This is a genomic window from Nonomuraea sp. NPDC046570, assembly GCF_040645915.1.
In the GTDB taxonomy this organism is placed as follows: Bacteria; Actinomycetota; Actinomycetes; order Streptosporangiales; family Streptosporangiaceae; genus Nonomuraea.
The window spans coordinates 1-55,991 of the sequence record NZ_JBEYZF010000028.1 but is presented as its reverse complement, the minus strand read 5'-3'; the positions used below and the strand labels follow the sequence as shown (position 1 = coordinate 55,991).

Genomic DNA, 55,991 nt, shown 5'->3' with positions numbered 1-55,991 from the left:
CAGCCAACGACCTCGCCTCACTCGCCGCCCTTATCGCCGACCCGACCAGGGCCGCGTTCTGCCTGGCCCTGCTCGACGGCCGGGCGTGGACCGGGGGCGAGCTGGCCAGGCTGGCGGGGGTGGCGCCGTCCACCGCGAGCGAGCATCTCAGCAAGCTCGTCGCCGGCGGCCTGCTGACCGAGGAACGCCAGGGCAAGCACCGCTACGTACGGCTCGCCGACCCGGCCACCGCCCAACTCCTGGAGGACCTGGCCGCGCACGTGCGACCGGACCGGGCCGCGCGCCCCTCGTCGCTGCGCGCGTCCGGCGCCACCAAGGCCATGGCCAGGGCCCGCACCTGCTACGACCATCTGGCCGGTCGCCTGGGCGTACTGGTCACCGACGCCCTGATCCGCAAGGGCCTGCTGCGCCAGGACACCGGCTTCTCCATCACCCCGGCGGGCCTGGACTGGTTCGGCCGGCTCGGCATCGACCTCGTCGGCCTCCGCTCCCGCACCCGCCCGCTGGCCCGGTCCTGCCTCGACTGGACCGAACGCCGCCCGCACCTGGCCGGCACCGCGGGCGCCGCCCTCTGCGCGCACGCGCTCGACCACGGCTGGGTCACCCGCGTCGGCGGCCAGCGCGCCCTGCGCGTCACCGACACCGGTCTGGCCGACCTGAGCTCGCTGCTGGACATCGCCCCCGCCGCGCTCGGCGACACTTCGGCGGGGGCCGAAACGATCCGCGCCTAGCGTGGTGGGCATGCTCATCACCCGCCATGACGAGGCACGGGCCGTGCTCGCCGACCCGTCCCACATCCCGCCGCCGGTCCGGCAGGACGCGCCGTACGCGACGCTGGGCTGGTTGCGCGCGCAGGTCTCCAGGTTCGCCTCGGGCGAGATCCACGCCGAGCGCCGCCGCCTGGCCGTCCGGCACCTCGACGGGCTCGACCCGGCCCGCCTGCGCGCCGCCGCCGCCGAACGCACCCGCGAGCTGGTCGGCGAGCTGGGCGAGGCGCCCGTCTTCCTGGTGCGCGAGCGCGTCGTGGAGGCCGGAATCCAGACCGCCGTCCTCGGTGCGGCGCTGGGCGTCGCCGAGGCCGCGGACCTGGTCCGGGTGGTGGACGTGGTCTCCACCGGATACCTGTCGGGGGACGGCGGTCCCGCCCAGGACGCGGCGGTGGCCGCCCTGCTCACCCTGGTCGGCGGCACGGACACGGCCGACGCCGTGGCCCGCGCCGCCCTGCTCCTGCAGGGGCACGCCTCCACCGCCGGGCTGGTCCGCAACGCTCTGGCCGGGGCGGACCGGCTGGGGCCCGGTGAGCCGGTCGAGGGGCTGCTGCACGAGACGCTCAGGCACGACCCGCCGCTGGCGGCCACTCGCAGGGTCGCCGTCGGAGGCGCCGGGGAGGTCGTCGAGCTGGACCTGGTGGCCGCCAACCGCGACCCGGCGGTTTTTCCCGAGCCGGAGCGGTTCGACACCGGGCGGGGGGCTTCGCCGTACCTCACCTTCGGGCATGGTGTGCGGCCCTGTCCCGGTTCGGCGCATGCCTTCGCGATCGCGGCCGGCGTGGTCGAGACGGTTCTCCAGGAGGAACGATGACGGACTTTCGCGCGCTGCACCGGCCGGGCGACCCGCTGGTGCTGCCCAACGCCTGGGACTACGGCTCGGCCGCCATGCTGGCCGCGTCCGGCTTCGCCGCGGTCGGCACGACCAGCCTGGGCCTCGCCGCCGTGTACGGCAAGCCGGACGCGGCCGGCGCCACCAGGGACGAGACCCTCGCCCTGGCCCGCCTGCTGCGGAACCTGCCGGTCCCGGTGACCGTGGACGTCGAGGGCGGCTTCAGCGACGACCCGGACGAGGTGGCCGGGCTGGTCGCCGAACTGGCCGGGCTCGGCGTGGCGGGCGTGAACATCGAGGACGGCCGCCCGGACGGCTCCCTGCGCCCCCTCGCCCTCCAGCGAGCCGTCGTCGAGGCCGCCACCGGACAGGGCGTGTTCGTCAACGCCAGGACCGACACCCACTGGCTGAGCACCGGCGACACGCTGGAGCGGGTGACGGCGTACACGGAGGCGGGGGCCGACGGCGTGTTCGTGCCGGGTCTCGGCGATCTGGCGGAGATCGAGCGGATCGTGCGGGCGACCCCGCTGCCGCTCAACATCCTGTACCAGGGCGGCGGCCCCACGGTCGGGCAGCTCGCCGAGGTGGGCGTGGCCCGGGTGAGCACCGGGTCGCTGCTCTACCGGGCGAGCCTGCGGGCGGCCGTGGCCACCGCGCTGGCCGTGACGGGCCGGGCCGGAGAGGAGCCGCCGCTGCCCAGTTACGCGGACGTCGTCGCACTTCTGCCCTGATCGGGATAATCGGGGTATGCGGTTCGACATCCTGGGTCCAGTGGGCGTACTCGACGACGAAGGCCGTCCGCTCGCCCTGGGCGGGCCCAGGGGGCGCGCGCTACTCGTCCTGCTGGCACTCGACGCGGGCCGGATCGTGCCGCCCGACCAGCTCATCGACGGCGTCTACGGCGGCGACCCTCCCCCGAACGCGGGCAACGCGCTGCAGTCGCAGGTCTCCAGGCTCCGGCGGGCGCTGGGCGCACAGGACCTGGTGGAGTTCCACCCGAGCGGCTACCGCCTGGCCGTCCAACCCGGCGACGTCGACGCGCACCGCTTCCGGCGGCTGGCCGAGAAGGGACGCCAGGCGCTCAGAGCGGGCGACCCGCGCACCGCCGCCGGGCTGCTCGGCGACGCGCTCGGGCTGTGGCGGGGCGCCGCGCTGGCCGACGCCCCGCTCGCCGAGGCGGCCGCCGCCAGGCTGGAGGAGCAGCGGCTGGCCGCCACCGAGGACCGGGTGGAGGCCGAGCTCGCACTGGGCGGCCACCGCGAGCTGGTGGCCGAGCTCACCGAGCTGACCGCCGCTCACCCGCTGCGCGAACGACCACGCGCCCAGCTCATGCGGGCCCTGTACGGCAGCGGCCGCCAGGCCGAGGCGCTGGCCGCCTTCGAGGAGGGCAGGCGCGTCCTCGACGAGGAGCTCGGCGTCGAGCCCGGCGCCGAGCTGGCGGCGGCGCACCTGGCCGTCCTGCGGGCCGACCCCGCGCTCGGCGCCCCCGCCGCCGGCGTGTCCCGGCTGGGGCTGCGCGCCCAGTTCACCAGCTTCGTCGGCCGCGACCGCGAGCTGGCCCGGCTCGGCGCGCTGCTCGGCGAGGCGCGCCTGGTCACGCTCATCGGCCCCGGCGGCGCGGGCAAGACCAGACTCGCCCTGGAGGCGGCCGAACGGACCCCCGGCGACGTCTGCTTCGTCGAACTCGCCCCCGTGACCGCCGCCGGCGACCTGCCGAGGGCGCTGCTCGACGCGCTCGGCCTGCGCGACCTCACCATCCTGGCCGCACACGACCGGCCGATGATCGACCCGGCCGACCGCCTGGTGACCGCACTCGCCGACCGCGGGCTGCTGCTCGTCCTCGACAACTGCGAACACGTCGTCGACGCGGCGGCCGCGCTGGCCGACCGGCTGCTGGCCGGCTGCCCCGCCCTGCGCATCCTGACCACCAGCCGCGAGGCGCTCGGCATCACCGGCGAGACCATGTGCCCGGTCCCGCCGCTGCCGCTGCCCGCGCTGGGCGTCCCCGTCGAGGAGACCGCGGGCAACCCCGCCGTGCGGCTGTTCGCCGACCGGGCCGCCGCCGCGCTGCCTGGCTTCGCCGTGGACGGCGGCAACGCCGACGACGTGGCGGGCATCTGCCGGGCGCTCGACGGCCTGCCGCTGGCCATCGAGCTGGCCGCGGCCCGGCTGCGGACGCTGTCGGTGGCCGAGGTGGCCGCGCGGCTCGACGACCGCTTCAGGCTGCTGACCCGCGGCAGCCGTACGGCGCTGCCCCGGCACCAGACGTTGCGCGCCGTGGTCGCCTGGAGCTGGGACCTGCTGGAGGAGAGCGAGCGGGTGCTGGCCAGGCGGCTGACCGTGTTCGTCGGCGGGGCGACGCTGGAGGCGGCGGAGCGGGTGTGCGGACCGCACCTGGACGACCCGATCGACGTGCTGGCCTCGCTGGCCGACAAGTCGCTGGTCACGGTGAGCGGCGGACGCTACCGGATGCTGGAGACGATCAGGGCGTTCTGCGCCGAGCGGCTGGCCGACGCGGACGAGGTGGACGGGCTCAGGCTGGCGCACGCCGGGCACTACCTCGACCTGGCCGTCACCGCCGACCCGCACCTGCGCTCGGCCGGGCAGCTCAGCTGGCTGAAGGTGCTCGACGAGGATCGCGACAACCTGCACGCCGCACTGCGGTGGACGATCGACGGGGGCCGGTTCGAGACCGCCCTGCGCCTGCTGGCCGCGCTGACCTGCTATTGGTGGATGCGCGGGCTGCGCGGCACCGGCGGCGCGATGGCCGCCGACCTGCTCGACGCGATCGGGCCCGCGCCGGTGGCCGGGCTCGCGGAGGAGTACGCGATGTGCGTGGTCATGGCGGCCGTCCACCGCCATGACATGCCGGAGACGCCGGACCGGCTGGAGGCGCTCAAGAACCAGTTGCCCTTCCAGCCCATGGCGTACCGGCACGAGTTCCTCAACATGCTGATCCCCATGTACACCGGGCCGCCGTTCGAGCTCGGCGCCGACCGGGTCCTCGACCTGCTCGCTGAGCATTCGGCCAGCCTGCCTCCGTGGGGGCGCGCGCTCAGCCACACCGGTCTGGCCTTCATCTGGCAGAACCAGGGCGATCTGGTCCGCGCCGAGGCGCAGTTCCGGCAGTCGCTGGCGGCCTTCCGTTCGCTGGGCGAGCGCTGGGGCACCATTCTCGTCCTGACGGGGCTCGGCGACCTGGCCTACCTCCAGGGCGACTACCGGGAGGCGCGCGACCTGGTCGAGGAGGCCCTGGTCGTCGCCGGGCAGCTCGGCGCGCAGGAGGAACTGGCCGAGCTGGTCTGCCGGAAGGCCGACTGCCTGGCGTACCTGGGCGACCTGGCACAGGCCGAGGCACTTTACCTGAACGCGGCCGAGCAGGCGGCCCGGCTGGGTGCGGCGCAGATCACCGCCACCGCGCACCACGGGCTCGGCGGCATCGCCAGGCTGCGTGGCGACCTCGTCCTGGCGCGCGAGCTGATGGAACAGGCCTTCGCCGAGTGCCCCACCGTCTGGTACAGCACCGAGGACACCCGCGGCACCATCTGCCTCAGCCTCGGCCAGGTCGCCGTCGACGCGGGCGACCTCGGCGCGGCGCGGGCCTGGTACGGCCGGGCGCTCACCCTGGCCGGTTCGGGCAACCAGCCGCTGTCCGCGCGGGCGATCGGCGGGCTGGCCGAGGTGAGCCGTCGCGACGGCGACGAGGAGGGCGCCGCCCGACTGGCCACGATGACGCCGGAGCAGGCGCTGACCCTCACCGGACGGGGGCGGTCAGCGGACGGTGCGTGACCTGTCAGCGCCGGAAACGACGCTGACGCCATGAAAACCGTCAAGTGGGGCAGCCTCGCCATCGCCTGCCTGGCCCAGCTCCTGCTCGCCATCGACCTGACCGTGCTCCACCTGGCCCTGCCCAGCCTGGTCACCGACCTCGCCCCGACGGCGACCCAGCAACTCTGGATCGGCGACATGTACGGCTTCGCGCTGGCCGGCCTGCTGATCACGATGGGCAACCTGGGCGACCGGATCGGCCGCAAGAAGCTGCTGCTGATCGGCGCCGTCGCGTTCGGCGCCGCCTCGGCCCTGACCGCCTACGCGCCGAACACCGAGCTGCTCATCGCGGCCAGGGCGCTGCTCGGCGTGGCGGGCGCCACCATCATGCCGTCCACCCTGTCGATCATCCGCAACGTGTTCACCGACCCGGCCGAGCGGACCATGGCGGTCGGCATCTGGAGCGGCATGGGCGCGGCCGGGTTCGCCCTCGGCCCCATCGTGGGCGGGCTGCTGCTCAACCACTTCTGGTGGGGGTCGGTCTTCCTGGTCAACCTGCCGGTGATGGCGCTGGTCCTGGTGGGCGGCATCCTGGTGCTGCCCGAGTCGCGCAACCCGAACCCCGGCCGCATCGACGCGCTGAGCGTGCTGCTGTCCGTCGCGGGCGTGATGGCCGTGGTGTACGCGCTGAAGACCGGCGTGATCGACGGCTTCGCGGGCACCGTCGCGGTCGCGGCCGTGGGCGGCATGGTGGTGCTCGCCCTGTTCGCCTGGCGTCAGGTACGGCTGGCCGAGCCGCTGGTGGACGTCCGCCTGTTTCGGCACCGGGCGTTCTCGGGCGCGGTCGGCGCCAACCTGTTCGCCATCTTCGGGATGATCTCGCTCAGCCTGATCATCGCGCAGTTCCTCCAGTTGGTGCTGGGCTGGACACCGCTGCAGGCCGGTCTCGCCTCGCTGCCCGGCGGCATGGCGGGCATGGTCGGCGGCGTCCTGGCGGGCAGGCTGGTCTCCTGGTGGGGCCGCAACGCCGTGGTGGCGCTGGGGCTGCTGCTGTCGGCCGTGTCCTTCCTCGCCTACAGCCGGGCCGACCTCGGCACCACGTTCCTGTCGCTGCTGCCCGCCATGCTCGTCGGCGGGATCGGCATCGGCTTCACCTTCGCCGTGACCAACGACACGATCCTGGCCTCGGTGCCCAAGGAGCGGGCCGGGGCGGCGGCGGCGATCTCGGAGACGGCCTTCGAGCTGGGCGGGTCGCTGGGCATCGCGGTGCTGGGCAGCATCCTGAGCGGCGCCTACCGCGACAACCTGCGGCTCCCGGCCGGGATCCCCGCGCAGGAGCTGCCGTATGTCACCGACAGCCTGGGCGGGGCCGTCACCGTCGCCGCGTCGCTGCCGCCCGAGGTGGCCGGGCCGGTCACCGCCGCCGCCAGGACCGCCTTCGTCGAGGCGCTGCAGGTCACCGCGCTGGCCACGGCGGGGATGCTGCTGGTGCTGTCCGCGCTCGCCCTGTACACCCTGCGCGGGGTGCCGAAGGTCATCCCCGAGGACGTGCTCGCCCAGGCGCACTCGTGAGCGTCTCGCCGCCGGTCATGGCCGCGCTCCCGTCGTCGGGCGCGGTCTCGGGCGCGGTCTCGGGGCGGGGGCGCAGGCTGCGCAGGCGGGTCAGGACGAGTACGGCGGCCAGGCCGGTCATCACCGGCGGCACCACGAAGGCGAGCGACGGGCCCGCCTCGTCGACCAGGCGGCCGGCCACGGCGGCGCCGGTGGCGATGCCCAGGCCGATGGCTCCGGTGAGCCAGGTGAACGCCTCGGTTCTGACCTCGGCGGGGGTCAGGCGTTCGATGATCGTGTAGCCGGTGATGATCACGGGGGCGATGACGAGACCGGCCAGGCCGGCGGCGCCGTACAGGAGGGGGAGGGAGGTCGCGGCGGTGAGGGCGGTGGTGGCGACCGCGAGCAGGGCCAGGCCCGCGGCCAGGCGGACGGGGGCGCCGATCCGCCAGCGCAGCGCGCCGTACAGGAGGCCGCCCGCGACGCTCGCGCCGGAGAACGTGGCGTAGACCGGACCCGCCGCGCCGGGCATGCCGAGTTGGGCGGTGAAGGAGGTGATACCGACCTGCAGGCTGCCGAAGACCGAGCCCATCGCGAGGAACGCCGCGGCGAGCAGGGCCACGCCGCGCAGCCGCAGTACGCCGCCGCCGGAGCGCACCCTGACCGGCATCGCGACCGGCGCACCCACCTTGACCAGCGCGAACACCACCGTGCCGAACACGATCAGGGCGAGCGCCACCAGCAGGGCCACCACCGGCGAGAAACCGGTCGACAGCGCGACCAGCAGGACGGGCGCCATGGTGAAGGTCAGCTCATCGGTGATCGACTCGACCGCGAACGCGGTGCCGAGCCGCGGGGAGCCGCCGAGCGTGTGCGCCCAGCGGGCTCGTACCATCGCGCCGACCTGCGGCACCGAGGCTCCCGCGAGCGCGGCCAGGACCACCAGCACGCCGATCGGGGCGTGCGCGGCGGCCAGAGTCAGCAGCGCGCCCATGGCGGCGGCGTGCACGGCGACCTGCGGGAGCAGGACGCGGGGCTGGCCGAACCGGTCGGTCAGGCGGCCGGTCTGCGGCCCGGCGAACGCCTGCGAGAACGCGGCGGCGGCCGCGGCGACACCGGCCGCGCCGTACGAGCCCGTCGACCACTGCACCAGGAGGAGGATGCCGAGCTGGGTCATCGCGTACGGTAGGCGGGCCACGAGAGCGGGCGCCAGGAAGCGCCACGCGCCGGGCGTGGCGAGCACGTTCAGGTAGGACTTCAAGGGTCTCCGTCCAGGTCAAGACGGAGACTCCCGGGGCGGGCGCACCGTCGTGGTGGGCTTCGACCGGGGTAGATACCGCAACAAGCGGCCGCCGTGCGGTCAATCCAATGCGTCGCGTACAACGCAGTGACATGTCATTGTATGCCACCCCACGAATTCATCATGTGTTGACTTCAACGCTGTAGAGGATTAGCGTGCGAGCCAGGAGGCCACGATGGACCTGATCCTGAAATTTCTGGACATCGAGGGGTCGATGTCGGCGCTCGTGGGCGGCAAGGCCGTGAACCTGGGGGTCATGACCCGCGCCGGGCTGCCCGTCCCGCCGGGCGTGTGCGTCACCACCGAGGCGTACCGGCGGGTCACCGAGCACGCGGGGCTCGACGCGGTCATCGGCGAACTGCGGGACGCCCCGCCGTCCGCGCTGCCCGCCCTAGCCGCCCGCGCCAGGGAGATCGTCCTGCGTGCCCCCGTCCCCGCCGACATCGCGGACGCGGTGCGGCGCGCCGCGGACGGCCCCGTCGCGGTCCGCTCCTCGGCCACGGCGGAGGACCTGCCGCACGCCAGCTTCGCCGGACAGCAGGACACCTACCTCAACGTGATCGGCGAAGAGGCCGTGCTCGACGCGGTACGCAAGTGCTGGGCCTCCCTGTGGACCGACCGCGCCGTCGCCTACCGCGCCGCCAACGACGTCGACCACGGCACGGTACGCCTGGCCGTGGTGATCCAGCGCATGGTCCAGGCCGAGACCGCGGGCGTGATGTTCACCGCCAACCCGGTCACCGGCACCCGCCGCCAGGCGGTCATCGACGCCGCCCCCGGCCTGGGCGAGAGCGTCGTCTCCGGCCTGGTCAACCCCGACCACTTCGTGGTCGACCTGGCCTCAGGCCGGATCCTGGACCGCCGCCTCGGCGACAAGACCCTCACCGTCCGCCCCCTGCCCGGCGGCGGCGTCGAACACGTCCCGACGGGCGACGAGCGGGCGTCCCTGTCCGACGAGCGGGTGCGGGCACTGGCGGCCCTCGGCGCGAAGGTCGAGGCGGTGTACGGCGCCCCGCAGGACACCGAGTGGGCGATCGACGCCGGCGGCGAACTGTGGCTGACCCAGGCCAGGCCGATCACCACCCTCTACCCGCTGCCCGAGCGCCGGGGCGGCGGCGTGCGCGCGTACTTCAACGTCAGCGTCGCCCAGGGCGTCTACCGGCCGTTCACCCCGATGGGCATGTCGGCCTTCAAGGCCGTCTCCTCGGGGGCGGCCAGGCTGGCGGGTTTCCCGGTGGCCGAGCCGACGGCGGGCAGCGTGGCCTTCGCCGAGGCGGGCGGGCGGCTGTTCGTCGACGCCACCGCCATCCTGCGCAGCTCGCCCGGCAGGACGATCGCGCCGCGCCTGCTCGACGTCATGGAGGCCCGCTCGGCGACGATCATGCGCGGCCTCTTCGACGACCCGCGCTTCAGCCTCACCCGCCGCTCCTGGCTCCCCTTCCTACGCCGCCTGACCCGAATCGCCCTGCACCACCGCGTCCCGATCCAGCTCGCGCAGGCGCTGCTCTCCCCCGACCGCGCCCGCCACCGCGCCGCACGCGTCGCCGACGACCTCCTGGTACGGCTGGCCCCGCCCCCCGGCGCGTCCATCCCCGAACGGGCCGACCACGTCGCCCGCATGCTCGCCACCCGATCCGTCACCCAGATCGCCCCGAGGATGCTCCCCGTCCCCCTCGCCGGGTTCCTGATGCTGGCGCTGGCCGCCCGCCTGCTGGGCGACCGCGCCCGACCGGGCGAGCTGCAGACCGTGCTGCGCGGCCTGCCCCACAACGTGACCACCGAGATGGACCTGGCGCTGTGGCACCTGGCCGAACAGATCCGCCCGAACCCCGAGACCGCCCGCCTGTTCCTGGAGACCCCGCCCGCCGACCTGTTCCGCGTGGACGGCTCCCGGGAGTTGCCGCAGGAGCTGACCGCCTTCCTCGCCCGTTACGGGGACAGGGCCGTCGCGGAGATCGACCTCGGGCTGCCCCGCTGGTCGGAGGACCCCACGCACGTCATCGGCATGATCGCCAACTACCTGCGGCTCAAGGATCCCGAGCTGGCGCCGGACCGGCTGTTCGCCAAGGGCGCGGCCGAGGCCGAGCGCACGATCAGGGCGCTGGGCAGGCGGGCGGGCCCGGTCCGCGGCCCGCTGGTGCGGTTCGCGCTGGGCCGGACCCGGGCGCTGGCCGGGCTGCGCGAGCTGCCGAAGTTCGCCATCGTGCGGGTCTTCGCCGCGCTGCGCGCCCAGATCGCGGGGATCGGCGCGGACCTCGCCCGCGGCGGCCTGCTGGACGCCCCCGAGGACGTCTTCTTCGTCACCCTCGCCGAGGCCGGATCGGGCGCCGACCTGCGTGAGACCGTGACCGCCCGGCGCGAGACCTACGAACGGGAGCTCCGCCGCAGGCACCTTCCCCGGATCCTGCTCTCCGACGGCACCGAGCCCGAGGCCGTCGCCCCACCGGTCCCTGAAGCCGCCGGGGAGGCGGGGCTGAGCGGCACTCCGGCGTCGGCGGGAGTGGCCACCGGCCCGGCCAGGGTCGTGCTCGATCCCGTGGGCGCGCACGTGGAGCCCGGCGAGATCCTGGTGTGCCCGTCCACCGACCCCGGCTGGACGCCGCTCTTCCTCACGGCGGGCGGCCTGGTGATGGAGATGGGCGGCGCCAACTCGCACGGCGCGGTCGTGGCCAGGGAGTACGGCATCCCGGCCGTGGTCGGCGTCGCCCACGCCACCGACCGCCTCACCAGCGGCGCCCGGATCATCGTCAACGGCTCCACCGGGACGGTCGCCGAAGCCGGGTAGACCGGCCTGCCATACGGCCCGCCCAGGCGGTCACAGGTGGGCGCCGCGCAGGAGGTCGGGGCGCATGCGGCAGGGCCTCGTCTGGACCGGGGAGAGGGCCTGCATGCGACCGCCGACGAGTTCGGACAGGCCCTCGATGGTCCGGATCCCGGTGCCGTGGCCGGGCTGCTGGTCGGTCTGCACGGCCAGCAGCAGGTCCCGGCCCGGCCCGTGAATCCGCCCATAACTGGTCACCGCCCAGGTGTGGTGCACGAAGGGCCGCGGCGTCCAGCCGTTCTTCAACGCCACCGTGTCCCCTTTGCGGGCCGCCGCGCTGACGCCCCACGCCTGCTCGGGCACCACCTTCTCCATCAGCCCGAGCACCCGTCCGCTGATCCCGGCGGTCAGCCCCCTACCGCCCTCGACCAGCAGCCGCAGCAGGCGGATCCGGTCGGCGGGGCTGGTGTTGGTGCCGCCCCAGTACTTGCTGGGGCCCGGGGAGGTCTCCCTCAACCCGAGGCGGCGGTAGGTACGGCTCATGCCGTACCCTCCGCCGACCCGCCACCACAATACGTCGGCGGCGGCGTTGTCGCTCTCCCTGATCATTCTTTTCGCCAGATCGCTCTCGCCTCCGGAGAGCCGGCCGCGGCGCAGCAGCAGGGCGGTGAGGATGTCGACCTTGGCGCCGGAGGCGGTGATCATGCCGTGTTCGTGCTCGCGATGCCCCACCGACACCCCGCTGAGCAGGTCGTGGGCCATGAACGCGACCCGTCCCGGCTGCCTGGCCAGGTAGCGGCGGACATCGGTGAGCAGTTCGGCGCGCGCCTTGGCGGCCGACTTCGGGTCGGTGTAGGTCTCGAAGCAGGCCCGGGGCACGATCGGCACCGCGGCCGGGAGCTTCGGCAGGACCTTCACCCGGTGCGTGCCGTTCGCGCAGCCGGCCGTCGCCAGGCCGAGCGTGACGGCGCACGCGGCCCACAGTTCCAGACGCATTTCCCACCCCGGACGAGTACCTGCATCAAGCCCGGGGGCGGCTATATACGACTTCAGGTGATCTCTGCCCCGGAGATCAACGCGTCACACTTTCCCGCCTGCGCGGCGCGTCGTAGGCCCACTGCCAGGCCAGCTCCACCGGCCCCCGGGAGAAGCGCCGCAGCCAGAGCGCGGACAGCACCGCGAGCAGCAGGCAGATCGCCGCCCAGAGCGCCGGGATCCACCACGGCCTGGCCCAGTCGAGCCTGGCCGCCAGGCCGAGCCCCCAGCCGTAGCAGAGGACGCTCGCCACCAGGTTCTGCAGGATGTAGCTGGACAGGGCGGCCCTGCCGACGCTCGTCAGGCCGCGCCGTACCACGCCCTGGTGCTCGCCCAGGCGCAGCACGATCGAGGTGATCAGCCCGAGCAGGCCGAGGGCGACCAGCGGCGGCAGGAGGTAGCGGTCGACCGCGAACCAGGTGGGACCGGCGAAGGAGGTGACCAGGTTGATCGGCGCGGCGACGCCCAGGCCGAGGACGGCCAGCTTCCTGCGCAGCGGTTCGCCGCGCTCGACCTCGAAGACACCGGCGCGCATCAGGCGGACGCCGAGCAGGAAGAGCAGCACACTCATCGGGATGATCAGGACCAGTTCGCTGCGGAAGGCCAGGACGTCCTGGAGGCGGGCGGCCACCTGCTCCGGCCAACTGCCCTCGGTGTACCGGGTGGTGCCGGTCGAGCCGCCGAGCGCCTGGTCACCGGCCAGGTACAGGACCGCGGTCAGCAGCGAGACGAGCACGACGTGCACCGACCCGGCGGCGATCATCCAGCGCGTGATCGCCCGGTCGCTCCGGCCGATCAGGTACGCGACGAGCATCGCGACGACCGCGTAGCCCATCAGCACGTCGAACTCGAAGATCAGGACGTAGTGCAGCGCGCCCTCGACGAACAGCAGGGTCGCCCGCCACAGGTACCGTCCCGGCCACCGCAGGCCCTTGCGGACCGCGCTGCGGTACTGCAGTTCCAGGCCGATGCCGAACATCAGGGTGAGCAGGCCGAGGAACTTGCCGTTGGTCAGGAACCGGAGAAACGTCTCGATCACGCCGGCGTCGGGAGCCCCGCTGAGGAATCCGGCGGGCCCCCCGGGATCGGTGAAGATCCAGATGTTGGTGCCGAGGGTGCCCATGATGGCCACTCCGCGCAGGACGTCCAGCGCGTCTATGCGTTTCATTCTTCAAGGCTCTCCGAGGGACCCGGCAGCTACATCGGCACACAGAGCCAATACCGCGCTACATCCATCGATGTACGGCTCTCCCTCTCAGTAACCGAATAACAGGATGACGGGTGTACACCCACTGCCTAAGGTGAGGCCCCATGACCACCCGCCTGGCCGACCCGCCCGCTCCCGCCACCGTGGACGCCTGGCACGCCGTCGCGGCCGCCGTCCAGGCCCACGACACGCCCGAGGACCCGCCCATCGACCGGCGGGACACCGCAGGCCGGCTGCTGGTGCCCGCGCTGCGCAGCCGGCACGCCAGGTTCGGCTTCGTCGAGCACGGCGACCCGCTGGTGCTGGCGGGCGTGGCCGCCGTCCGGCTGTTCCTCGACCCGGCCAACCGGCACGCCGCGTTCCTGGAGAGGCTCGCCGTGCGCCCCGACCGGCGCAGGCGCGGCCTCGGCACCCGGCTGTGGGCGGCGGTGCGCGCCGAACTGGCCGCCGAGGGCCGCACCACGGTCAGCACGATGGCCACCCGGGGCGGGCCCGGCGAACGGTTCGCCGCCGCCCACGGGTTCACCCTCGCGCTGCCGCTCGGCTTCCACGCCATGGACGTGCCCGCCACCGTGACGCCCGCGCCGCTGCCGGGCGGCTACCGCCTCGTCGAGTGGACCGGGATGGTGCCCGACGAGCACGCCGACGCCCTGGCCGTGGCCAAGTCCGCGATCGAGGACGCGCCCTCCGGCGACCTGGACCAGCGCCCGCCCGCGTGGGACGCCGCCCGGGTGCGCGAGATGGCGGAGGTCCTGCTGCGACGCGACCGCACGCTGATCACCGTGGCCGCGCTCGCCCCCGACGGCACGATCGCCGCGCTCACCGAGATGGACCTGCCCTCCCTGACCTTCCCGCGCGCCTTCCAGAACGACACCACCGTGGACCGGAGGCACCGGGGCAAGGGGCTCGGCCTGGCGGTCAAGACGCGCATGCTCGCCGTGCTCCGCGAACGCCACCCGCTCGTCCGGGACGTCCTGACCGCCGTGGCCGACGACAACGGGCCGATGCTCGCCGTCAACCGGGCCCTCGGCTACCGCCTGGTCCGCCCGGTGGGGCTCTTCCAACTACAGGTGCTCGCCTAGGAACTCCGCGGTCGCCTCGACCGCCTGCGTGACGTACGGCTCCGCGTCATACAGGTCGATGTGCCGCCTGGCGTCCAGCCAGACCAGTTTCTTGGGCTGGTCCAGCCGCTTGAACGCCTCCTCGGCGCCCTCGGGCGAGCAGAAGCGGTCGATCACGCCGTGCACGATCAGGCCCGGCTTCGGCGACAGGAAGTCGGCGCCCATCATGTTGTCCACGGTGATCAGCTCCCTGACGCTGGCCCGGGTCACCTCGTTCGTCCACGGCGCGACGGCCTTGCCGTAGTAGGCGTACGGCTCGTCGCCCGGCATGGCCGCCTCACCCTCCTCGGCCACGGCGGGCAGGTACTCCACCGGGCCGCCGAGGTCCTGGCGTTCCAGGACCTCGGTCAGGGCGGTGAGCGCGGCGGGGTAGTCCATGCCGGTGCGCATGCCGTACGGGTTGTTGTAGGCGCCCGCGATGCCGGCGAACGCCTTCACCCTCGGGTCGAACGCGGCGAAGCGCAGCGCGTACCCGCCGCCCAGGCAGATGCCCACCGCGCCGATCCGCTCCCGGTCGACCTCCTCGCGGGCGCGCAGCAGCGACACGGCGGCCCGCAGGTCGTGCAGCTTGGCCTGCGGGTCCTCGTGGTTGCGCGGCTGACCGCCCGACTCGCCCCAGTGACGATGGTCGAAGGACAACGTGACGTAGCCCTTCGCGGTCAGCCGCTCGGCGTACAGCCCGGTCACCTGCGTGCGCACGCCGGTGAAGGGGCCGGTGAACACCAGTGCGGGGAACGGGCCGGCGCCGCCGGTGGGCACCCGCAGGTCGCCCACCACCGTCGTGCCGCTCACCTCGAACTCAACTCGCTCGGTCACGCCCCCAGTGTGAGGCGAGACGGGTCAGGAGTCGAAACCGAGGCCCATCCGGTCGAGCGTGCGCAGCCAGAGGTTGCGCCGCCCCTCGTGCAGGTCGGCCTGGGCGATCGACCAGCGGGTGAACTGGATCACCCCCGACCGTACGGGCTCCGGCGGGAACGGCACCGGCTTGTCCTTGACCATGGCCAGCGACGTGCGCTCGGTCTGCTCGCCCGACAGCAGGTCGAGCATCACGTTGGCGCCGAAGCGGGTGGCGCCGACGCCCATGCCGGTGTAGCCCACCGCGTAGGCGAGCCGCCCGCCGTGGGCCTGCCCGTAGAACGCGCTGAAGCGGCTGCAGGTGTCGATCACCCCGCCCCAGCGGTGGGTGAAGCGCAGGCCGTCGAGCTGGGGGAAGGTGTCGTAGAAGTGCCCGGCCAGCTTGACGAAGGTCTCGTCGCGCTGGTCGTACTCCGCCTTGAGCTGCCCGCCGTTGTAGTAGACGGCGTCGTACCCGCCCCACAGGATCCGGTTGTCGTCGGTCAGCCGGTAGTAGTGGAACTGGTTGGCCGAGTCGCCGACCCCCTGCCTGTTGCCCCAGCCGACCTCGTCGAGCTGTGCGGGCGACATCGGCTCGGTCATCAGCGCGTAGTCGTAGACCGGCACCAGGAAGTGCTTGAGCCGCTTGAGCAGCGGCGGGAACACACCGGTGCCGAGCGCGACCTTCGCCCCACGGGCCACGCCGTACGGCGTGCGCAGCTCGATGGTGATGCCGTCGTCCTGCAGCGAGCGGACCGGGCTGCGCTCGTAGATGCGCACCCCGAGCCGCAGGCAGACCTCGCGCAGCCCCCAGGCGAGCCGGGCCGGGTCGACCATGGCGCAGCCGCTGCGTACCCAGAGCCCGCCCAGGTAGGTGGGCGAGTTGACCTCGGCGCGCACCTGCTCCGCGTCCATGGGCACGTAGTCCAGGCCGAGGTCCTGGATGAGGTCCATGTTCCCGGTCAGGTCGTCGAGCTGCCACGGTTCGGTGGCGACGACCAGTTCACCCGTGCGCTCGAAGGAGCAGTCGACGCCGTAGCGGGTGAGGGTCTCTTCGATCTCGTCGAGGTTCTCGACGCCCATGCGCTCCAGGCGTTCGATGTCCTCGGGCCAGCGTTCGAGGCCGTTGGCCAGGCCGTGGGTCAGGGTCGCCATGCAGAACCCGCCGTTGCGGCCGGACGCCGCCCAGCCGATCCTGCGGCCCTCCAGCAGGACCACGTCCTGTGAGGGGTCTCTCTCCTTGGCCATCAGGGCGGTCCACAGCCCCGAGAAGCCTCCGCCGACCACGACCAGGTCGGCGCTCGTCTGTCCGATGAGCCGCCTGAGCGGCTCGGGTCTGGCCGGAGTGTCCAGCCAGTACGGCTTGCGCTCCGCGTCAGCAAGCGCCTTCAGCGGATCCACAAATCCCACTTCCCTACATGAAGTTAGTTCTTATCTAGAAAAATCGCGTGATCTGCTGATCGCGCACGGGTTCCCCCCGCCAAAATCCGATCTCGCCTCCCTGTTCCTTGTCGGTAGATACCAAAATCCCCCGCAGGCACGGGGGATTTTGGAGTTTCAAGCGCGGCGTCGCGCGGTCACCGAATTGACGACGGCGATCGCGACTCCCACCGCGAAGATGAGCGTTCCCAGGATATTCACCTGGGGCGGGACCCCGATGCGGGTGGCCCCCCAGATCCACAGCGGGAAGGTCTGGGTCGGCCCGCTGGTGAACTGGGTGATGACGAAGTCGTCGATGGACAGCGCGAACGCCAGCAGCGCGCCCGCGACCACGCCGGGCAGGATCATCGGGAAGGTGATCCGCCAGAACGTGGTCCAGGTCGACGCGCCCAGGTCGCGGGCCGCCTCCTCGATCGACGGGTCGAGGCCGACCACCCGGGCCCGCACGGTGATCGCCACGAACGACAGCGAGAACAGCACGTGCGCGATCACCGCGGTCCAGAAGCCCATGTCCACGCCGAGGCTGATGAACAGCGACAGCAGCGAGGCGCCCATGACCAGCTCGGGCGAGGAGATCGCGGCGAACATCACCAGGTTCGTGGCGCCCTGGCCGCGGAAGCGGTAGCGGCCGAGGGCCAGGCCCAGCAGCGTGCCGAGCACGGTGGTGACCGCGACCGAGAGCAGCGCCAGGTAGATGGAGTTCAGCACCGCGGTGGTCAGGTCGGGGTACTCGTCCAGCCGGGTCCACCACTTGAGCGTGAACCCCTGCCAGGACACGTTCGACTTGCTCGCGGTGTCGTTGAAGCCGAAGGCGATCATCACCAGGATCGGCGCGAACAGCCAGCCGAGGATCAACCAGACGTAGACCTTGAGCAGGCGGTCGGCGAGTCTGCGTCTCATCGGGCCGCCGCCTCCAGCACGTTCTCGGTGCCCAGCGCCTTGGCGTAGGCGAAGATGCCGATCAGCATCGCGGCCATCAGCGTGAACGACAGCGCCGCCGCGACCGGGTAGTCGCTGTTGACCAGGTACTCCGTCTGGATGATGTTGCCGATCATCGTGTTCTCCGGCCCGCCGAGGATGGCGGCGTTGACGTAGTCGGCGGTCATCGGCACGAAGGTCATCAGCACCCCCGCGAACACCCCCGGCAGCGACAGCGGCAGCACGATCTTGGTGAACGCCCGCGTCCGGGTGGCGTACAGGTCCTGGGCCGCCTCCACCACGCGCGGGTCCACCCGCTCAAGCGCCACGTAGATCGGCAGGATCATGAACGGCAGGTAGTTGTAGACCAGCCCGCCGATCACCGCCGCCGTGGTCTGCAGCACGTGGAAGTCCTCGGGCAGCAGCCCCGCCGACTTCAGCGGCGCCAGCACGATGCCCTCGTCGGCCAGCAGGAACTTCCACGACACCGTGCGCAGCACGAACGAGACGAAGAACGGCAGCAGCACCAGCAGCAGGTAGGTGGACTTGCGCGCACCGCCCTTGAACGCGATCCAGTACGCCATGGGGTAGGCCAGGGCGATCGCGATGGCCGTCCCGAGCAGGCCGTACCCCGCCGAGCGCAGGAACTGCGTCTGGTACTGCACCAGCGTCTCGGAGTAGTTGGCGAAGTTGAAGGTCTGCGCGAACCCGTTGACCAGGTCGCCCTCCTGGGTGGAGACCGAGGCCATGAAGACCATCGGCACCACCAGAAAGATCGCCAGCCAGAGCCCGCCCGGCAGGATCAGCAGGTAGGGGGTGAGGCGCTTCATGCGCTCAGCCCTGGCTGATCGGCTGGAAGATGCCTTCGAAGACCTTCTCCTCGGCGGTCGTCAGCATCTTGTACGACCGCATCTTGGCCATGTCCTCGGCCGAGGGGTAGATCAGGGGGCTGGTGGCGATCTGCTCCAGGAGCTTCTTGTCCTCGCCCTTCTCCTCGGCCGCGTGCGTGCGGACGAGTTCCTGGGTGGCGGGGACCGGGGTGATGAAGTTGATGTACTCCACCAGCATCTGGGCGATCTTCGGCTGGTAGACGTAGTCCATCAGCGCCAGCGCGTCGACCGGGTTCTGCGCGGTCTTCGGGATACACATGTTGTCGGTCCAGATCGTCGCGCCCTCCTGCGGCACCACGAACTTCAGGTCCTTACCCTCGGCGATCTGCTGGAAGACGTCGCCCGACCAGGCCATCGTGATCCAGATGTCGCCGCGCACCAGCGCGTCGATGTAGTCGTTCTCGTAGTACTTGCGCACCAGCCCCGCGTCGCGCTGCTCCTGCAGCTTCGCCGCCGCCTTCTTCCACTCCGCCTCACCCGACTTGTCGGGGTCGATGCCGAGGGCGAACATGCCGAAGTTGGCCAGTTCCTGGGAGTCGAGCATCATGCCGACCTTGCCCTTGTACTTCGGGTTCCAGAGGTCGGCCATGCTGGTGACCTCGTTGACGTACTTGGGGTTGTAGGCGATGCCGGTGACGCCGACCGTCCACGGGACGGTGAAGGTGTTGTTCGGGTCCCAGGTGGGGTTCTTGACGCCCGGGCTCGCGTTGGCGGCGAAGGTCGGCAGCTTGGAGTGGTCGAGCGCGACCAGGTAGCCCAGGTCGATGGCCCGGCCGAGCTGGATGCCGTTGGTCATCACCATCAGGTCGCAGCCGATGTCGGTGCCGGCGGCGAGCTGCGGCTGGATCTTGCCGAACCAGGTGCCGTTGTCCTGGATCGACTCCGCGTAGGTGACCTTGATGCCCTTGTCCTGCTCGAACAGCTTCAGCGAGGGGTAGTCCTTGCCCTCTTTGTCGATGTAGAGCGGCCAGTTGGCGAAGCGCAGGGTGCCGTTCTGCTTCTTGTTCGCCCAGTAGTCGGCGACGGCGTCCTTCTTGGGGGCCTCCACCTTCTTGCCCTGCACGCCGCAGGCGCTCAGGGCGAGAGCGGCGGCGGCCAGCTTGAAGGCGTCACGGCGGCTGGTGGTCATACCACGGAGGAAGGCGGGGCTCGTGCGGTGGTCCATGGGGGCTTATCAACGTCCAATCGCGTATGAGTGCTGCGGCTGCCATGACAGCCAGACGGAGTCTCCGCGCTCCGCGGTGGTGCTCGCGTCCACGGCGTTCTGCTGGAAGACGGTCACTTCGGCCCCGTCCGCCAGGCGCACCGCGTAGCTGTTGTAGGTACCCAGGTACACCACCTCGGAGACGGTGCCGGGTACGGCACTCACGTCCCCCGTCGACTCCTCGGTGGAAATCGTGATCTTCTCCGGCCGGACGGTGACGGTGATCTCACCGTCGTCGTGCCCCGGCACCAGCACCCGTCCCCCGCCGACCTCCAGCACGCCCCCCGTCAGCGTGCCGGCCAGCAGGTTGGAGGTGCCGATGAAGCCGGCGACGAACGCGCTGGCCGGAGCCTCGTAGATCTCACGGGGTCCGGCGAGCTGCTCGACCAGGCCGTCGTTCATCACCGCGATGCGGTCGCTCATGGTGAGCGCCTCGCTCTGGTCGTGCGTCACGTACACGAACGTGATGCCGACCTCGCGCTGGATCCGCTTGAGCTCGATCTGCATGGCCTGGCGCAGCTTCAGGTCGAGCGCGCCGAGCGGCTCGTCCAGCAGCAGCGCCCTGGGGTTGTTCACCAGAGCGCGAGCCAGCGCCACGCGCTGCTGCTGGCCGCCGGACATCTCGCGCGGCCGACGCTTCTCCCGGCCGGTCAGGTCGACGATCTCCAACATCTCGCCGACCCGCCGCCGGACCTCCGCGTCGGGCGTCTTGCGCTGCCGGAGACCGAAGGCCACGTTGTCCCACACGTTCATGTGCGGGAACAGCGCGTAGGACTGGAAGACCATGTTCACGTCCCGCTTGTTCGGCGGGACGTTGGTGACGTCGTTGCCGTACAGCCGGACCAGGCCGCGTGAAGGCTCCTCGAACCCGGCGATCATGCGCATGGTCGTGGTCTTGCCGCAGCCGGAGGGGCCCAGGAGGGAGAAGAACTCCCCCTCCGCGATGGAGAGGGAGACGCCCTTCACCGCCTGGACCACCTCGCCGTGCGAGAGGTATTCCTTCACGACGTCATCTAGCTGGATCGCGGCCACCGTGGCGACCTCGGTGCTCTCCTGCAGAGCGGTCATGCGACCACATCCCTACGAGCGGTCATGAAGGACGTCCCTCTGTGTTCTGGGCTATTCGCCGATGAAGTGCATGACGTGCTTCACCCGGGTGTAGTCGTGCAGGCCGAAGACCGACAGGTCCTTGCCGTAACCCGAGTGCTTGAACCCGCCGTGCGGCATCTCCGAGACGAACGGGATGTGGGTGTTGACCCACACCACGCCGAAGTCGAGCCGGTTGGACATGCGCATGGCGCGGCCGTGGTCGGAGGTCCACACCGAGCTGGACAGGCCGTAGCGCACGTCGTTGGCCTTGGCCAGGGCGTCGGCCTCGTCGCTGAAGGTCTGGACGGTGATGACCGGGCCGAAGATCTCGTCCTGCACCATCTCGTCGTCCTGCTTGAGGCCGTCGACGATGGTGGGAGCGAAGAAGTACCCCTTGTCCCCGACGCGGTGGCCGCCGGTGAGCACCTTGGCGTGCGCGGGCACGCGGTCGATGAAGCCCTGGACGCGGGTGAGCTGGTTCTCGTTGTTGAGCGGGCCGTACAGGGCGTCCTCGTTGGACAGGTCGCCGGTCACGGTGCCCGCGGCGGCCTCGGTCAGCGCGGCCACGAACTCGTCGTGCACGCTCTCGTGGACCAGTACGCGGCAGGCCGCGGTGCAGTCCTGGCCCGCGTTGTACAGGCCGGCGGAGGCGATGCCCTCCGCGGCGGCCTTGAGGTCCTTGACGTCGTCGAAGACCACGACGGGCGCCTTGCCGCCGAGCTCCAGGTGGACGCGCTTGACGTCGTCGGCGGCGCTCTTGGCGACGGCCATGCCGGCGCCGACCGAGCCGGTGATCGCGACCATCGACGCCGTCGGGTGGCCGACGACCAGCGCGCCGGTCTCGCGGTCGCCGGTGACGACGTTGAAGACGCCGGGCGGCAGCACCGAGCCGACGATCTCAGCCAGCTTCAGCGTGGAGGCCGGGGTGGTGTCGGACGGCTTCAGCACGATCGTGTTGCCGGCCGCCAGCGCCGGGGCGATCTTCCAGACCGCCATCATCATCGGGTAGTTCCAGGGCGTGACCTGGCCGATGACGCCGACCGGCTCGTGCCGGATGACGCTGGTGTGGTCGGCGAGGAACTCACCGGCCGTGGGGCCCTCCAGCGTACGGGCGGCGCCGGCGAAGAAGCGGAAGTGGTCCGCGGCGACCGGGGTCTCGTCCTCGGCCATGCGGGCCCGCGGCTTGCCGGTGTTGAGGCACTCCGCCTCGTTGATCTCGTCGGCCCGCGCCTCGATCGCGTCAGCGACCTTCAGCAGCAGTCCGGCGCGTTCGCCCGGGGTGATCCGTCCCCATGTGGTGAACGCGGTGGCCGCGGCGGCGTAGGCAGCGTCGACATCCTCTGAACCGGAGATCGGGGCCTGAATATAGGCTTCCCCGGTGCAGGGGTCGATGATGTCGGAGAATCGGCCGCTCGTGGCGTCCACGAACTCACCGTTGATGAAGTTCTGCAGACGGGTGGTCAACGTTGACCTCCTGATGAGGTGGCTGAGTTGTCGCGACTCTGACAGAGCAGGTGCATCACGACAAGGGATTTCGTGGTGAAGATACCAAATTGCTACGAATTCGCTTGACAGGGCCCACTGAGCTGACAACATGTCGCACCAGGACCGCATCAGCCGTGTGCGGCTAGGAGGACAGTCCCGATGACGACCCCGCCCAAGGTCCGCCGCGCTTCAGAGGCCCGGCCCGCCCCGGTGGTGCTCGACGACATCTCCAAGCTGATCATCGAGCAGCTCCAGGGAGATGGGCGCATGCCGTACGCGTCGATCGGCAAGGCCGTCGGCCTGTCCGAGGCGGCCGTCCGTCAGCGGGTGCAGCGCTTGCAGGACGCGGGGGTGATGCAGATCGTCGCGGTCACCGACCCGCTCACGCTCGGCTTCCCGCGCCAGGCGATGATCGGGATCAACTGCGAAGGCGACCTGGACACGATCGCCGACGAGCTGGCGGCGATCGAGGAGATCGACTACGTGGTGCTGACCGCGGGCTCCTTCGATGTGATCGTCGAGGTGGTCTGCGAGGGCGACCGGCACCTGCTGGAGATCCTGGGCAAGATCCGCGCCATACCGGCCGTCCGCGCCACCGAGTCGTTCGTGTACCTCAAGCTGAAGAAGCAGACCTACTCCTGGGGCACCCGCTAAGGAGCCCCCTCGCAGGTCAGAGGGGTTACCGCCGATCGGCGGCGGGGAAGATCACCGGCATGAAGAGCCTGAGCGGTGAGGCGGCCTGGCGGGCGCTCGGGGTGATCGCGCTGGCCGCGGTGGCCCTCTACGTCCTCAACCTCATCGGCACGGTGGTCATCTCGATCGTGCTCGGCGTGTTCATCACCACGCTGCTGCTGCCGCCCGCCCACTGGCTGCGCGGGCGCGGCATGGGCCGCGGCCTGTCCACCACGATCGTCTGCCTGGGCGGCCTGCTGCTGTTCAGCGTGTTCGTCGCGCTGCTGGTACCGCCCACCGTGAACGGCTTCGCCCAGTTGAGCGCCAGCGTCGGCAGCGCGGTCGAGGAGTTGCACACGCTCGCCGCCCGGCTCGGCCTGGACGACGCAAAGCTGCGCGAACTGCTCGCCCAGGCCCAGACGTACGTGGCCAAGCAGGGTCAGCAGATCGCCACCGGCGCGCTGGCCGGGGCCAAGACGGTCGGCGAGATCGTGATCGGCGCCATCCTGGCGGTCATCCTGTCGCTGTACTTCGTGCACGGCGGCGACCGGCTCTTCGGCTGGCTGCTCGACCTGATCCCCGTCCAGGCCCGGCCGCACCTGCGCGACTCCGGCGGCGTGGTCTACGACGTGGTCGGCCGCTACATCCGCGGCGTGGCGGTCGTCGGCCTGTTCGACGGGTTCTGCATCGGGATCGCGCTGTGGATCCTCGGGGTGCCGATCGCGCTGCCGCTGGCCGTGCTCACCTTCGTGGGCGCGTTCCTGCCGGTGGTGGGCGCGTTCCTGGCCGGGCTGCTGGCCGCGGTGGTCGCGTTCGTGGCCAAGGGCTGGCTGGTCGCGCTGGTCGTCGTCGCGGTGACCGTGCTGATCCAGCAGGTCGAGGGCCACGTGCTGGCCCCCCAGGTGTACGGCAGGGCACTGGACCTGCCCGGCGCGGTGATCCTGGTGGCGATCACGGTGGGCAGTGTGATCGCCGGGATCACCGGCGCCTTCCTGGCCGCCCCCGTGGCCTCGGTGGTCGTGGCCCTGCTCAGAAACCGGCAGAGCCCGGCCACCGCGGTTTCGGGCGACTAGCGCAGCTGGATCGTGGCGATCTCCCAGGCCCGCAGCGGCAGCCGCAGCGACCCGTCCGCGACCGGCAGCTCGTCTCCCGGGCGCCCGCGCAGGTCGGCGGTCCTGGCGGCGGTGAAGTCGCCCGCGACCACCGCGTCCGTCCCGGTGTCCGACAGGGCCACCACGCGCAGCTCCTTCCAGCCGTCGCGGAGCCTGAGCGAGGTCATCACCACCCCGTCGCCGCTCACCGACAGCCCGGAGGCGGCGGCGGGCAGGCCCAGTGCCCTCTCGCCGGTGCCGGGCACGGCCAGCAGGTCGTGCCTGAACACCTCGGCCGCCGCGGGCACCCCGGCCCAGGAGTCGCCGCACGGCATGAGCGCCAGGCGTACCGACCGCGTCCCGCGCGACTGGGCGGCGGGGGTGGGAAGCTGCGGCCCGGCGGGCTCGGGGCGCAGGGCGTTGCGGTTGCGCGACAGGTAGCCGACCGACCGCAGCAGGGTCAGCGCCAGCTCGCTCCCCTCCTCGACCAGCTCGTACTCGGTGACGTGCTCCAGCAGCGCGGCCACTCCCCCGGCCGCCACCCAGGAGGAGGCGGGGAAGGTCGGCAGCGGCGTCTCACCGCATCCCGCCTCCGAGGTCAGCCCCCGCTCCACGACCGCGAACTGCCCCTCCGCGAACGACGAGGCCGCCGCCGACGGCAGCGGCACGTGCAGCCGCACCCGGTGATCGTCGCACCGGTTGTCGAACTCGACGTGCAGCCGCACGAACGGCTCCCCCGCCCGCAACTCGACCCGGGTGTCAACGACGATCTCCTCGGTACGGCCGGCGTCATCGGCGAAACTGACCACCTCGTCCCGCTCCGCCCTGGCCGCCGCCCACCGATAGATGCGGCGCACGTCGAACGCGGCCACCAGCGGCCCCGACCAGACCGTCTCCACCTCCACCGACTCCGGCCGCGACACCAGCACGTCCCCCGCGGGCGGAGCGTGGTTGTAGGTGTCTCCCACGTCCCCGCCGTCGACGATCCGCCCGGCCCCGCTGATCGTGGTCCCATCGGCCCCGGTCAGCGTGAACGTGCCGTCGTCGTCGAGCTCGACCCGCACCAGCCCGTTGTTGATCGTCTGCCCCTCCAGGCGAACCGGCCCGATCCCGGCCATCGAGGACGGGAGCGAGGCGGAGGCACTGGGCCGCACGCTGGTGTGACCCAGCGGCGGCGTCTCGACCAGGGCGGCGACCGTGCGGCGGGTCTCGGCCAGGATGCGGACGCGGGTCACGCCCGCCAGGTGGTCGCGCAGCTCGGCCACGTCGAACGCGGCGGAGGACTCGCGCGCCACGCTGAAGGTCAGCACCGGCCCGTCCACCGACCAGCCGGTGATGTGCCGGCCGTACAGCTCGGTGCCGTGGATGAAGGTCAGCGCGACGGCCGGGTCCATCTCCTCGTCGAGCAGCAGCGTCGGCGCGTACTCCAGGGGCTGCAGCGGCACCCGTGAGCCCGTCCCGTCCACCAGCGGGTCCAGGCCCGCCACGTCCAGGAACACCACGCCCCGGCGCGTCGCGGGGGTGGGGTTGACGACGAGCACGCCGCCCGCGGGGACGGCCGCGGCCAGCCGGGCGGTGACCATGTCGCGGACGGCCTGCCCCAGGTGCTCGGCCTCGGCGATGCGGGCGGCGACCTGCTGGGCGGTCTCGTCGACGCCGCAGCCGGTGATGGAGTCGTGGCCGCCGGCGTCGATGAGCCGCCCCCAGGCCATGTCGAGGAACCGGCCCGGCCACTCCCGGCCCCACAGCGCGGCCAGCGGCTCGGCGTAGCGTTCGACCATCCGCTCGGCGCGGCCCATGAGCTGCTTGAGGTGGGCGCGCACGGAGATCACGCCGGGCAGGATGTTGGCGCGCGCGTGCGAGCGCAGTTCGCCCTCGACGCGCGGCAGCCCCGCGGTCTCCGGGGAGAACCTCCCGATGTAGCCGGACAGGGTGTCCATCCTGGCGTCGACCGAGGCGACCATGCCGGGCAGGCCCTGCACCGGGGCGGAGTGGTCGGTGCCGTACATCGCCAGCAGCGGGCCGTCGGGGCCGTGCCAGGCGCGCATGGTCTCGACGAACCGGGCGGCCCTCGGCGCCACCTCGCCGGGCAGCTCGAACAGGTGGGCGCCATTGCCGTACCCGCCGGCGGGCAGGTACTGGGCGCGCACCGCGGTGCCGTCCGGCGCGACCCAGGCGAACGCGTCGGTGACCACCGAGGAGGGCACGCCCCGGTAGACGCAGGCGTGTTCCAGCCCGGCCAGCTTGAGGATCTGCGGCATCTGCGCGGCGTGCCCGAACATGTCCGGCAGGTAGCCGACCGGCATGGCGGCGCCGAGCTTCTCCGAGCGGTCCATGCCGAGCGCGAGGTTGCGCACGATGTTCTCGCCGGAGCAGAGGAACTCGTCCAGCAGGATCTGCCACGGGCCGATCGCCAGCCGCCCGGAGCGGACCAGGGCGGCGATCCGGTCGCGGTGCTCCGGCCGCACCTCCAGGTAGTCGTCGACGCAGGCGAGCTGCCCGTCGAGGGTGAAGTGGTAGCCGGGCTCACGCTCCATCGTGTCCAGCACCTCGTCGAGCAGCGCGACCAGCCGCAGCCTGAACCGCTGGAACGGCTCGTACCACTCTCGGTCCCAGTGCGTGTGCGGGACGACGACGATCTCTGCGCTCATGCCTCGTTTCCGTTCTGTGCCGGGGGTGTCACGCGCACAGCGCGATCACCTCGTTATCCCACGTCTCCAGCCGGTACGGCCCGGCGTTCGCCGGAACGATCACCCGATCGCCACGCATCACCTGCCGTTCGCCGCCGGGCCGTACCAGGACCAGCCCGTCGGCGTCCACGGCGAGCAGTTCGTCGCCCAGCCTGAGCAGCAGCGCCCCGTCCCGCCCCGCGGACACGGCGGTACGGCCGGCCCGCACCCCCTCGACGACCGTCTCGGGCCCCTCGGCCAGCACCCACGTCGTCGGCGAGCCGGGCAGGGCGTCGGCGCCGGGCCGGTGGAAGTCGCTGCCGCCGATCGCGACGACGTCGTCGCGCCAGGACTGCGCCCAGGCGATCGGCGCGCCCCAGCGGCGGTCCCACCAGGAGGAGTGCCACACCTCGACGACGCGCGGGCGCTCGCGCGACGGCTGCAGCCAGGCGCAGTCGGCGGCCAGCGGATGGTTGATCGAGATGAGCCCGCCCTCCCGGTCGGCGTGCGCCATCCACTCGTCGGCGGGCCGCCGGAAGTCGACCCAGCCCACCTCGCCGAACACGTTGGCGTGCCCCCGATCGGTGGTGACCTCCTGGCCGGGCAGCAGCGCGATGCCCCGCTCCCTGCCGATCGCGTCCAGGAAGGGGTGGTGGCTGACGGTGTTGTGGTCGGTGACGGCCAGGAAGTCGAGCCCCCGGCCCTTGGCCAGCTCGGCCAGTTCGGCGATGGTGTGCGAGCCGTCGCTGTGCACGGTGTGCGCGTGGAAGTCGCCGGCCAGCCAGCGCAGGCCGTCCACGCCGGGCAGGTCGCGGCGCGGCGGGCGCTCCCCGCTGGGCGGCTCGGCCGTCTCCAGGCGCTCGGGGACGGACCGCTCCGCGACGATCTCCAGGGTGTAGTCGAGGCCCTGCGGCGGCACCCGGTGCAGCCGCAGCCAGACCTGCCACGTTCCGGGCTCGGGCTCGCCCGGCAGGTAGCCGGGGGTCGCCCAGGCGGCGCTCACCGTGTACTCGTCGCGGGCCCCGCCCGACCAGCCGCGGAACCCGTCCGGGGAGGCGCAGCCCAGATCGAGCACGCCCTGCGAACGGTCGTAGCGCAGCCGCACGGTGACCGCCGCCGTGCCCGCGGGCACCTCGAACGGCACCTCGCGCAGCATCAGCTCCAGGCGGTCGTCCAGCGTCCAGCGGCCGTGGATCACGGTCATCCGCGCACCAGGTCGCCGTCGCGGTACACCAGTGCTCGGTCGCCCCTCGGCAGCGCGTAGCCCTGGGCGCCCGGCTCGGGCTCGCCGCCCTCGGCGACGATCGCCTGCACGGTGGCGTCGCCGGACTCCAGCGTCACCAGGTGGCTGGCGCCCAGGTTCTCCACGATGGCCACCGTCCCGCCGAAGGCCCCGTCCACGGGCTCGGCGGAGTAGGTCAGGTATTCGGGGCGCACGCCGTACACGATCTTCTCTCCGTCGACGAGACGGCCGCCGGCCGCCTGCGGGATGGCGACCTTGCGGCCCGCCACCTCCAGCGTGTCGCCTCGGACGACGCCGTCGAGCAGGTTCATCGGAGTCGACCCGATGAATCCGGCGACGAAGGTGTTGACGGGACGCTGGAACACCTCGGCGGGCGTGCCGATCTGGCGGATGACGCCGTTCTCCATGACCGCCATCCGGTCGGCCATCGCCAGCGCCTCGGCCTGGTCGTGGGTGACGAAGACGGTGGTGACGCCGAGTTCGCGCTGCAGCTTCTTCAGGAACGTGCGGGCCTCCAGGCGGAGCCTGGCGTCGAGGTTGGACAGCGGCTCGTCGAACAGGAACGCCTGCGCCTGGGTGGCCATCACCCTGGCCAGCGCGACGCGCTGCTGCTGGCCGCCGGAGAGCTGGCCGGGCCTGCGGTCCATCAGCCGCTCCAGGCCGAGCCTGGCCGCGACCTCGGCGGCCTTGCGCTGCCGCTCCTGTTTGGGCACCTTCTTGATGCGCAGCGGATAGGCGATGTTGTCGGTGACGTCCATGTGCGGGAACAGCGCGTAGTCCTGGAAGACCATCGCGATGTCGCGGGCGCCCGGCTGCACGTCGGTCACCTCGCGCTCGCCGATGACGACCGCGCCGCCGGTGGCCGTCTCCAGGCCCGCGATGGTACGCAGCAGCGTGGTCTTGCCGCATCCCGAGGGGCCGAGCAGGGCGAAGAACTCCCCGTCGGGCACCACCAGGTCGAGCGCGTCGAGCGCCTTCACGCCCCCGGGGTAGACCTTGGTGAGTCCTCGCAGTTCGATTGCGGCCATCAGCGCTTGATCCCTCCGTGGAAGCGGAAGCCGTACTTCTTGCTGACGAACAGCGGGCTGCTTCTCGACGTCGCTGAGGAGCAGGTAGGGCATCAGGAAGTTACCCCACACGTTGGCGATCGACCAGACCGAGCCCGGAGCGGACCAGCGGCACCACCACATGGCGGACGATCTGCAGCGGCGAGCCCACCGTGCGAGCGCAACCGAGTGAGATTCGGCCACACTTTATTGGCGACATAGCGGACATCCGAATGTCATGACAATACGTCCAGACAGAGCCGTAGCGACGCGATCAAGCACGCCCGCCCCCCACCTCGCGCGACTAGACTCCGGTGTCTATGCGGCTTTCGCAGCTCTTCTTCCGGTACGGCAGGCGAGCCCCCTGGGTGCTCACCGACGTATGCCTGACCCTGGCGTCGGGAGACGTCGTCGAGGTGTCCGGGGCCAACGGGGCGGGCAAGTCCACGCTGCTCAGGCTGCTGGCCGGGCTCACCCCGCCGACCAGGGGCGCCATCGAGGGCCGCCCCGCCGTGGTGGGCTTCGCGCCCGACCACTTCCCCGTCGGGCAGCCGTTCACCGTCGCCGACTACCTGCGGCACATGGCCCGGATCCGGGGCGGCGCCCGCTACGAACCGTGGGCCGAACGGCTCGGCCTGAGCCCCATGCTCGGCCACCGCCTGCGCGACCTGTCCAAGGGCAGCGCCCACAAGGTCGGGCTGGTCCAGGCGCTGATGGCCGCGCCCGGCCTGCTGATCCTGGACGAACCGTTCGCCGGGCTGGACGCCGTCACCCGCGACACCCTCCCGGAGATCGTCACCGAGATCGCGGCCCGCGGCGGCATCGTCATCGCCAGCGACCACCAGAACGGCCTGAGCGCCCTGCCGTCCGTCCGCCACTGGTCAGTGGCCGACGGCCACCTCACCGAGAGAGCCACACCGACACCTTCGCCGACTGTCCCCGCCCCGCTCTCGTCTCCGGCAGCCGCTTCGCAGGCCGCGCCGTCGACGGCCGTGGTCGAGGTCACCCTGCCCGCCGACGAGGCCCCCGCTCTCATCGCCCGCCTGCGTGATCAGGGCTACGACGTCAGGGAGAGGACACTCGCATGATCGCCCTGGTGCACTACCGGATCGCCGCCTACGTCCGCTCCCACCGCGTGATCCAGGCCTTCCTGCCCATCCTCCTGCTCCTCTCGTTCGTCTTCGCGAGCAGGGCGCCCCGGGGTCAGGAGTTGGCGGCGCTGACCGACTCGGCCGTCCTCGTCATCCCGCTGCTCGCCTGGGCGGCGCGCGGCCTGCTGGACACCGAGCCCGACACCCAGCGCACGGTGTCGGCGACGACCGTGGGCGGGCCCGGCAGAGAGGTGACGGCGGGCCTCCTCGCCGCGCTGACGGTGACCGGCGCCTTCGCCGCCCTGGCCCTGGCCTTCGGCCTGCTCCTGGGCCTGAGCGCCACCCCGACCCCCACGACCCTCACCGCGGCCGCCGCCCTGCACGGCCTGGCCGCCCTGACCGGCACCACGATCGGCGCCCTGACCAGCCGCCCGATCCTGCCGTCCCCCGCCGTCTCGATCATCACACTGCTGGCCGCCTTCGTCGCCATGCTCCTGCTCAGCGCCTCACCCTTGTCATGGCTCACGGTCCCCGTAACCGCCTGGATGAAGGCGGCGGGCAACGACACCCTCACCACCGACCTGGCCGCCCTGACCATCCCGTCAGTCCTCTGGCCCCTCCTGGGCCTGGCCGCCTACACCCGGCTCCGCCGCACCCGCCCCTGACCCTCAGACCCGCAGAGGCCCGGTGTCGAGGACCAACCCCCACGGCTCGGGCAGCATCAACGGCTCACCAAGACAGACCTCCGCGAAACGCGCGTAGCCGTTGACACCTGGTTCGCTGAAACTAGGCGTCGCCCTCACCACGATCCGGCCGTCGACGATCTCAACCTTGCGTTGCGGCCAGCGCTCCGCGAGTTCGAGATAGTGCCGTTCGAGGTCGGCGTGAAGGTCTTTGTCTATGGCGCGCTCAAGGCCTTCGGCCATGAGTTCCCCTCCATCGGGAACAACGCAACGTATCCGCCTGGCGATCCAAAGTAATCGCCGCCGCTCGGTGCTGTCAGGCGTTCTGTCGACTCGCGTGGCGCGAGCCGTACCCGATGGAGAGGGGCTACTCCGCGGCGGCCAGTTGGCCGCAGGCGCCGTCGATTTCGCGGCCGCGGGTGTCGCGGACGGTGACCGGGACGCCGTGGAACTGGAGGCGGCGGACGAAGGCGCGCTCGTCCTCCGGGCGGGAGGCCGTCCACTTGGAGCCGGGCGTCGGGTTCAGCGGGATCAGGTTGACGTGCACGAGCTTGTTCCTGACCAGCTTGCCCAGCAGGTCGGCGCGCCACTCCTGGTCATTGATGTCCTTGATCAGGGCGTACTCGATGGAGACGCGGCGCTTGGTGGTGGCCGCGTACGACCAGGCGGCGTCGAGCACCTCGGCCACCTTCCACCGGGTGTTGATCGGCACCAGCGTGTCGCGCAGTTCGTCGTCGGGCGCGTGCAGCGAGAGCGCCAGCGTGACCGGCAGCCCCTCGGCGGCGAGCTTGCCGATGGCCGGCACCAGGCCGACCGTGGAGACGGTGACCCCGCGCGCGGAGATGCCCAGGCCGTCGGGCGCGGGCTCGACCATGCGGCGGACCGCGCCGATCACGGCCTTGTAGTTGGCCATCGGCTCGCCCATGCCCATGAACACCACGTTGCTGATCCGCCCGGGGCCGCCGGGGACCTCGTTGTTCGCCAGCGCCCGCGCGCCGGAGACGACCTGCTCGACGATCTCGGCCGTCGACATGTTGCGGGTCAGCCCGGCTTGGCCGGTGGCGCAGAACGGGCAGTTCATCCCGCAGCCCGCCTGCGAGGAGACGCAGATGGTGGCCCGGTCCGGGTAGCGCATCAGCACCGACTCGACCAGCGCTCCGTCGAACAGCCGCCACAGCGTCTTGCGGGTGGTGCCGCCGTCGCTGGTCATCTCCCTGACCGGGGTGAGCAGCGGGGGCAGCAGCACGCCGAGCCGTTCGCGGGCGCCCGCCGACAGGTCGGTCATGGCGGCGACGTCGCCGGTCAGCCGCTCGAAGTAGTGGCGGGAGAGCTGGTCGGCGCGGAACGCCTTCTCGCCGAGCTCGGTCACCGCCGCCCTGCGCTCGGCCATGGACAGGTCCGCCAGATGGCGAGCGGGCTTCGCCCGGCGCGGCGCGGCGAATTGCAGCAACGGGCGCTCGGTCTTCTCGGCGGTCATCCACTCTCTCCTACAGGGCCGGACAAATGCGTCACAGAACGCAATCGTCCGAGACTCCTGGACTGGGTCGGGCCTTGATCTAAAGTCCAGATGTATGGCGATAAACCGGTCGGCTGGTGACGGGCAGACCGAGGTCGTCCTCACCGACGCCAACCCGTACGGCAGCCGCACGCTGGTGGTCGAACGCGATGAGGCGTCCTCGGTAGCCTACCTGTGCTCGCCGGGGGGCGAGGTGCACGGAGCGGTCTGGCTGGCCAACCACACCGCCGCCCCCGAGGTCGTCGACCTCGCCCGGCTGAACGCGAGCCTGCCGCCGCTCATGCCCCGGCCCAACACCCGCCACCCCGCGGGGCGGCACGCGCTCGGCCAGCTCACCACCCTCTGGTTCGAGGAGGGCGACGGCGTCGCCCTGTACGAGAACGGTGATCTTCTCGCGGTCATTCCTGGCTGGGCGGACATGAGCAGGGGCATGCCGGGCTACGCCCGCGACGCCGTCGGCGAGACGCCGTTCGCCTGGGCCCTGTCGGAGGCGCTCGAAGGGCTGCAGCCGCGCCTCGGGAGCGCCCGCGCCTACTGGGAGTGGCGCGGCGGCGAGGGGTCGTGGGCGTCGTTCCAGCAGTTCGTCATGGGCCACCTGGACCGGGCCGTCGGGCCGAGCGGGCGGTACTGGGACGCGAGCGGAGACCGGCTGCCGACGGTCGGGATCACCGAACGCCCGCCGTACCGCTCGCGGACCTACACCGTGCTGTCGACGGTCGGGATGAGCTGCCAGCGCATGCCCACCGTGGAGCAGTGGATCGACCGGCCGGGGGCGTACGCGCGGATCGAGCTGGCGATCGCCACCCGCGCCGATCCCCGGGACGCGGCGCTGCTGCTGGTGTGGCTGGCGCAGTACCCGTGGCACTCGGTGACGTGGCTCGGCAACGGGCACACGGCCACCTGGTATCACGAGCCTTCGACGTTCCCGCTCGGGGCGGAGTACGCGGGCGTGGCCATACGCGCCGACCCGCTCGGCATGCCGGACATCTCCGGGTTCGGGTTCGGCGGGGAGGCGGTGCGGTGGCTGTGGCTCGAACCGTGGCGCGGCGACTGACCGCGGGCCGGGCTAGAAGAACAGGGACAGCAGCAGCCACACCGGGATCAGCGTCGCCACCAGCGAGTCCAGCCGGTCCATCATGCCGCCGTGGCCGGGCAGCAGGCGGCCCATGTCCTTGATCCCGAGATCCCGCTTGATCATCGACTCGACGAGGTCGCCCAGCGTGGCGAGCAGCGCCACCAGCGCGCCGATCACCGCGCCCTGCCAGATCTCGCCGTCCATCAACCATGTCACCAGCCAGGCGCCGACCAGGACGCAGGCGAGCACCGACCCGGCGAAACCCTCCCAGGTCTTCTTCGGGCTGATGATCGACATCTTGTGCCTGCCGAACAGCACTCCGGCGATGTACCCGCCGATGTCGCTGGCCACGGTGACCGCGATGAAGATGACCACCCTCAGGTTGCCGTCCTCGGGGGCCAGCAGCAGCGCCGCGAACCCGGCCAGCAGCGGCGGGTAGACCAGCGTGAACACCGAGGCCGTGGCGTCACGGACGTAGCCGTCCTGCCCGCCGTCGAACATGCGCCACAGCAGCAGGCCGAAGGCCGTCACCGCGAAGGACCCGAGCAGCCAGGATGGCCCGCCCCAGTAGGCGCCGCACAGCATCGCGGTCATCCCGGCCAGGACCGGCACCACCCGCACCTTGATCCCGCGGGTGGCGAGGGCCTGGATCAGCTCGACGACGCCGACGCCCACCGCGAGGATGACCACCGCCAGGAAGATCTCCTTGCGGGTGAAGAGCGAGCCGATGACGAGCGCGCCCAGTCCCACACCCACCGCGATCGCGGCGGGCAGGTTCCTGCCGGTACGGCTGCCGCCGCTCGAGCTGCTGCCAGCCGTACTTTCTTCCACAGACACTCCATATGCCACGGTCCTCGCACCGTGAGGGGTGCGAGGACCATGCGAGCGCCGCTCAGATGTCGAGCAGCTCGGTTTCCTTGTGCTTGAGCAGCTCGTCGATCTTGGCGACGTGCTTCTGGGTGAGCTCGTCGAGCTCCTTCTCCGCGCGGCGGACCTCGTCCTCGCCGGCGTCGCCATCCTTGATCATCTTGTCAAGGGTCTCCTTGGCGGTGCGCCGGATGTTGCGGACGGAGACCTTGGCGTGCTCGCCCTTCGTCCGCGCGACCTTGATGTACTCCCGGCGGCGCTCCTCCGACAGCTCGGGGAAGGCGACGCGGATCACCGCGCCGTCGTTGCCGGGGTTGACGCCGAGGTCCGAGTCACGGATGGCCTTCTCGATCGCGCCCATCGAGCCCTTGTCGTAGGGCTGAATGATGATCATGCGGGCCTCGGGCACGTGGAACGAGGCCAGCTGCTGGATCGGGGTGGGCGTGCCGTAGTACTCGGCGTTGATCTTGTTGAACATCGACGGCGTGACCCGGCCCGTGCGGATGCCCGCGAAGTCCTCCTTCGCGACCGAGACGGCCTTGTCCATCTTTTCCTCGGCTTCGAGGAGGGTTTCGTCGATCACTGTTCGCTCCCTATTTCCCTGCCGGACTCACCAGCGTGCCGATCTTCTCACCGCGGACCGCGCGCAGGATGTTGCCCTCGCCCATCAGGTCGAAGACCACGATCGGCAGGTCGTTCTCCCTGCACAGACTGATGGCGGTCTGGTCCATAACCGCGAGGTCGCGCACGAGAACCTCCGCGTAGTCGAGGTGGTCGAAACGGACCGCGTCGGGGTTCTTCCGCGGATCGGAGTCGTAGACCCCGTCCACCTGAGTGCCCTTGAGCAGCGCCTCCGCGCCGATCTCCAGCGCCCGCTGGGCCGCGCAGGTGTCGGTGGAGAAGTAGGGCGAGCCGAGGCCCGCGCCGAAGATGACCACGCGGCCCTTCTCCAGGTGCCTGATCGCCCGCCTGGGCAGGAAAGGCTCGGCGACCTGCTGCATCGTGATGGCCGTCTGCACACGGGTGTCGATCCCGCGCTTCTCCAGGAAGTCCTGCAGCGCCAGGCAGTTGATCACGGTGCCCAGCATGCCCATGTAGTCGGCCCTGGCGCGGTCGATGCCCTGCTCGGACAGCGCCGCGCCGCGGAACATGTTGCCCCCGCCGACCACCACCGACACCTGCACGCCCTCGCGGACGGCCTCGGCGATCGAGTCGGCCAGATGGCCCACCACCCCACCGTCGATGCCCAGCGGCTCACCGCCGGCGAAAGCCTCACCGGACAGCTTGAGCATGACTCTCTTGTACGACGAAGCCGCCGGCGTAGCGGGCTCCTGGTTCTCCTGCACGGCGGCGGCCTCCTCGGGTGGCGGTTCTGTCTGGCTGGAAGCTGACCTAAGCCTAAGCCTGGCCGACCTTGAAGCGGACGAAGCCCAGCACCTTGACGCCGTTCTCGTCGGCGTACTTGGCGATGGTCTTCTTGTTGTCCTTCACGAATGCCTGCTGCAGCAGGGTGAAGTCCTTGTACCAGCCGTTGACCCGGCCTTCGACGATCTTGGCGATCGCGGGCTCGGGCTTACCCTCCTCGCGGGTCATCTCCTCGAAGAGCGCGCGCTCCTTCTCGACGACCTCGGCGGGGACGGACGCGGCGTCGAGGTACTTCGGCGCCATCGCGGCGGCGTGCTGCGCGATGTCCTTGGCGACCTCGGCGTTGGCCTGGTCGAGCTGGACCAGCACGCCCACGGCCGGCGGGAGCTGCGGGTCGGTCTTGTGCATGTAGGCGCCGATGTAGCCGCCCTCGAGCACCGCGAAGCGGCGGATCTCGATCTTCTCACCCAGCGCGGCGTTGGCCTCGTCCAGGTGCTCCTTGACGGACTTGCCGCCGAAGGCGGACTCGAGCAGGCTCGGCACGTCGGCGGGCTTGGTCGCCAGGATGTGCTCGACGACCTGGCCGGCCAGCTCCTGGAAGCGCTCGCCCTTGGCGACGAAGTCGGTCTCGCAGTTGAGCTCGAGCAGGGCCGCGGCGGAGTCGCCGTCCTGCTTGAGCGCGACGAGGCCGTTGGAGGCGGTACGCGCCTCGCGCTTACCGACATCCTTGGCGCCCTTGAGGCGCAGGATCTCGACGGCGCGGTCGAAGTCGCCCTCGGACTCCTCGAGCGCCTTCTTGCAGTCCATCATGCCGGCGGCGGTCAGCTCACGAAGCCGCTTGACGTCGGCCATGTTCACGGAAGCCATGGTCTTCTTCCTCGTGGAGTTTCGTCGTGGATCGGGTGGGCGCCAATCCGGCGCCCACCCTGCGGAGCTCTTGCTGTGTACGGCGGAGCGTCAGGCCTGCTCGTCCTCAGGCTTGGCCTCGGCCTCGGCCTCGACCTCGGCCTCGGCGACCTCGACGTCGGCGGCGTCCTCGACCGGGGCGGCCTCGACGACGGCCTCAGCCGCGGCCTCGTCCTCCGCCACGGCCTCAGCGGCGACGGCGGTGTCCTCAGCCGTACGCGCGTCGGCGCCCTCGATGAGCTCGCGCTCCCACTCGGCCAGCGGCTCGGCGGCGGCCGGCTTCTCGTCACCACGAGCGGCGCCGGAACGGGCCATCAGGCCGGCCGCGACCGCGTCGGCCACGACGCGGGTCAGCAGGCCGACGGCGCGGATCGCGTCGTCGTTACCCGGGATCGGGTAGTCGACCTCGTCCGGGTCGCAGTTGGTGTCGAGGATCGCGACGACCGGGATGCCGAGCTTGCGAGCCTCGCTGATCCCGATGTGCTCCTTCTTGGTGTCGACGATCCACACCGCGCTGGGCACGCGGCCCATGTCGCGGATACCGCCGAGCGTGCGCTCCAGCTTGTCCTTCTCACGACGGCGCATGAGGAGCTCCTTCTTGGTGAGCCCCGAGCCGGCGACGTTGTCGAAGTCGAGCTCCTCGAGCTCCTTCAGACGCTGAAGCCTCTTGTGCACGGTGGAGAAGTTGGTGAGCATGCCACCCAGCCAGCGCTGGTTGACGTACGGCATGCCGACACGGGTGGCCTGCTCGGCGATGGCCTCCTGGGCCTGCTTCTTGGTGCCGATGAACAGGATCGTGCCGCCGTGGGCGACGGTCTCCTTGACGAAGTCGTAGGCACGGTCGATGAACGACAGCGACTTCTGCAGGTCGATGATGTAGATGCCGTTGCGCTCGGTCATGATGAAGCGCTTCATCTTCGGGTTCCAGCGCCTGGTCTGGTGACCGAAGTGAACGCCGCTCTCGAGCAGCTGTCGCATGGTGACGACGGGGGCCATGTGCTGGTCCTCCAGGTCGGCGCGCCCGTTTGGGACGGGCGCGGTTCTCGGTTGTGCGCGGCGGCCGATCGGCCGTCGCCCTGATGCCCCCGAGCCCGTTCCAGCCGGATTTCTCATCCGGACCGAGGGAGCGGTTCGCGATGGGGCATGCGAAGTCGGCCTGTCACTGACAGGCCATCGAAAAGTCTACCGCGCGAGCGGCCCCGGGCTGACCGTCGCCGGTCAGGCGCGCCCGTGGTCCTCCGTGGGCAGCCCCGGGGTGCGGCGTTCGGCGATGGGGAAGACGCTCACGATCGACTGGCTCAGCCGCGCCCCCTCCGGAACCTGCGACCTGTCCCTGGCCGCCGCCCTGAAGGGGTCGACGAGCTGGGAGATCTGCTCGACCAGCCGCCCCATCTCCGCCGCGTCCAGCAGCAGCGTGGCGCGCTGCCAGTGGGCGGCCTCCCGCCACTCGCGCGACTCGCCGTTGATCGCGGCCATCGACCGCTTCAGCTCCTCGTGGGCGTCGTCGTAGAAGGTGCCGATGAGCAGCTCCTTGGCCGCCCGGACGTCCGGCGTGTCGTCGGGTTCCTGCTGGACCGACAGGCCGCCCTCCACCGCGCGCCACAGCCGCTCGCGGCCGTCGCCGCGAGCCGGGGCGTCCTCGACGAAGCCGTACTTGGCCAGCATGCGCAGGTGGTAGCTGGCCGCGCTCGGGGTGATCCCCACGATCTCGGCCACCTCGGTCGCGGTCGCCGGGCCGTCCGCACCGAGGCGGTTCAGGATCTCCAGCCGGGCGCTGTGGGCCAGGGCCCGCATCGCCTTGGGGTCGCTGAGCGGCGGCCGGTTCTGCTGCGTCATGCGCAAACCGTACCCGCTGGCCGATATGAAGTATTGCCTTCACAGTTGTGAAGGGTTATCTTCACATTTTATGAAGGGAACCTTTCACGAATTGCCGCTTCGGAGGCAGCGGGAGTACCGGCTGCTGTGGTCGGCCAGGACCGTGTCGATCACCGGCTCGGAGGTCTCGCGGCTCGCCGTACCCCTGACCGCCGTCACCCTCCTCGCCGCCGCGCCCATCGAGATGGGCCTGCTCACCGCCGCCGCGTCGCTGCCCGCGCTGCTGTTCGGCCTGCAGGCGGGCGCGATCGCCGACCGGCTGAGACGGCACCGCCCGCTGATGATCGGCTGCGAACTCGCCGCCGCCGGAGCCGCGCTGACCGTGCCCGCCGCCTGGGTACTCGGCCTGCTGACCGTCCCCTGGCTGATCGCCGTCGCGCTCGTCATCGGTACGGCCGGGGTGCTGTTCCGGGCGGCCAACTTCCCGTACACCGCCGCCGCCGTGCCCCCCGGCCAGCGCACCGAAGCCCTCGCGGGCTTCCAGGCGTCCTACTCCGTGGCCTCCGTCACCGGCCCCGGCCTCGCCGGGGCCCTCGTCCAGCTCCTCACCGCACCCTTCGCGGTACTGGTCGAGGGACTGTCCTTCCTCGGCTCCGCGCTCCTGCTCCGCGCCATGCGCACACCCGAGGACCACACCCCGGCCGCCCCCAAGGGCCTGTGGCGCGAGGTCCGCGAAGGGCTCCGGGCCAGCCTCACCACCCCCACACTGCGTGCACTGCTCGGCGCCGGGACCACGGTCAACTTCTTCTTCACCGCGTCCAACGCCGTCTACCTGCTGTACGCCGTGCAGGACCTGGGCCTGTCCGGCGGCCTCCTGGGCGCGCTCATCGCGATCTCGGGCGCGGGCGGACTGCTCGGCGCCTGGGCGACGACGCGGATGGCCAGACGCTTCGGCGAGGACAAGGTACTGCGCTACTCCATCCTGCTGTTCCCGCTGGACCTCGTCGTCGTGGCCACCGTCTCCGGGCCCGTCTGGACGGTGTTCGCCGCCCTGGCCGCGACCGGCCTGATCATCGGCGGGGCCGTCGTGGCGTTCGCCACCTGCGTGGGCACCGTCGTCCTGCGAGACGCGCCGGAGCACCTGCGCGGGCGGATCAACGCGACCATGACGTTCGCCATTCAGGGGGTGATCGCGGTGGGGAGCGTGGTCGGCGGAGTGCTCGGCGAGCTGATCGGCCTACGGGAGACCATCTGGCTCTCCGCCGCCGGAGCCGCACTCAGCATCCTGTGGATCTGGCGCTCCCCCTTCCGCCCCACCCGCCCCCGCCCCCTCCCCACCGTCCCCGGAGACGCCGCCCTGAGCAAAGCCATGCGAGACCTGTCGCTCCACAAATCCCAGCCCCTGGTATGACCCACCTCCCGGCACCTGCCCGCCGACATCGGACGTGCCAGGTGAGTACGTGTCGGTGGCCCCGCGACGCCCGATGGGGTGGTGGCCAGGCCACCAGGACGGCTCCGAAGCACCCGGCACCCTCACGGACCGAGCATCCTCACAGAACCCGGCAGCCTCCCGGATCAGGCAGCCTCATAGAGTCGCCAGCCACTCGACACAGGCTTTTCGCGAATCAGGCGACCTCGCGAGGCCATTAGGCCAGTTCCCCAGCAAGCAGATCCATCAGTAGTCCGTCGTGGAACCGCCCCGTGGCAGGGTCGCGCTCGTAGGCCCGCATCACTCCGACCGGCCGGAAGCCGACACGCTGATAGCTCCGGATCGCGGCCTCGTTGTGCGCGGCGGGATCGATCGTCAACCGGTGATGCCCACGCACATCGATGAGCCATCGCGCCAGCGTACGAACCGCCTCGGCCCCCAACCCCTGCCCATGCCATTCCGGATCGAGAAAGATGTCGATCCCCGCATGCCGGTACATCGGATCCTCCTCCTCGTGGTACTGAATCCCCCCGATGACCTCACCATCCAGCTCAATCACCAACAAACCCTCAAAGTCATCAACAGGCCCCCACCACCTGGCCACCTCCGGCGCCAGCCTGATCTCCACCAGCCGCCCCACATCCCCTTCCACAACCTCCCGCAAAACCACCCGCTCACCCCGAAGCTCCACAACTCCCCCTTCCAGCAACCCCATCAACTCTCCCCTCACTCACCCACAACCCTCACAAGCTCCCCACCATCCACAGCCTCTCCCTTTCTTCCGCGTCTACCCCTTCCCGCCTTCCTCCCGCCGCGATCCCGCCCCACCTCCTACCTGCTCCTGCCGCGTTCCCGCTCCACTTCCTTCCGCCGCCCTCTGCTTTTCCGGTTCTGCCTCCCTTCACGAAACGAACCCGACTCCACTTTCCTCGGACTTCGCCCGATTCACGCCTCCGAGACCACCCTCCTTCCACAGCCCCCACCCTCAAGACCACCGCCGTCCACAGAACGACGTTCACCCCCGTTTTTCCCAAGCCTCCACCCGCAAGCTACGGCTATGCCTCGCCTCCCAAAGTCCGCCTTCATCTGCAGCGTCATCAACGCCAGCACGCTCACCCTCCTCGCAGCCGCCCTCCGCTTCACCCTCCTCGCGTCCACCGCGACCGCGTCCGCAACCTTGTTCTCCCTCACATTCATCACCCCCGCACTGGCCACCCCCATCACGCCTGTGCTCACCGCTTGTCCCTTCGCCCTCCCTTCACTCACCGGTTCGCCCCGCACCGCGCCCCACCCCAGCGCCCCGCACGGCCCGCCCTCCCCCACACTCATCACTCCCACGCTGCTCGGTCCAGCCTCCACCGCATTCACCGACCGGCCACCCGCCGCACTCATCACCCCCGGGTTCACCGATCCCCCCTCTGACACGCCCGTCACCTCGGCATTCACCACCAGCCCGCCTTCCGCCACGCTCATCACCTCGGCACTTACCACCTCGGGATTCACCAGCTCCTCGTCGTCCGCAACAGCGCCCCTGCCCGCCTGGCGCTGGCCCCTCGACGGCCGCCCAGAAGTTCTGCGCCGCTTCACCCCGCCCCCCGAGCCCTGGCTCACCGGCCACCGAGGCGTGGACCTGGCCGCAGCCCCCTCAACCCCCGTCTTGGCGGCAGGCGCAGGCACCATCCACTTCGCCGGCCGCGTGGCAAACCGAGGCGTGGTGACCATCACACACCCCAACGGCCTCCGCACGACCTACCTCCCGGTCCAGACCTCAGTACGACGCGGCCAAACCGTCACGCCTGGAGCCCACATCGGCACACTCGAGAACTCCCCCAACCTCGATGACTTCCCCAGCCACTGCCAGGTGTCCTGCCTCCACTGGGGCTTACTCAGAGGATCCCGCTATCTGGACCCCCTCCTCCTGCTAGGCCAAGCCACCATCCGCCTGTACCCCTACTGGAACACCTCCGCCACCTCCCGCCCTGCCACCCAATCCACACCCCCACCGCATACCGCAACCCCCACCTCCACCCCCACAGACGACACCGCGACCTCCATGAGCTCGTCTACGCCCCTGCGCTCTCCTTCAACGTCCACGACCACGTGCAGCGTCGTCGCCCTCTTGATCGTCCTGACCACCATCGCCTCAATCCACCGCCGCCACCACCGAGCCCACCAGCCCCCGGATCAAGAGCAAAAGCGTCTCCGAATCAGACCCCGCACTGTCCCCCTCACCCGCCTCAGCCACAACCGCAGCCGCAGCGACAGCGACAGCGACAGCGACAGCGACAGCGACAAAACGCCATCACAGACGACGCCATTGCGAGCACAACACCCCTTCAGCGCTGGGGGTTAAGCAGCGCCGTGTCATGGGCATGCGGAACGGCCAGCCCCAGCCCCAAACCGCCTGCAACGGCAGCGGAAAGCGGAAAGCGATTCGCGGTGTGCAAGTACAGGGTGAGAAACACGCACACGTACATCAAGGCCCCAGACAGCGACCTAGTCGAACGGGCACCCCACCCAGAGCGCAACAAGCGGTCCACGCCCGTCAATCTCCGAAGACGTACACCGATACCCCGAACCACACGCCACATCCCCCGTGTCGCCAGGCGCTACCCAGTCCGTCCTGGCAAGGGACGTAGACCACGTCGGACCAAGACCCTCAAAGGGCACCGGCGCCGTGCCGGACGGCAACGCGTAAAACTGACCCCGCGTAACCACGGCCACGTCTTCAAGAGCAATCACGCTGGTGCTCGCTGCAGTTGTGGCCCCGGTCAGAATTCGAGTTGCTACACAAGTTCAATGAGGGCCATTCACAGGGCGCGCAGCATGCAAGTACCCAGCCCGCCCCTTCAACGCACATACGCCACGCGAGCACCGACAGCCCGTTCACGGGGACGCGTAGGCCCCGTGCTACCGGAGCAGCTCAATCACCGGACGCGTACTCCGCGCGTAACCGAAGCAGCTCGAACACCGACTGCGTACACCACGCGTGACCGAAGCAGCTCGATCACCAGAGACGCACTCCACACCCTACGAGGCGCGTGCGTCATGCCAAGGGCAGGTACGCCAAGCCGTGCAGGGCACATGCTCCACGCCGTAGGCCGCTTACCCGATTCGCCGCCCCGGCCTCGCTCGCCGTCCCAGCCGCGGAATCCACCTTGCCCGCGCACCCCCTAGCCACACGGCCGGAACTCCCCAGTGCGGGTTCAAGCGCGTGGGTGCGCCTGGCGATATGCGGCGCGAAGACGTTCGATGGAGACGTGGGTGTAGATCTGGGTGGTGTTGAGCGACGCATGCCCGAGCACCTCCTGGACGCTGCGCAGATCGGCTCCCCCCTCCAACAGGTGAGTGGCCGCGGTGTGCCGCAACCCGTGAGGCCCCATATCGGGCACCCCCTCCACCTGCCTCAACCGCGCATGCACCACCCGCCGTACCGTCCCAGCGTCTATACGGCCCCCACGAACCCCAAGAAACAGCGCACCTCCTGACCCTTCACGAACCCAGAGCGGCCGCCCGTACACACACCACCGATCAAGCGCACGCACCGCCGGCACCCCAAACGGCACCGATCGCTCCTTACCCCCCTTACCAAGAACTTTGACGACGTGCCGCTCACGATCCACGTCATCAACATCCAGCCCGCAAAGCTCACTAACCCGTACACCAGTCGCATAGAGAAGCTCCAAGATCGCCTGATCCCGCAACTCCTTGGGCTCACTACCCTCCGCCCCCTCCAGCACCGCCCGAACCTGCCCTTGATCAAGTACGGCAGGCAGTCCCTTGTCCGCCTTCGCACTCCCCAACAACAGCCCAGGATCGTCGGCCAACCACCCTCGCCGATAGCAGAAGGCGGTGAACGTCCTGGCACAAGCCGTACGTCGCGCCAGCGTCGCCCTGGACAACCCGGCATCGTGCTGCCCGCCCAACCACTCCCGCAGCGCCCCGACATCGAGTCGGCCGACCTGTCCCCCCACATGCGCCATCAACGAAGCGACATCAGCCAAATAGGCCCGCAAAGTATGCGGCGACACCCCCCGCTCAAACCGCAAATACTCCTCAAACTCCACCAAAACCTCGCCCATCCCCACTCCACTCCCTCACATAACCCACCCCGCCACCCCCATCATCACCATCCCCCACACCTCCAAGCCCCTCCCGTCTCGAATCACATGCCCAACCCGAACGGCTACCCCGCAAACACCACAAACCGACCCCACTCACCCCAGTCGTGGATCCCGTCCCTCACACACGAAGCGCAGGCACAGGCCACGCATCGGCTCGACTCAGGCGAGCGCAGGAACGGACACGGCCATGGCACATGCAGAAGAACACAAGAGCGGGCGACACCCAGGGCACGGACATAGGCGAGAAGAGGCACACGCACGAGCACAGGGGTCAAAGGCGGGCCGGACGGTCACGAGTAGTCACAGGCGAGCCCGGTCCCGGGGCACAGGGGTCCGTCGGCTGGGCCGCGATGTTGAACATGCCGCTGAGCAGGGCCGAGTACCACGCGCCCGGGTCGAGCACGGCGCCGAGGTCGAAGGCCTGGCTGGTCAGGCCGGGCAGGACGGCCGCCTCCTGGAGGTCGTGCACGCCGTACTTGAGGATGCACGATCGAGGTGAGCACGCCGAGGCTGATCCCGATCAGCGGGGTCGCGGTGGCGGAGGTGCCCTGGGCGGAGGCGAAGAACAGCAGCGAGGTCTCCAGTCCCTCCCTGACGACCGACAGGAACGCCATCACCGCCACCGCGACCGAGCCCACCTGGAGCGCCTCGCCCAGCTTGGCCTTCAGGTCGGCCGAGATCTTCCGCCGCGCATCCAGCGAGGTACGAGGTACGGGATCCCCTGGCACGGGCGTCCCGAGGTACAGAGTCCTGAGGTCCGAGGTGCAGGGTCCCGACGTACGAGGTCCTGGGCCACGGGGTTTCGAGGTACGGGGTTCCGAGGTACGGGGTTCCGAGAGATGCGGGGTCCCAAGGTACGGGGTACGGGGTACGGGATGCGGGGTGCGCGGGTTCCGGGGCACAGGCGAGCACGAGGCACGGGCGAGCGGGGGGCACAGGTCAGGCAGGAGCGCGGGTGAACGACGGTCTCAGGCACCACTCACGAGGCTCACGCTCACATCTCACGTATCGACCCCGCAACCCAGACAAGGACAGGAGAACAGACGTGGAAGCGGGAGGTGATGGTGGGCGGCAGGAGTCGCGATTACAGGGTGGAGGCGGGGAATGCAGGTTCTGGTGCATCGAACGAGAGGGAAGGTGAAAGTTAGGGCCATCCAGGACTCCAAAACGGCCGGGGGCTGGATCAGCAGTGCGAAACGTGCATCGGAATCAATGGCGATCGGAACTGGTGGGGTGTGTTCTGCGGATGCGCCAGCCGTTGGGGACTCGTTCGACGTAGCCTGCGGCGGCGAGGTGGCCGAGGGAGCTCAGGGCCACGTCCAGGTCCACACCTGCCGCCACCGCGATCGAAGCGGGGCCGGCGCCGCCTCGGGCGGGTATCGCGTCCAGGACCCGTCGGCTGGTCTCGCTGAGGGTGTCGCGGGGGACGGCGGGGCCGCGGGAGTCCGGGGCGAGGTCAGTGCCGATGGCGCCCACCAGGTCGATCAGCTCCTCCGGGGTGGTCACGCATACCGCTATTCCTTCGCGCAGCAGGCGGTGGCAGCCTGCCGAGACTGTTGAGGTGACAGGGCCGGGGACGGCGGCGAGGTGGCGTTGGAGGGTGAGTGCGTGGCTCGCGGTGTTGAGCGCGCCGCTGCGCAGTGCCGCTTCCACGACGAGGGTGCCTCTCGACAGGGCGGCGATCAGCCGGTTACGGATGAGGAAGCGGGCGCGGGTCGGGTGGACGCCGGGTGGGCACTCGCTGAGAACCACGCCCTGGTCGCGTATCGCGGCGAACAGATCGTGGTGTCCGCTCGGGTAGCAGACGTCCGTTCCGCAGGCGAGGACGGCGATGGTGGGGGCTCCCCCGGCCAGGGCGCCTCTGTGCGCGGCGCCGTCGATGCCGTACGCGCCTCCTGAGACGACGCTCCAGCCTGACTCGCTCAGCCCCGCGCCGAACTCCGCCGCGACGTGTACGCCGTACCCTGTGGCCGCGCGGGCGCCCACCATGGCGACCGAGCGCAGGCAGGCGAAGCGGAGATCCACCGAGCCGTGTACCCACAGGCCCAGGGGGCGGCTGTGGCCGAGGGCGTCCAGTTGGGTGGGCCACTGCGGGGTGCCGGGGATGATGAGCCTGGCACCCGGGCTCTCTCCCTGTTCAAGGTCGGCCCTGGGGTCGGTGTCCTTGATGCGCGCCCGCCAGACGCGCAACCGTCGTTCGAGCTCGGCGCCACGAGCCGGGGCGTCGTCTCCGCCGAGAGTGTCGTGAGTCTGTGCTTCACCTCTGTCCGTGAGGGCAGTCTCCTGCTCCCTGCGACTGCTCCCGTCGAGGGTGCCCCCAGCCCCTTCTCGAATCAGCTTCACGACCGCGACGGCGCCATGTGCGGCGACCAGGCGGCCCATCAGCGTGTCTCCCACGTCGGCGGCCCGCATGAGCGTCACCCTGGCGAGCACCTCCGCCTCTCTCGCGTTCGAGCGATGCGCGAACGCCGATGCCCCCTCGTCGTCAGACCTCGATGCCACCACAGCACCCACCGCCGATCCTCCTTGCTGATTCCGAGCAGCCGCCGTTCCGCGACCGCGCCAACGCGTCACAATCTCGTGGGTCAGAAGCCCACGCCGAGCCACATGGCAAGGGCTGAGGAGGTCTCGTCGGGGCCGGGCCGGGTCTTGCCGGCGAGGTCGCTGAGGGTCCAGGCGACCCTGATCACCCGGTCCAGACCGCGGGCGCTCAGTGCGCCCGAGTCCAGGCAGGCGGTCACCGGCTTCATCGCCGCGTCCGAGGGCCGGAACTGGGCGTGCAAGGCGGTGGACGGGACCTCGGCGTTGGTGCGCCAGGGAGTGCCCCCCAGACGCACGGAGGCCCGACGGCGAGCGAGGCACACCCGTTCGGCGACGACCTTGCTCGGTTCGACGAACTGGCGGTCGGCCATCAGCTCGCGTCTGGAGGACGGTGCCACGGTCACTTTCAGGTCGATCCGGTCCAGGAGCGGGCCCGAGAGCCTGCCCAGGTAGCGGCGTCTGAGTGTCGGCGAGCAGGCGCAGGCGTCGGTGGATCCGGCGGGGCGGGCGCACGGGCATGGGTTGGCGGCGAGGACCAGGGTGAATCTGGCGGGGAAGGTCACGGCGCCGACCGAGCGGGCGATGGTCACCTTGCCCGACTCCAAGGGCTGGCGGAGTGAGTCGAGCACATGCCGGGGGAACTCGGGGGCTTCGTCGAGGAAGAGTGTGCCCCGGTGGGCCAGTGACACGGAGCCCGGGCGGACCATGGCGCTGCCGCCGCCGACGATGGCCGCGACGGTGGCCGTGTGGTGCGGGCTGACGAAGGGGGGCCTGTTCAGCATGGGGCTGTCCGGTGGGAGGACGCCGGCCACCGAGTGGATCGCCGTGACTTCGAGGGCCTGGTCGAGTGCGAGGTCGGGCAGGAGGGTCGGCAGGCGCTCGGCCAGGAGGGTCTTGCCGGTGCCGGGCGGGCCGAGCATCCACAGGTTGTGGCCGCCCGCCGCGCAGACCTCCAGGGCGCGCCGGGCCAGCGGCTGGCCGACGACGTCGGACAGGTCTCCCACGGCGCGGATCTCGGACGGCGGGGGTTCGGCGTGCTCCGGTCGCGGTGCGGCGGGCGGCTCGCCACCGGTGCGCAGCCACTCCACGAGCTGGCGCAGATCCGTCACCGGAATGATCTGCATGTCGGGGACGAGGGCTGCTTCGGCGGCGTTGGCGGCGGGCACGACGACGGCCCGGCCGCCGCTGGTGGCCGCGCCGAGGACCGAGGGCAGGACGCCGCGCACGGGCCTGAGCCGTCCGTCGAGGCCCAGCTCGCCGAGGAAGAACGGCTCGGCCACCCGGTCGGCGGGCACCACACCGGCCGCGCCGAGGATCGCCACGGCGATGGCCAGGTCGAACTGGCTGCCGCGTTTGGGCAGCGTCGCGGGGAAGAGGCTGACGGTGATGCGGGCGTCGGGCCAGGGGTAGCGGCTGTTGATCATGGCTGAGCGCACCCGGTCGCGGGCCTCGCTCAGCGCCGTGTCGGGCAGGCCGATCAGGTGGATGCCGGCCAGGCCGTTACCGACGTCGGCTTCGATCTCGACGCTGCGCCCGGCCACGCCGATCACGGCCACGCTGCGGGTGCGCGCCACCGCCATCTAGATCGCCCCCCGCACATGGCGGAGCGCGAAGTCGTCGCCGACGCGTTCCAGTGCGATGACGTCGACGCGGACGGACGCGAACCGCCGCGGCTGGGCGGCCAGCCATTTCGCGGCGAGCATGCGCAGCCGGGCCAGCTTGGCCGGGCGGACCGATTCGAGCGCGGTGCCGTGGGTGCGGCCTGAACGGGTCTTCACCTCGACGATGACCAGCCTGGGGCCTTCTTCGGCGATCACGTCGATCTCGCCCAGGCGGCATCGCCAGTTTCGGTCGATGATGTGCATGCCTTCGGCACGCAGATAGTCGACGGCGAGTTGCTCACCGCGTCTGCCCAGCTCGTTTCTCGCGGCCATGGGACCACCTCCGGTCCCGAGGTTCGCGTACCCGGGGCAGGAGGTGAGAAGCCGAACGAGGTTCTGTGGAAGACGGGCGCGAGGTCCGTGCGGGCTGTGGAAAACCCGCTAGCCCGAGAAGCCTTCCTTGGGCATCTCCAGGTCAGACTTGGCCAGTTCCTCTACGTTGACGTCCTTGAACGTCACAACCCGCACATTCTTGACAAAGCGTGCAGGTCGGTACATGTCCCAAACCCAGGCGTCCTGCATCTTCACGTCGAAGAACACGTCGCCGTTCTCCGCCGTACGCACGTCAAGATCCACCGAGTTGGTCAGGTAGAACCGCCGCTCCGTCTCCACCACATAGGTGAACAACCCGACGACATCCCGGTACTCGCGGTAAAGCTGCAGCTCCATCTCGGTTTCGTACTTCTCGAGATCCTCTGCGCTCATCGCGTCCTCCCTGTCGCACCCGTACCCCGGTCCGCCTCACCAGGCAACGCCGGCCCCCATCTCATTGTCGCCCATCTACCCACCGTGACGAACGAGAAGCGGTGGTGCGCGCACGGACCATGGTCCTCCAGCGCGCGCCGGTGCCGGGGCGTCACGTACCCCTTGTGCTCGGCGAAGCCGTACTGGGGATGATCGGTGTCCAGGGACACCATCATCCGGTCACGTGTCACCTTCGCCACGATCGACGCCGCCGCGACGCACGCGGCGACCTGGTCTCCCTTCCACACCGCCAGCGACGGCGCGGGCAGGCCCGGCACGGGGAAGCCGTCGGTGAGGATGTACTCGGGGACGAACGGCAGCCGCGCGACCGCCCGGCGCATCCCGGCGATGTTGCTCTTGTGCAGCCCGCGCGCGTCGATCTCCTCCGGCGGGATCACCACGACGCCCACGGACGCGGTCGCCATGATGCGTTCATACAGCTCTTCTCGTACGGCGGGCGCCAACGCCTTGGAGTCGGCCAGCCCCGCGATCTCCCGGCGCAGCACGACCGCGGCCACCACCAGAGGACCGGCGCACGCGCCCCGGCCCGCCTCGTCGACGCCCGCGATCGGAGCCAGCCCCCGCCGCGCCAGCGCCCGCTCGTAGGCGTAGAGCCCGCTGTCACGCCGGACAACGCTGGGACGAGGGCGAAACGCAACTGTCATGACACAGGCAGCGTACGCCCCAATAGCCGCAAACGGCGACCGAAAAGGGCTCAGTGGACGTTGGCGAATGTCTCGGGCCGCGACAGGATCGTCATCCGCGACAACGGCCAGTAGATGGCCCACGCCCGCCCCGTGACCTCGTCCTCGTCGATCCAGCCGCCGGGCAGGTCGACATGGTCGCGGGAGTCGGCGGAGTTGGCCCGGTGGTCCCCCATCAGCCACAGCTTGCCCTTGGGCACCGTGACCGAGAACTTGTCCCCGGAGGGATAGTCGCCGGGGAACAGGTAGTCCTTCTCCTCCAGCGCCACCCCGTTGACGGTGAGCCGCCGCTTGGCATCACAGCACACCACCTTGTCCCCGCCCACGCCGATGACCCGCTTGATGGTGTCCTCGCCGTTCCAGCCCTTGAAGACGACGATGTCGCCGCGCTCGGTCTCGCCGTGCAGCTTGTTGACGCTCACCCGGTCGCCGATGAGCAGCGTCTTCTCCATCGACTCCGACGGGATCCAGAACGACTTCACCACGAACGCCTGCAGCAGCAGGGCCACGCCCACACCGACCACCAGCAGGAAGAGCGTCTCGCGGACCGCGCTCTTCTTCTTCACCTTCTCCGGCTCTTCAGTCACGGCCATGGATACGGCTACCGCCTCGAAAGCCAGCGACGACGCACCAGCACCAGCGGCACCGCGAAGGCGAATCCGGCCACCAGCGGGACGGCTCCGCCCACCGCGCCCGCCGCCTTCAACGCGGGCTGCGAGAACGTCTCGGGAATGGACAGGGTGGTGGCCCTGGAGAACGGCCACACGATGACGAAGGCCCGGCCGATGACCTGGCCCACGGGAATGGACCCACCGCCGGGATCGTGGGTGTGCTCGCGCGAGTCGAGCGAGACCTGCCGATGGTCACCCATCACCCAGAGCCGGTCCTTGGGGACCTTGGCCTCGAAGAACTTCTGCGAGGGCACGTTGCCCGGATAGAGGTAGCTCTCCTCGTTGATCGCCACGCCGTTGACGGTGATGCGGCCCTTGGAGTCACAGCACTTCACCGTGTCGCCGCCGATGCCGATCACCCGCTTGATGTAGTCCTTCTCACCGGGGACCACGCCGAAGGCGGTGCCGACCCAGCGGAAGAACCCGGCGATCGGATTGGACGGCTCCTCGAACTGGACCTCGCCGTCCCAGGAGTCGACACCGGAGAACACCACGACGTCGCCGCGTTCGATGTCCCTGGTGTGGTAGACGAGCTTGTTGACCAGGACCCTGTCGTTCTTGAGCAGGGTGTTCTCCATCGATTCCGACGGGATGTAGAACGCCTGGATCACGAAGGTCTTGATAATCAGGGCCAGCACCAGCGCCACGACGACAAGAACGGGTAGCTCTTTCCAGAACGACCCCTTCTTGTCCTTCTTGCCGCCCTTGGCTGGCTTCTGGGTGTCTTCCGCGACCACGTCCACCTCGTCCTCGACAGGGCGGCGCGCAGCGCCGAACTCCTGGCTCTCGCTAGTCATCGCTGACGAGCCTAGATGATGCCCGGCCTCCGCACGCCTCGACCGACGGTACACCCGTACACAGGTCGCTCCACATAAAGGAAATGCCCCCGCAAAGAACGCATGGCCCGTGACCGGGAGGTCACGGGCCATGCTACGCCTGGCCTACTTGGCGGGCAGGGCGTCCCGCTTCTCACGGATGCGGGCGGCCTTGCCGCGCAGGTCGCGCATGTAGTAGAGCTTCGCCCGGCGGACGTCACCGCGGGTGATGAGGCTGATCTTCTCGATGACGGGGCTGTGCACCGGGAAGGTGCGCTCGACGCCGACGCTGTAGCTGACCTTGCGGACCGTGAAGGTCTCGCGGGAGCCGCTGCCCTGCCTGCGGAGCACGAAGCCCTTGAAGACCTGGACGCGGGAGCGGTTGCCTTCGACGACGCGCACGTGCACCTCGAGCGTGTCACCGGGACGGAAGTCCGGGACGTCGCTGCGCAGGGTGGCCTTCTCAAGCGCCTGGATCTTCGTGTGCATGACTGGAGTTTCCTCAAATTTCGCGAGCACGCGGAGGTCCACCCGGCCGCGCTCGGTGAGCGCCGCGACGAGGGGGACACGCTTGCTGGTCTGAATGACAACAGGCGGCCGACGATGGGCACACCCGCGACTCAGTTTGCCACATCTTCCGGCCCGGCGCGAAACGACAGCTCGTCCAGCAGCCGCCGGTCGTGCTTGTCAAGCCCCGCGGGGTCGAGCCCCGCGACCAGATCGGGCCTGTTCGCCACAGTACGGCGGAGCGCCTGATCCCGGCGCCACCGGGCCACCTTGCCGTGATGCCCGGACAGCAGCACCTCCGGCACCTCCCGCCCGCGCCACACCGGCGGCTTGGTGTAGACCGGCCCTTCGAGGAGGTTCTTCATGGCGCCGGGCGCGAAGGAGTCGTCGACCGCGGAGTGCGCGTTGCCCAGCACGCCGGGCAGCAGCCGCCCGATCGCCTCCACCATGACCAGCACCGCCACCTCGCCACCGGCCAGCACGTAGTCGCCGATGCTGACCTCGTCGACCGGCAGGCGGGAGCCGTACTCGGCCATGACCCTGGAGTCGATGCCCTCGTAGCGTCCGCAGGCGAACAGCAGCCACGGTTCGGTGGCGAGTTCCTGGGCCAGTTCCTGGGTGAAGGGGCGTCCGCTCGGGGTGGGGACGAGCAGGCGCGGGCGGCCCGCGGGGCCGATGACCGAGTCGATCGCCTCGCCCCACACCTCGGGCTTCATGACCATGCCGGGGCCGCCGCCGTACGGGGTGTCGTCGACGGTCTTGTGCACGTCGTGCGTCCAGTCGCGCAACTGGTGCAGGTGCACGTCGAGGGTGCCGCGCTCGCGGGCCTTGCCGATCAGCGAGACGTCCAGCGGGGAGAAGTACTCGGGGAAGATCGAGATGATGTCGAGGCGCATCAGTCCTCCAGCAGGCCCGGCGGCGGGTCCACCACGAGGCGGCCGGCCTGCAGGTCGACCTCGGGCACGAGGGGCTTGACGAACGGGATGTAGGCCTCGGCCGCGGCCGGGCGCCGTACCACCAGGAGGTCCTGGCCGTGGTGCAGGACGTCGGTGACCTCGCCGACGGCGGTGCCGTCGACGGTGACCACGGACAGCCCGATGAGCTGGTGGTCGTAGAACTCGTCGGGGTCGTCGAGCGGCTGGACCTCGCTGGAGTCGATGACCAGCATGGTGTTGCGCAGTTCCTCGGCCTCGTCGCGGGAGGTGACGCCGGCGAAACCGATCAGGAGCACGCCCTGGTGCCAGCGGCGGCTCTCGATGGTCAGCGGGCCCGCGCTCGCCGGGTCGGTGACCAGTACGGCCCCGGCCTCGAAGCGCAGCTCCGGATCGTCGGTGCGCACCTCGACGGTGACCTCGCCGCGGACGCCGTGCGGGCGGCCGATCCTGCCGACGACTAGCTGCACGAAAACCTACCTTCCTGGAAAGCGAGCAGCGCCCCCACCGGAGGACCGATGGGGGCGCGCACGGCTGTGTGACTAGCGAACGGCTTCGTGCAGGTCGAGCAGGTCGACCCGGACGTACTTGCCGTCGGACAGGGCGTTCACGACTGTGCGGAGCGCCTTGGCCGTACGGCCGCCGCGGCCGATGACCTTGCCGAGGTCCTCGGGGTGCACCCGGACCTCCAGCACGCGCCCGCTGCGAATGCGGCGAGCACGGACCCGGACATCGTCGGGATGTTCGACGATGCCCTTAACGAGGTGCTCGAGAGCCTCCTCGAGCACGTCAGGCCTCGCCTTCCGTCTTCTCCTCGGCCGGAGCCGGGGTCTCGGCGGCGGCTTCGGCGCTGTCGTCGGCCTTCGCGGCGGCGGCCTTCTTCGGCTTCCGCTGCGTGGTGGCGCTCGAACCGGTGTCGCCACCGGACAGGGCCTCCTTGGCCGCGGCCTCGTAGATCGCGTGACGGTCGGCCTTGGGCTCGGCGACGAGGAGCGGCGCCGGGGCCGCCTCGCCCTTGAACTTCTGCCAGTCACCGGTGAGCTTGAGGAGCTTGAGAACCGGCTCGGTCGGCTGCGCGCCGACGCCCAGCCAGTAGGCCGCCCGGTCGGAGTCGACCTCGATGCGCGAGGGGTTCTCCTTCGGGTGGTAGAGACCGATCTCCTCGATCGCCCGGCCGTCACGCTTGGTGCGGCTGTCGGCGACGACGATGCGGTACTGCGGGTTGCGGATCATGCCGAGCCGCTTGAGCTTGATCTTGACTGCCACTGGTGTGGTCTCTCCTGCATTAGAGCGTGGGTGAACGGCGTCTCATCGAGTGGGGCACGATGCGAGGTCCGTTCGAGGGACAGGCGTGACCGGCGGGAGGTGAGAGGGCACCCGCGTGGTCACGATGTTCCAACATGCCATTGTGCCAGATGCCAGGGCGTGCCCACGCCCTGGCAGGGCCCAAAACGCGGTCTACTTCTGACCGGGAAGGTTGAGCTTGGACGGGTCGAAGCCCGGGGGCAACTCCATGCCGGGGGGCAGCTTGCCGCCGAGGTTGCCGAGCAGGCCGCCCGGCTTCGCCGCGGCGGGCGGGGCCTCGCCCGATCCGGCGCCCTTGCCCAGCGCGGCCTTGCGCGGGTCGCCGCTGACGCGCCGCCCCTTCTTGGCCTTCTTCTGCGCCTTGGCCGCCTTGCCGGCCCGGCCGCCGGGCATGCCCGGGATACCCATGCCGCCGGCCATCCGCTTCATCATCTTCTGCGCGTCGAAGAAGCGGGTGACCAGGTTGTTGACCGCGGAGACCTCGACGCCCGAGCCGCGGGCGATGCGCGCCCGCCGTGAGCCGTTGATCATCTTCGGGTCCTGGCGCTCGGCCGGGGTCATCGAGCGGATGATCGCGGCGATGCGGTCCAGGTCGCGGTCGTCGATGGAGTTGAGCTGGTCGCGCATCTGCCCCATGCCGGGCATCATGCCGAGCAGGTTCTTGATGGGGCCCATCTTCTGGACCATCATCATCTGCTCGAGGAAGTCCTCAAGGGTGAAGTTGTCGCCGGAGGCCAGCTTGCCCGCCATCTTGGCGGCCTGGTCCTCGTCGAAGGTCTTCTGCGCCTGCTCGATCAGGGTGAGGATGTCACCCATGTCGAGGATGCGGGAGGCCATCCGGTCGGGGTGGAAGGCGTCGAAATCCTCGAGCTTCTCACCGGTCGACGCGAACATGATCGGCTTGCCGGTGATGTGCCGTACCGACAGGGCTGCGCCGCCGCGGGCGTCGCCGTCGAGCTTGGTGAGCACCACGCCGTCGAAGCCGACGCCCTCCATGAAGGCCTGGGCCGTGGTCACGGCGTCCTGGCCGATCATGGCGTCGACCACGAACAGGACCTCGTCCGGCGTGACCGCGTCGCGGATGTCGGCGGCCTGCCTCATCAGCTCCTGGTCGATGCCCAGGCGACCGGCGGTGTCGATGATGACGACATCGTGCTGCGCGCGCCTGGCCTGGTCGAGCGACTGACGGGCGACCTCGATCGGGTCGCCGACGCCGTTGCCGGGCTCGGGGGCGTAGACGGCCACGCCCGCGCGCTCGGCCACGACGGCGAGCTGCTGCACGGCGTTGGGGCGCTGCAGGTCGGCCGCGACCAGCAGCGGCGCGTGCCCCTGCTCGCGCAGCCACCTGGCGAGCTTGCCCGCCAGGGTGGTCTTGCCCGCGCCCTGCAGACCGGCCAGCATGATGACCGTCGGCGGGGTCTTGGCGTAACGGAGCCGGCGGGTCTCGCCGCCGAGGATCCCGATCAGCTCGTCATTGACGATCTTGACGACCTGCTGCGCCGGGTTCAGCGCCTGGGAGACCTCGCTGCCGCGGGCGCGCTCCTTGACCTGGGCGACGAACGCCTTGACCACAGGCAGCGCGACGTCCGCCTCGAGCAGCGCGATGCGGATCTCGCGGGCGGTGGCGTCGATGTCGGCGTCGGACAGCCGACCCTTGGATCGGAGAGAGGAGAAGACCGATGTCAGCCGGTCGGAAAGCGTCTCGAACACGTGGTAGGCCAGTCCTCGAAGCGAATATGCGTGGTCTGCGACTCGGCCTCCCAGCCTAACCGCTGTTGGGGACCTAGCGACCCCAACCCGGCACGGCCATCCGGACGGTGAGCGCGTGCTCCACCAGATTGATCAGCGCGCTCTTCACCGAATCGCGGGACCTCGCGTCCAGCCGGACCACCGGCACGTGCGCGGACAGCGTGAGCGCGTCGCGCACCTCCGCCTCGCTGTGCAGGTACTGGCCGTCCCAGCCGTTGACGCCGACGACGAAGGGCAACTGTGCTTCTTCGAAGTAGTCGACGGCGGGGAAGCTGTCGGCCAGGCGGCGGGTGTCGACCAGCACGACGGCGCCGATCGCGCCGCGCACCAGGTCGTCCCACATGAACCAGAAGCGGTGCTGGCCGGGTGTGCCGAACAGGTACAGGATGAGGTCGCGGTCCAGGGAGACGCGGCCGAAGTCCATCGCCACCGTGGTGGTGGTCTTCAGCGGCGTCATACCGAGATCGTCGATGCCCTTGGAGGCGTCGGTCATGACCGCCTCGGTGGTCAGCGGCAAGATTTCCGACACCGCTCCCACGAAAGTCGTTTTGCCCACTCCGAAGCCGCC

General features: G+C 70.6%; 53 protein-coding genes and 2 pseudogenes (1 of these 55 running past the window's edge). 14 read left to right on the top strand and 41 right to left on the bottom strand.

The window, feature by feature from the left end:
* The 5 genes in view from ABZ911_RS32815 to ABZ911_RS32795 are tightly spaced (at most 30 nt apart) and all read left to right on the top strand, a layout consistent with a single transcriptional unit that may run on beyond the window.
* On the top strand, positions 1 to 731 hold the 3' portion of the coding sequence (locus ABZ911_RS32815; RefSeq protein ID WP_358064793.1) for a winged helix-turn-helix domain-containing protein. Its footprint begins 4 nt before the window's first position; only the last 731 of its 735 coding nucleotides appear in the window; its start codon lies off the left edge, out of view; it ends in the stop codon at positions 729 to 731.
* A gap of 10 nt (positions 732 to 741) precedes the next feature.
* Positions 742 to 1,581, top strand: coding sequence for a cytochrome P450 (locus ABZ911_RS32810; protein ID WP_358064790.1), 840 nt, complete (start codon positions 742 to 744; stop codon positions 1,579 to 1,581).
* Positions 1,578 to 2,330: an isocitrate lyase/phosphoenolpyruvate mutase family protein gene (locus ABZ911_RS32805; RefSeq protein WP_358064787.1), complete on the top strand. Its 753-nt coding sequence runs from the start codon at positions 1,578 to 1,580 to the stop codon at positions 2,328 to 2,330. Before ABZ911_RS32810 ends, ABZ911_RS32805 begins: the two co-directional genes overlap by 4 nt.
* Positions 2,331 to 2,346: 16 nt before the next feature.
* Positions 2,347 to 5,388: a BTAD domain-containing putative transcriptional regulator gene (locus tag ABZ911_RS32800; RefSeq protein WP_358064784.1), complete on the top strand. Its 3,042-nt coding sequence runs from the start codon at positions 2,347 to 2,349 to the stop codon at positions 5,386 to 5,388.
* A 30-nt stretch (positions 5,389 to 5,418) separates the two neighbouring features.
* Entirely contained in the window at positions 5,419 to 6,939 is a 1,521-nt protein-coding gene (locus tag ABZ911_RS32795; RefSeq protein ID WP_358064782.1) for an MFS transporter, read from the top strand.
* On the opposite strand, the gene ABZ911_RS32790 is transcribed toward ABZ911_RS32795, so the two are convergent.
* A complete protein-coding gene (locus ABZ911_RS32790) occupies positions 6,902 to 8,179 on the bottom strand; it encodes an MFS transporter (protein ID WP_358064779.1) in 1,278 nt (425 codons plus the stop codon). The two genes, ABZ911_RS32795 and ABZ911_RS32790, sit on opposite strands and share 38 nt — an antisense overlap.
* Positions 8,180 to 8,393: 214 nt before the next feature.
* On the opposite strand from ABZ911_RS32790, the gene ABZ911_RS32785 reads away from it, so the two are divergent.
* On the top strand, positions 8,394 to 11,003 hold the full coding sequence (locus ABZ911_RS32785) for a PEP/pyruvate-binding domain-containing protein (protein ID WP_358064777.1): 2,610 nt from the start codon (positions 8,394 to 8,396) through the stop codon (positions 11,001 to 11,003).
* A 30-nt stretch (positions 11,004 to 11,033) separates the two neighbouring features.
* Here the strand turns inward: ABZ911_RS32785 and ABZ911_RS32780 are convergent, their stop codons facing one another.
* A complete protein-coding gene (locus ABZ911_RS32780) occupies positions 11,034 to 11,975 on the bottom strand; it encodes a serine hydrolase (protein WP_358064774.1) in 942 nt (313 codons plus the stop codon).
* A 76-nt stretch (positions 11,976 to 12,051) separates the two neighbouring features.
* Complete coding sequence (locus ABZ911_RS32775) at positions 12,052 to 13,182, bottom strand: DUF418 domain-containing protein (RefSeq protein WP_358064771.1); 1,131 nt, start codon at positions 13,180 to 13,182, stop codon at positions 12,052 to 12,054.
* Between the two features lie 143 nt (positions 13,183 to 13,325).
* Between ABZ911_RS32775 and ABZ911_RS32770 the strand changes: the two genes are divergently transcribed.
* On the top strand, positions 13,326 to 14,303 hold the full coding sequence (locus ABZ911_RS32770) for a GNAT family N-acetyltransferase (protein ID WP_358064768.1): 978 nt from the start codon (positions 13,326 to 13,328) through the stop codon (positions 14,301 to 14,303).
* On the opposite strand, the gene ABZ911_RS32765 is transcribed toward ABZ911_RS32770, so the two are convergent.
* The 7 genes from ABZ911_RS32765 to ABZ911_RS32735 all read right to left on the bottom strand — a co-directional run bounded on the left by ABZ911_RS32765 (position 14,286) and on the right by ABZ911_RS32735 (position 22,181).
* Positions 14,286 to 15,158, bottom strand: coding sequence for an alpha/beta hydrolase (locus ABZ911_RS32765; protein ID WP_358064765.1), 873 nt, complete (start codon positions 15,156 to 15,158; stop codon positions 14,286 to 14,288). The two genes, ABZ911_RS32770 and ABZ911_RS32765, sit on opposite strands and share 18 nt — an antisense overlap.
* 24 nt (positions 15,159 to 15,182) lie before the next feature.
* Positions 15,183 to 16,577: an FAD-dependent oxidoreductase gene (locus ABZ911_RS32760; RefSeq protein WP_358064762.1), complete on the bottom strand. Its 1,395-nt coding sequence runs from the start codon at positions 16,575 to 16,577 to the stop codon at positions 15,183 to 15,185.
* A 156-nt stretch (positions 16,578 to 16,733) separates the two neighbouring features.
* Entirely contained in the window at positions 16,734 to 17,516 is a 783-nt protein-coding gene (locus ABZ911_RS32755) for an ABC transporter permease (RefSeq protein ID WP_358064759.1), read from the bottom strand.
* Complete coding sequence (locus tag ABZ911_RS32750) at positions 17,513 to 18,364, bottom strand: ABC transporter permease (protein ID WP_358064756.1); 852 nt, start codon at positions 18,362 to 18,364, stop codon at positions 17,513 to 17,515. Before ABZ911_RS32750 ends, ABZ911_RS32755 begins: the two co-directional genes overlap by 4 nt.
* Positions 18,365 to 18,368: 4 nt before the next feature.
* A complete protein-coding gene (locus ABZ911_RS32745; RefSeq protein WP_358064753.1) occupies positions 18,369 to 19,553 on the bottom strand; it encodes a spermidine/putrescine ABC transporter substrate-binding protein in 1,185 nt (394 codons plus the stop codon).
* A 45-nt stretch (positions 19,554 to 19,598) separates the two neighbouring features.
* Complete coding sequence (locus ABZ911_RS32740; RefSeq protein ID WP_358064750.1) at positions 19,599 to 20,696, bottom strand: ABC transporter ATP-binding protein; 1,098 nt, start codon at positions 20,694 to 20,696, stop codon at positions 19,599 to 19,601.
* A 51-nt stretch (positions 20,697 to 20,747) separates the two neighbouring features.
* Complete coding sequence (locus ABZ911_RS32735; protein ID WP_358064747.1) at positions 20,748 to 22,181, bottom strand: gamma-aminobutyraldehyde dehydrogenase; 1,434 nt, start codon at positions 22,179 to 22,181, stop codon at positions 20,748 to 20,750.
* Positions 22,182 to 22,361: 180 nt separating this feature from the next.
* On the opposite strand from ABZ911_RS32735, the gene ABZ911_RS32730 reads away from it, so the two are divergent.
* Both ABZ911_RS32730 and ABZ911_RS32725 read left to right on the top strand, forming a co-directional pair.
* Complete coding sequence (locus tag ABZ911_RS32730; RefSeq protein WP_358064744.1) at positions 22,362 to 22,856, top strand: Lrp/AsnC family transcriptional regulator; 495 nt, start codon at positions 22,362 to 22,364, stop codon at positions 22,854 to 22,856.
* 59 nt (positions 22,857 to 22,915) lie between these two features.
* Positions 22,916 to 23,947: an AI-2E family transporter gene (locus ABZ911_RS32725; protein WP_358064741.1), complete on the top strand. Its 1,032-nt coding sequence runs from the start codon at positions 22,916 to 22,918 to the stop codon at positions 23,945 to 23,947.
* Here the strand turns inward: ABZ911_RS32725 and ABZ911_RS32720 are convergent.
* The 3 genes from ABZ911_RS32720 to ABZ911_RS32710 are packed head-to-tail and all read right to left on the bottom strand — an operon-like array spanning position 23,944 to position 28,905.
* Complete coding sequence (locus tag ABZ911_RS32720; protein WP_358064738.1) at positions 23,944 to 26,616, bottom strand: alpha-mannosidase; 2,673 nt, start codon at positions 26,614 to 26,616, stop codon at positions 23,944 to 23,946. The two genes, ABZ911_RS32725 and ABZ911_RS32720, sit on opposite strands and share 4 nt — an antisense overlap.
* Before the next feature lie 28 nt (positions 26,617 to 26,644).
* The gene (locus ABZ911_RS32715; RefSeq protein WP_358064735.1) at positions 26,645 to 27,838 is read right to left on the bottom strand and encodes a CehA/McbA family metallohydrolase; all 1,194 of its coding nucleotides are present in this window, start codon (positions 27,836 to 27,838) and stop codon (positions 26,645 to 26,647) included.
* A complete protein-coding gene (locus ABZ911_RS32710; RefSeq protein WP_358064732.1) occupies positions 27,835 to 28,905 on the bottom strand; it encodes an ABC transporter ATP-binding protein in 1,071 nt (356 codons plus the stop codon). Before ABZ911_RS32710 ends, ABZ911_RS32715 begins: the two co-directional genes overlap by 4 nt.
* A 338-nt stretch (positions 28,906 to 29,243) precedes the next feature.
* Here ABZ911_RS32710 and ABZ911_RS32705 point away from each other — a divergent pair, with 338 nt between their 5' ends.
* Together ABZ911_RS32705 and ABZ911_RS32700 are read left to right on the top strand one after the other, a co-directional pair.
* Entirely contained in the window at positions 29,244 to 30,011 is a 768-nt protein-coding gene (locus tag ABZ911_RS32705; RefSeq protein WP_358064729.1) for an ATP-binding cassette domain-containing protein, read from the top strand.
* Positions 30,008 to 30,679 carry a hypothetical protein gene (locus tag ABZ911_RS32700; protein WP_358064726.1) on the top strand — a complete coding sequence of 224 codons (672 nt, stop codon included), beginning with the start codon at positions 30,008 to 30,010 and terminating at the stop codon, positions 30,677 to 30,679. The genes ABZ911_RS32705 and ABZ911_RS32700 overlap by 4 nt, the downstream gene beginning before the upstream one ends.
* Positions 30,680 to 30,682: 3 nt before the next feature.
* On the opposite strand, the gene ABZ911_RS32695 is transcribed toward ABZ911_RS32700, so the two are convergent.
* Both ABZ911_RS32695 and rlmN read right to left on the bottom strand, forming a co-directional pair.
* Complete coding sequence (locus tag ABZ911_RS32695; RefSeq protein WP_358064723.1) at positions 30,683 to 30,940, bottom strand: hypothetical protein; 258 nt, start codon at positions 30,938 to 30,940, stop codon at positions 30,683 to 30,685.
* Between the two features lie 124 nt (positions 30,941 to 31,064).
* Positions 31,065 to 32,174: a 23S rRNA (adenine(2503)-C(2))-methyltransferase RlmN gene (gene rlmN, locus ABZ911_RS32690; RefSeq protein ID WP_358064720.1), complete on the bottom strand. Its 1,110-nt coding sequence runs from the start codon at positions 32,172 to 32,174 to the stop codon at positions 31,065 to 31,067.
* A 94-nt stretch (positions 32,175 to 32,268) separates the two neighbouring features.
* Between rlmN and ABZ911_RS32685 the strand changes: the two genes are divergently transcribed.
* Positions 32,269 to 33,267 carry a suppressor of fused domain protein gene (locus ABZ911_RS32685; RefSeq protein ID WP_358064717.1) on the top strand — a complete coding sequence of 333 codons (999 nt, stop codon included), beginning with the start codon at positions 32,269 to 32,271 and terminating at the stop codon, positions 33,265 to 33,267.
* A gap of 12 nt (positions 33,268 to 33,279) precedes the next feature.
* On the opposite strand, the gene ABZ911_RS32680 is transcribed toward ABZ911_RS32685, so the two are convergent.
* The 6 genes from ABZ911_RS32680 to ABZ911_RS32655 form a co-directional block, all read right to left on the bottom strand.
* The gene (locus ABZ911_RS32680) at positions 33,280 to 34,119 is read right to left on the bottom strand and encodes a phosphatidate cytidylyltransferase (protein ID WP_358064714.1); all 840 of its coding nucleotides are present in this window, start codon (positions 34,117 to 34,119) and stop codon (positions 33,280 to 33,282) included.
* A 61-nt stretch (positions 34,120 to 34,180) separates the two neighbouring features.
* Positions 34,181 to 34,738, bottom strand: a complete 558-nt coding sequence (gene frr, locus ABZ911_RS32675) for a ribosome recycling factor (protein WP_358064711.1) — start codon at positions 34,736 to 34,738, stop codon at positions 34,181 to 34,183.
* Positions 34,739 to 34,748: 10 nt separating this feature from the next.
* On the bottom strand, positions 34,749 to 35,447 hold the full coding sequence (gene pyrH / locus ABZ911_RS32670) for a UMP kinase (RefSeq protein ID WP_358064891.1): 699 nt from the start codon (positions 35,445 to 35,447) through the stop codon (positions 34,749 to 34,751).
* A gap of 106 nt (positions 35,448 to 35,553) precedes the next feature.
* Positions 35,554 to 36,387, bottom strand: coding sequence for a translation elongation factor Ts (tsf, locus tag ABZ911_RS32665; protein WP_358064708.1), 834 nt, complete (start codon positions 36,385 to 36,387; stop codon positions 35,554 to 35,556).
* A gap of 90 nt (positions 36,388 to 36,477) precedes the next feature.
* Positions 36,478 to 37,422, bottom strand: a complete 945-nt coding sequence (gene rpsB / locus ABZ911_RS32660) for a 30S ribosomal protein S2 (protein ID WP_358064705.1) — start codon at positions 37,420 to 37,422, stop codon at positions 36,478 to 36,480.
* Between the two features lie 222 nt (positions 37,423 to 37,644).
* Positions 37,645 to 38,262 (bottom strand): winged helix-turn-helix domain-containing protein, encoded by a 618-nt coding sequence (locus ABZ911_RS32655; RefSeq protein ID WP_358064702.1) that lies wholly within the window; start codon positions 38,260 to 38,262, stop codon positions 37,645 to 37,647.
* Between the two features lie 70 nt (positions 38,263 to 38,332).
* On the opposite strand from ABZ911_RS32655, the gene ABZ911_RS32650 reads away from it, so the two are divergent.
* Entirely contained in the window at positions 38,333 to 39,652 is a 1,320-nt protein-coding gene (locus ABZ911_RS32650) for an MFS transporter (RefSeq protein WP_358064699.1), read from the top strand.
* Positions 39,653 to 39,887: 235 nt separating this feature from the next.
* Here the strand turns inward: ABZ911_RS32650 and ABZ911_RS32645 are convergent, their stop codons facing one another.
* Together ABZ911_RS32645 and ABZ911_RS32640 are read right to left on the bottom strand one after the other, a co-directional pair.
* Positions 39,888 to 40,385 carry a GNAT family protein gene (locus ABZ911_RS32645; RefSeq protein WP_358064696.1) on the bottom strand — a complete coding sequence of 166 codons (498 nt, stop codon included), beginning with the start codon at positions 40,383 to 40,385 and terminating at the stop codon, positions 39,888 to 39,890.
* Between the two features lie 230 nt (positions 40,386 to 40,615).
* Positions 40,616 to 41,173 (bottom strand): hypothetical protein, encoded by a 558-nt coding sequence (locus tag ABZ911_RS32640; RefSeq protein WP_358064693.1) that lies wholly within the window; start codon positions 41,171 to 41,173, stop codon positions 40,616 to 40,618.
* 121 nt (positions 41,174 to 41,294) lie between these two features.
* Between ABZ911_RS32640 and ABZ911_RS32635 the strand changes: the two are divergent.
* Positions 41,295 to 41,570 (top strand): annotated as a pseudogene (locus ABZ911_RS32635) (M23 family metallopeptidase); the annotation flags it as partial.
* A 50-nt stretch (positions 41,571 to 41,620) separates the two neighbouring features.
* Here ABZ911_RS32635 and ABZ911_RS32630 read toward each other — a convergent pair.
* The 18 genes and pseudogenes from ABZ911_RS32630 to ABZ911_RS32545 form a co-directional block, all read right to left on the bottom strand.
* Positions 41,621 to 41,809: a hypothetical protein gene (locus tag ABZ911_RS32630; protein WP_358064900.1), complete on the bottom strand. Its 189-nt coding sequence runs from the start codon at positions 41,807 to 41,809 to the stop codon at positions 41,621 to 41,623.
* Positions 41,810 to 42,876: 1,067 nt separating this feature from the next.
* Positions 42,877 to 43,752: a tyrosine recombinase XerC gene (locus tag ABZ911_RS32625; protein WP_358064690.1), complete on the bottom strand. Its 876-nt coding sequence runs from the start codon at positions 43,750 to 43,752 to the stop codon at positions 42,877 to 42,879.
* Positions 43,753 to 44,065: 313 nt separating this feature from the next.
* The gene (locus ABZ911_RS32620) at positions 44,066 to 44,263 is read right to left on the bottom strand and encodes a hypothetical protein (RefSeq protein WP_358064897.1); all 198 of its coding nucleotides are present in this window, start codon (positions 44,261 to 44,263) and stop codon (positions 44,066 to 44,068) included.
* 76 nt (positions 44,264 to 44,339) lie between these two features.
* Positions 44,340 to 44,432 (bottom strand): annotated as a pseudogene (locus ABZ911_RS32615) (iron transporter); the annotation flags it as partial.
* A 571-nt stretch (positions 44,433 to 45,003) separates the two neighbouring features.
* Positions 45,004 to 46,296, bottom strand: a complete 1,293-nt coding sequence (gene dprA / locus ABZ911_RS32610) for a DNA-processing protein DprA (protein WP_358064687.1) — start codon at positions 46,294 to 46,296, stop codon at positions 45,004 to 45,006.
* Positions 46,297 to 46,379: 83 nt separating this feature from the next.
* Entirely contained in the window at positions 46,380 to 47,915 is a 1,536-nt protein-coding gene (locus tag ABZ911_RS32605; protein WP_358064684.1) for a YifB family Mg chelatase-like AAA ATPase, read from the bottom strand.
* Complete coding sequence (locus ABZ911_RS32600; protein WP_358064681.1) at positions 47,916 to 48,269, bottom strand: YraN family protein; 354 nt, start codon at positions 48,267 to 48,269, stop codon at positions 47,916 to 47,918. It lies immediately after the preceding gene.
* A 108-nt stretch (positions 48,270 to 48,377) separates the two neighbouring features.
* Positions 48,378 to 48,701 carry a DUF2469 domain-containing protein gene (locus ABZ911_RS32595; RefSeq protein ID WP_068895098.1) on the bottom strand — a complete coding sequence of 108 codons (324 nt, stop codon included), beginning with the start codon at positions 48,699 to 48,701 and terminating at the stop codon, positions 48,378 to 48,380.
* Positions 48,698 to 49,405: a ribonuclease HII gene (locus ABZ911_RS32590; RefSeq protein WP_358064677.1), complete on the bottom strand. Its 708-nt coding sequence runs from the start codon at positions 49,403 to 49,405 to the stop codon at positions 48,698 to 48,700. Before ABZ911_RS32590 ends, ABZ911_RS32595 begins: the two co-directional genes overlap by 4 nt.
* 50 nt (positions 49,406 to 49,455) lie before the next feature.
* Complete coding sequence (lepB, locus tag ABZ911_RS32585; protein WP_358064674.1) at positions 49,456 to 50,037, bottom strand: signal peptidase I; 582 nt, start codon at positions 50,035 to 50,037, stop codon at positions 49,456 to 49,458.
* An 8-nt stretch (positions 50,038 to 50,045) separates the two neighbouring features.
* The gene (gene lepB / locus ABZ911_RS32580) at positions 50,046 to 50,912 is read right to left on the bottom strand and encodes a signal peptidase I (protein WP_358064671.1); all 867 of its coding nucleotides are present in this window, start codon (positions 50,910 to 50,912) and stop codon (positions 50,046 to 50,048) included.
* Positions 50,913 to 51,056: 144 nt separating this feature from the next.
* A complete protein-coding gene (gene rplS, locus ABZ911_RS32575; protein WP_358064668.1) occupies positions 51,057 to 51,419 on the bottom strand; it encodes a 50S ribosomal protein L19 in 363 nt (120 codons plus the stop codon).
* 131 nt (positions 51,420 to 51,550) lie between these two features.
* Positions 51,551 to 52,333 carry a tRNA (guanosine(37)-N1)-methyltransferase TrmD gene (gene trmD / locus ABZ911_RS32570; protein ID WP_358064665.1) on the bottom strand — a complete coding sequence of 261 codons (783 nt, stop codon included), beginning with the start codon at positions 52,331 to 52,333 and terminating at the stop codon, positions 51,551 to 51,553.
* Positions 52,333 to 52,839, bottom strand: a complete 507-nt coding sequence (gene rimM / locus ABZ911_RS32565; protein ID WP_358064662.1) for a ribosome maturation factor RimM — start codon at positions 52,837 to 52,839, stop codon at positions 52,333 to 52,335. The genes trmD and rimM overlap by 1 nt, the downstream gene beginning before the upstream one ends.
* 72 nt (positions 52,840 to 52,911) lie before the next feature.
* Positions 52,912 to 53,157: an RNA-binding protein gene (locus ABZ911_RS32560; protein ID WP_344879671.1), complete on the bottom strand. Its 246-nt coding sequence runs from the start codon at positions 53,155 to 53,157 to the stop codon at positions 52,912 to 52,914.
* A 1-nt stretch (position 53,158) separates the two neighbouring features.
* A complete protein-coding gene (gene rpsP / locus ABZ911_RS32555; protein WP_358064659.1) occupies positions 53,159 to 53,635 on the bottom strand; it encodes a 30S ribosomal protein S16 in 477 nt (158 codons plus the stop codon).
* A gap of 192 nt (positions 53,636 to 53,827) precedes the next feature.
* On the bottom strand, positions 53,828 to 55,384 hold the full coding sequence (gene ffh / locus ABZ911_RS32550) for a signal recognition particle protein (protein WP_358064657.1): 1,557 nt from the start codon (positions 55,382 to 55,384) through the stop codon (positions 53,828 to 53,830).
* Between the two features lie 73 nt (positions 55,385 to 55,457).
* On the bottom strand, positions 55,458 to 55,991 hold a 534-nt coding region (locus tag ABZ911_RS32545), incomplete at its 5' end, for an ATP/GTP-binding protein (protein ID WP_358064654.1).

Bases quoted from the DNA above. Each gene is read 5' to 3' on its own strand.
- trmD (WP_358064665.1), bottom strand. From the start codon at position 52,333: ATGCGCCTCGACATCATCTCGATCTTCCCCGAGTACTTCTCCCCGCTG.
- pyrH (WP_358064891.1), bottom strand. From the start codon at position 35,447: ATGCTCAAGCTGTCCGGTGAGGCTTTCGCCGGCGGTGAGCCGCTGGGC.
- ABZ911_RS32645 (WP_358064696.1), bottom strand. From the start codon at position 40,385: ATGGGGTTGCTGGAAGGGGGAGTTGTGGAGCTTCGGGGTGAGCGGGTG.
- ABZ911_RS32655 (WP_358064702.1), bottom strand. From the start codon at position 38,262: ATGACGCAGCAGAACCGGCCGCCGCTCAGCGACCCCAAGGCGATGCGG.
- ABZ911_RS32785 (WP_358064777.1), top strand. From the start codon at position 8,394: ATGGACCTGATCCTGAAATTTCTGGACATCGAGGGGTCGATGTCGGCG.
- ABZ911_RS32720 (WP_358064738.1), bottom strand. From the start codon at position 26,616: ATGAGCGCAGAGATCGTCGTCGTCCCGCACACGCACTGGGACCGAGAG.
- ABZ911_RS32740 (WP_358064750.1), bottom strand. From the start codon at position 20,696: ATGACCGCTCTGCAGGAGAGCACCGAGGTCGCCACGGTGGCCGCGATC.
- ABZ911_RS32700 (WP_358064726.1), top strand. From the start codon at position 30,008: ATGATCGCCCTGGTGCACTACCGGATCGCCGCCTACGTCCGCTCCCAC.
- ABZ911_RS32745 (WP_358064753.1), bottom strand. From the start codon at position 19,553: ATGACCACCAGCCGCCGTGACGCCTTCAAGCTGGCCGCCGCCGCTCTC.
- ABZ911_RS32600 (WP_358064681.1), bottom strand. From the start codon at position 48,269: ATGGCCGCGAGAAACGAGCTGGGCAGACGCGGTGAGCAACTCGCCGTC.
- tsf (WP_358064708.1), bottom strand. From the start codon at position 36,387: ATGGCTTCCGTGAACATGGCCGACGTCAAGCGGCTTCGTGAGCTGACC.
- ABZ911_RS32710 (WP_358064732.1), bottom strand. From the start codon at position 28,905: ATGGCCGCAATCGAACTGCGAGGACTCACCAAGGTCTACCCCGGGGGC.
- ABZ911_RS32595 (WP_068895098.1), bottom strand. From the start codon at position 48,701: ATGAGCGCAGAGGATCTCGAGAAGTACGAAACCGAGATGGAGCTGCAG.
- ABZ911_RS32625 (WP_358064690.1), bottom strand. From the start codon at position 43,752: ATGGGCGAGGTTTTGGTGGAGTTTGAGGAGTATTTGCGGTTTGAGCGG.
- ABZ911_RS32750 (WP_358064756.1), bottom strand. From the start codon at position 18,364: ATGAAGCGCCTCACCCCCTACCTGCTGATCCTGCCGGGCGGGCTCTGG.
- ABZ911_RS32780 (WP_358064774.1), bottom strand. From the start codon at position 11,975: ATGCGTCTGGAACTGTGGGCCGCGTGCGCCGTCACGCTCGGCCTGGCG.
- ABZ911_RS32630 (WP_358064900.1), bottom strand. From the start codon at position 41,809: ATGGTGGTCAGGACGATCAAGAGGGCGACGACGCTGCACGTGGTCGTG.
- rplS (WP_358064668.1), bottom strand. From the start codon at position 51,419: ATGCACACGAAGATCCAGGCGCTTGAGAAGGCCACCCTGCGCAGCGAC.
- ABZ911_RS32590 (WP_358064677.1), bottom strand. From the start codon at position 49,405: ATGACAGTTGCGTTTCGCCCTCGTCCCAGCGTTGTCCGGCGTGACAGC.
- ABZ911_RS32605 (WP_358064684.1), bottom strand. From the start codon at position 47,915: ATGGCGGTGGCGCGCACCCGCAGCGTGGCCGTGATCGGCGTGGCCGGG.
- ABZ911_RS32730 (WP_358064744.1), top strand. From the start codon at position 22,362: ATGACGACCCCGCCCAAGGTCCGCCGCGCTTCAGAGGCCCGGCCCGCC.
- ABZ911_RS32650 (WP_358064699.1), top strand. From the start codon at position 38,333: ATGAAGGGAACCTTTCACGAATTGCCGCTTCGGAGGCAGCGGGAGTAC.
- ABZ911_RS32800 (WP_358064784.1), top strand. From the start codon at position 2,347: ATGCGGTTCGACATCCTGGGTCCAGTGGGCGTACTCGACGACGAAGGC.
- ABZ911_RS32725 (WP_358064741.1), top strand. From the start codon at position 22,916: ATGAAGAGCCTGAGCGGTGAGGCGGCCTGGCGGGCGCTCGGGGTGATC.
- ABZ911_RS32775 (WP_358064771.1), bottom strand. From the start codon at position 13,182: ATGAAACGCATAGACGCGCTGGACGTCCTGCGCGGAGTGGCCATCATG.
- ABZ911_RS32685 (WP_358064717.1), top strand. From the start codon at position 32,269: ATGGCGATAAACCGGTCGGCTGGTGACGGGCAGACCGAGGTCGTCCTC.
- rlmN (WP_358064720.1), bottom strand. From the start codon at position 32,174: ATGACCGCCGAGAAGACCGAGCGCCCGTTGCTGCAATTCGCCGCGCCG.
- ABZ911_RS32755 (WP_358064759.1), bottom strand. From the start codon at position 17,516: ATGAGACGCAGACTCGCCGACCGCCTGCTCAAGGTCTACGTCTGGTTG.
- lepB (WP_358064674.1), bottom strand. From the start codon at position 50,037: ATGGCCGTGACTGAAGAGCCGGAGAAGGTGAAGAAGAAGAGCGCGGTC.
- ABZ911_RS32805 (WP_358064787.1), top strand. From the start codon at position 1,578: ATGACGGACTTTCGCGCGCTGCACCGGCCGGGCGACCCGCTGGTGCTG.
- lepB (WP_358064671.1), bottom strand. From the start codon at position 50,912: ATGACTAGCGAGAGCCAGGAGTTCGGCGCTGCGCGCCGCCCTGTCGAG.
- ABZ911_RS32770 (WP_358064768.1), top strand. From the start codon at position 13,326: ATGACCACCCGCCTGGCCGACCCGCCCGCTCCCGCCACCGTGGACGCC.
- ABZ911_RS32810 (WP_358064790.1), top strand. From the start codon at position 742: ATGCTCATCACCCGCCATGACGAGGCACGGGCCGTGCTCGCCGACCCG.
- rpsB (WP_358064705.1), bottom strand. From the start codon at position 37,422: ATGGCCCCCGTCGTCACCATGCGACAGCTGCTCGAGAGCGGCGTTCAC.
- ABZ911_RS32695 (WP_358064723.1), bottom strand. From the start codon at position 30,940: ATGGCCGAAGGCCTTGAGCGCGCCATAGACAAAGACCTTCACGCCGAC.
- ABZ911_RS32715 (WP_358064735.1), bottom strand. From the start codon at position 27,838: ATGACCGTGATCCACGGCCGCTGGACGCTGGACGACCGCCTGGAGCTG.
- ABZ911_RS32705 (WP_358064729.1), top strand. From the start codon at position 29,244: ATGCGGCTTTCGCAGCTCTTCTTCCGGTACGGCAGGCGAGCCCCCTGG.
- ABZ911_RS32795 (WP_358064782.1), top strand. From the start codon at position 5,419: ATGAAAACCGTCAAGTGGGGCAGCCTCGCCATCGCCTGCCTGGCCCAG.